The 46,550-nt window shown below is 70.2% G+C and carries 32 protein-coding genes, 5 pseudogenes and 1 riboswitch; of the genes and pseudogenes, 19 read left to right on the plus strand and 18 right to left on the minus strand.

All coding sequences use genetic code 11. The annotated features are described in order from the left end of the window. Positions 1-2,331, minus strand: a 2,331-nt coding sequence (gene gcvP / locus BCY76_RS09445) for an aminomethyl-transferring glycine dehydrogenase (protein WP_139827713.1), incomplete at its 3' end; no start/stop codon positions are given. 198 nt (positions 2,332-2,529) lie between these two features. Further along, positions 2,530-2,642, minus strand: a riboswitch (glycine riboswitch). A 115-nt stretch (positions 2,643-2,757) separates the two neighbouring features. After that, on the minus strand, positions 2,758-3,777 hold the full coding sequence (locus BCY76_RS09450) for a DUF368 domain-containing protein (RefSeq protein WP_085437580.1): 1,020 nt from the start codon (positions 3,775-3,777) through the stop codon (positions 2,758-2,760). Between the two features lie 280 nt (positions 3,778-4,057). On the opposite strand from BCY76_RS09450, the gene BCY76_RS09455 reads away from it, so the two are divergent. From BCY76_RS09455 to BCY76_RS19920, 5 genes are all read left to right on the plus strand, one after another. Further along, a complete protein-coding gene (locus BCY76_RS09455) occupies positions 4,058-5,545 on the plus strand; it encodes a sodium/glutamate symporter (RefSeq protein WP_070162545.1) in 1,488 nt (495 codons plus the stop codon). Between the two features lie 292 nt (positions 5,546-5,837). Further along, positions 5,838-6,692 carry an alpha/beta hydrolase family protein gene (locus BCY76_RS09460; RefSeq protein ID WP_070162558.1) on the plus strand — a complete coding sequence of 285 codons (855 nt, stop codon included), beginning with the start codon at positions 5,838-5,840 and terminating at the stop codon, positions 6,690-6,692. Positions 6,693-6,976: 284 nt separating this feature from the next. Beyond that, positions 6,977-9,220: a carbohydrate binding domain-containing protein gene (locus tag BCY76_RS09465; RefSeq protein ID WP_083277800.1), complete on the plus strand. Its 2,244-nt coding sequence runs from the start codon at positions 6,977-6,979 to the stop codon at positions 9,218-9,220. 441 nt (positions 9,221-9,661) lie between these two features. Beyond that, on the plus strand, positions 9,662-10,174 hold the full coding sequence (locus BCY76_RS19915; RefSeq protein ID WP_083277801.1) for an amidohydrolase family protein: 513 nt from the start codon (positions 9,662-9,664) through the stop codon (positions 10,172-10,174). Positions 10,175-10,176: 2 nt separating this feature from the next. Continuing rightward, the gene (locus BCY76_RS19920; RefSeq protein ID WP_070162554.1) at positions 10,177-11,043 is read left to right on the plus strand and encodes an amidohydrolase; all 867 of its coding nucleotides are present in this window, start codon (positions 10,177-10,179) and stop codon (positions 11,041-11,043) included. Between the two features lie 106 nt (positions 11,044-11,149). Here BCY76_RS19920 and BCY76_RS09485 read toward each other — a convergent pair whose 3' ends face one another. Next, on the minus strand, positions 11,150-12,547 hold the full coding sequence (locus BCY76_RS09485; protein WP_139827714.1) for a solute carrier family 23 protein: 1,398 nt from the start codon (positions 12,545-12,547) through the stop codon (positions 11,150-11,152). Between the two features lie 94 nt (positions 12,548-12,641). Next, positions 12,642-13,745 (minus strand): annotated as a pseudogene (locus BCY76_RS09490) (alcohol dehydrogenase catalytic domain-containing protein); the annotation flags it as partial. A 121-nt stretch (positions 13,746-13,866) separates the two neighbouring features. Between BCY76_RS09490 and BCY76_RS09495 the strand changes: the two are divergent. Next, positions 13,867-15,657 (plus strand): helix-turn-helix domain-containing protein, encoded by a 1,791-nt coding sequence (locus BCY76_RS09495; RefSeq protein ID WP_139827715.1) that lies wholly within the window; start codon positions 13,867-13,869, stop codon positions 15,655-15,657. A gap of 202 nt (positions 15,658-15,859) precedes the next feature. Here BCY76_RS09495 and BCY76_RS09500 read toward each other — a convergent pair whose 3' ends face one another. Then, entirely contained in the window at positions 15,860-16,744 is an 885-nt protein-coding gene (locus BCY76_RS09500; protein ID WP_070161465.1) for an Lrp/AsnC family transcriptional regulator, read from the minus strand. 294 nt (positions 16,745-17,038) lie between these two features. Between BCY76_RS09500 and BCY76_RS09505 the strand changes: the two are divergent. From BCY76_RS09505 to BCY76_RS19295, 6 genes and pseudogenes are all read left to right on the plus strand, one after another. After that, positions 17,039-18,762: pseudogene (locus BCY76_RS09505) on the plus strand (flavin monoamine oxidase family protein). Between the two features lie 71 nt (positions 18,763-18,833). Then, entirely contained in the window at positions 18,834-19,850 is a 1,017-nt protein-coding gene (gene speB, locus BCY76_RS09510; RefSeq protein WP_070161467.1) for an agmatinase, read from the plus strand. A 4-nt stretch (positions 19,851-19,854) separates the two neighbouring features. After that, positions 19,855-21,243, plus strand: coding sequence for a purine-cytosine permease family protein (locus tag BCY76_RS09515; RefSeq protein ID WP_070161468.1), 1,389 nt, complete (start codon positions 19,855-19,857; stop codon positions 21,241-21,243). Positions 21,244-21,254: 11 nt separating this feature from the next. Beyond that, complete coding sequence (locus BCY76_RS19290) at positions 21,255-22,742, plus strand: YjiH family protein (RefSeq protein ID WP_237090080.1); 1,488 nt, start codon at positions 21,255-21,257, stop codon at positions 22,740-22,742. 164 nt (positions 22,743-22,906) lie between these two features. After that, entirely contained in the window at positions 22,907-23,287 is a 381-nt protein-coding gene (locus tag BCY76_RS19925; protein WP_201791108.1) for a pyridoxal-phosphate dependent enzyme, read from the plus strand. Then, positions 23,205-23,866: pseudogene (locus BCY76_RS19295) on the plus strand (threonine ammonia-lyase). Before BCY76_RS19925 ends, BCY76_RS19295 begins: the two are co-directional and overlap by 83 nt. Positions 23,867-24,026: 160 nt before the next feature. Here BCY76_RS19295 and BCY76_RS09530 read toward each other — a convergent pair. The 4 genes from BCY76_RS09530 to BCY76_RS09545 all read right to left on the minus strand — a co-directional run bounded on the left by BCY76_RS09530 (position 24,027) and on the right by BCY76_RS09545 (position 28,917). After that, positions 24,027-25,511, minus strand: coding sequence for a sodium:solute symporter family protein (locus tag BCY76_RS09530; protein ID WP_070161472.1), 1,485 nt, complete (start codon positions 25,509-25,511; stop codon positions 24,027-24,029). A 6-nt stretch (positions 25,512-25,517) separates the two neighbouring features. Continuing rightward, positions 25,518-25,910, minus strand: a complete 393-nt coding sequence (locus BCY76_RS09535) for a RidA family protein (RefSeq protein ID WP_070161474.1) — start codon at positions 25,908-25,910, stop codon at positions 25,518-25,520. A 78-nt stretch (positions 25,911-25,988) separates the two neighbouring features. After that, positions 25,989-27,248 (minus strand): alanine racemase, encoded by a 1,260-nt coding sequence (locus BCY76_RS09540; RefSeq protein ID WP_070161476.1) that lies wholly within the window; start codon positions 27,246-27,248, stop codon positions 25,989-25,991. Positions 27,249-27,270: 22 nt separating this feature from the next. After that, positions 27,271-28,917 carry an N-acyl-D-amino-acid deacylase family protein gene (locus BCY76_RS09545; RefSeq protein ID WP_070161478.1) on the minus strand — a complete coding sequence of 549 codons (1,647 nt, stop codon included), beginning with the start codon at positions 28,915-28,917 and terminating at the stop codon, positions 27,271-27,273. Positions 28,918-29,120: 203 nt separating this feature from the next. Here BCY76_RS09545 and BCY76_RS09550 point away from each other — a divergent pair, with 203 nt between their 5' ends. The 3 genes from BCY76_RS09550 (at position 29,121) to BCY76_RS09560 (ending at position 31,375) form a co-directional block, all read left to right on the plus strand. Then, complete coding sequence (locus BCY76_RS09550; protein WP_170922647.1) at positions 29,121-29,783, plus strand: helix-turn-helix transcriptional regulator; 663 nt, start codon at positions 29,121-29,123, stop codon at positions 29,781-29,783. A 66-nt stretch (positions 29,784-29,849) separates the two neighbouring features. Continuing rightward, positions 29,850-30,749, plus strand: coding sequence for a sugar kinase (locus tag BCY76_RS09555; protein WP_070161480.1), 900 nt, complete (start codon positions 29,850-29,852; stop codon positions 30,747-30,749). Further along, positions 30,746-31,375, plus strand: a complete 630-nt coding sequence (locus BCY76_RS09560; protein WP_070161482.1) for a bifunctional 4-hydroxy-2-oxoglutarate aldolase/2-dehydro-3-deoxy-phosphogluconate aldolase — start codon at positions 30,746-30,748, stop codon at positions 31,373-31,375. Before BCY76_RS09555 ends, BCY76_RS09560 begins: the two co-directional genes overlap by 4 nt. Positions 31,376-31,389: 14 nt before the next feature. Here the strand turns inward: BCY76_RS09560 and BCY76_RS09565 are convergent, their stop codons facing one another. The 4 genes from BCY76_RS09565 to gabT form a co-directional block, all read right to left on the minus strand. After that, on the minus strand, positions 31,390-32,106 hold the full coding sequence (locus tag BCY76_RS09565) for a cyclase family protein (protein ID WP_070161484.1): 717 nt from the start codon (positions 32,104-32,106) through the stop codon (positions 31,390-31,392). Between the two features lie 137 nt (positions 32,107-32,243). Continuing rightward, the gene (locus tag BCY76_RS09570; protein ID WP_070161486.1) at positions 32,244-33,704 is read right to left on the minus strand and encodes an NAD-dependent succinate-semialdehyde dehydrogenase; all 1,461 of its coding nucleotides are present in this window, start codon (positions 33,702-33,704) and stop codon (positions 32,244-32,246) included. Between the two features lie 169 nt (positions 33,705-33,873). Then, positions 33,874-35,271, minus strand: coding sequence for an NAD-dependent succinate-semialdehyde dehydrogenase (locus BCY76_RS09575; RefSeq protein ID WP_085437584.1), 1,398 nt, complete (start codon positions 35,269-35,271; stop codon positions 33,874-33,876). Positions 35,272-35,317: 46 nt separating this feature from the next. After that, on the minus strand, positions 35,318-36,637 hold the full coding sequence (gabT, locus tag BCY76_RS09580) for a 4-aminobutyrate--2-oxoglutarate transaminase (RefSeq protein WP_085437586.1): 1,320 nt from the start codon (positions 36,635-36,637) through the stop codon (positions 35,318-35,320). Between the two features lie 136 nt (positions 36,638-36,773). Between gabT and BCY76_RS09585 the strand changes: the two genes are divergently transcribed. Further along, positions 36,774-37,670 carry a LysR family transcriptional regulator gene (locus BCY76_RS09585; protein WP_085437587.1) on the plus strand — a complete coding sequence of 299 codons (897 nt, stop codon included), beginning with the start codon at positions 36,774-36,776 and terminating at the stop codon, positions 37,668-37,670. A 31-nt stretch (positions 37,671-37,701) separates the two neighbouring features. Here the strand turns inward: BCY76_RS09585 and BCY76_RS09590 are convergent, their stop codons facing one another. Beyond that, a complete protein-coding gene (locus BCY76_RS09590) occupies positions 37,702-38,991 on the minus strand; it encodes an FAD-dependent oxidoreductase (protein ID WP_070158649.1) in 1,290 nt (429 codons plus the stop codon). 244 nt (positions 38,992-39,235) lie between these two features. On the opposite strand from BCY76_RS09590, the gene BCY76_RS09595 reads away from it, so the two are divergent. Together BCY76_RS09595 and BCY76_RS09600 are read left to right on the plus strand one after the other, a co-directional pair. Continuing rightward, a complete protein-coding gene (locus BCY76_RS09595) occupies positions 39,236-40,471 on the plus strand; it encodes an NRAMP family divalent metal transporter (protein WP_070158650.1) in 1,236 nt (411 codons plus the stop codon). A gap of 55 nt (positions 40,472-40,526) precedes the next feature. Continuing rightward, positions 40,527-41,315, plus strand: a complete 789-nt coding sequence (locus BCY76_RS09600; protein WP_070158651.1) for a putative hydro-lyase — start codon at positions 40,527-40,529, stop codon at positions 41,313-41,315. 92 nt (positions 41,316-41,407) lie between these two features. On the opposite strand, the gene BCY76_RS09605 is transcribed toward BCY76_RS09600, so the two are convergent. The 3 genes from BCY76_RS09605 to BCY76_RS09615 all read right to left on the minus strand — a co-directional run bounded on the left by BCY76_RS09605 (position 41,408) and on the right by BCY76_RS09615 (position 43,496). Then, positions 41,408-42,274, minus strand: coding sequence for an urea carboxylase-associated family protein (locus BCY76_RS09605; protein WP_070158652.1), 867 nt, complete (start codon positions 42,272-42,274; stop codon positions 41,408-41,410). Between the two features lie 48 nt (positions 42,275-42,322). Next, positions 42,323-43,012 carry a GntR family transcriptional regulator gene (locus BCY76_RS09610; RefSeq protein ID WP_070158653.1) on the minus strand — a complete coding sequence of 230 codons (690 nt, stop codon included), beginning with the start codon at positions 43,010-43,012 and terminating at the stop codon, positions 42,323-42,325. A 94-nt stretch (positions 43,013-43,106) separates the two neighbouring features. Further along, on the minus strand, positions 43,107-43,496 hold the full coding sequence (locus BCY76_RS09615) for a heavy metal-responsive transcriptional regulator (protein ID WP_070158654.1): 390 nt from the start codon (positions 43,494-43,496) through the stop codon (positions 43,107-43,109). Between the two features lie 161 nt (positions 43,497-43,657). On the opposite strand from BCY76_RS09615, the pseudogene merA reads away from it, so the two are divergent. Beyond that, positions 43,658-45,108: pseudogene (gene merA, locus BCY76_RS09620) on the plus strand (mercury(II) reductase). A gap of 63 nt (positions 45,109-45,171) precedes the next feature. Here the strand turns inward: merA and BCY76_RS09625 are convergent. After that, positions 45,172-46,550: pseudogene (locus BCY76_RS09625) on the minus strand (ATP-binding protein); the annotation flags it as partial.

Raw genomic sequence — 46,550 nt, forward strand, 5'->3', positions numbered from 1 at the left:
CGCGTCGGTGCCGGCCCCGTTGCCGCCGGCCCCGCCCACCGAGGTGCTGGGCAGGAACGGCTTGAGGTGCTCGGCCACGGCCACCGGTCCGACGCCGGGCCCACCGCCGCCGTGCGGGATGCAGAAGGTCTTGTGCAGGTTCAGGTGGCTGACGTCGCCGCCGAACTCCCCCGGCTCGGCGAGGCCGACCAGCGCGTTGAGGTTGGCGCCGTCCACGTAGACCTGGCCGCCGGCCTCGTGCACGGTGCGGCAGACCTCGCGGACATCGGCCTCATAGACCCCGTGGGTGGAGGGGTAGGTGAGCATGATCGCGGCGATCCGGTCCGGATGCTGGGCGATCTTCGCCTGCAGGTCGGACATCTCGATGGTGCCGTCCTCCGCGGTGGCGACGACGGCCACCTGCAGTCCGGCCAGCACGGCCGAGGAGGCGTTGGTCCCGTGTGCGGAGGCGGGGATCAGGCAGATGTCCCGGTCGGCGTCGCCCTGGGCCAGGTGGTACTGCCGGATGGCCAGCAGCCCGGCGTACTCCCCCTGGGAGCCCGCGTTGGGCTGGATGGAGACGGCGGCATAGCCGGTCACCGCGGTCAGCTTCGCCTCCAGGTCCTCGATGAGCGCCCGCCACCCGGCGGTCTGCTCGGCCGGGGCGTAGGGGTGGATGCCGGCGAACTCGGGCCAGGAGATGGCCTCCATCTCCGTGGCGGCGTTGAGCTTCATGGTGCAGGAGCCCAGCGGGATCATAGTGCGGTCCAGGGCCAGGTCCCGGTCGGCGAGCTTCCGCAGGTACCGCATCATCTGCGTCTCCGAGCGGACCTCGTGGAAGATCGGGTGGGTCATGAACTCGCTGGTGCGGCGCAGCGCCTCGGGGAATGCCGTGCCGTGGCCGGCCGCGGCGGAGTCGGAAGAGTCACCAGAGTCGGCAGGCGTGCCCGCTGGGGTCTCGGTCGGAGCGCCGAAGGCCCGCAGCACCGCGTCCACATGCGCGGCAGTGGTGGTCTCGTCCACGCTGATGCCCACGGTGGTCTCGTCCACCCGGCGCAGGTTGATGCCGGCCTCCTCCGCGGCGAAGAGCACGTGCTCGGCCTCGGCGTCGAGGTCCAGGCGGACCTGCACGGTGTCGAAGAAGGACTCACTGACCAGCCGGCGTCGGCCGGCCTGCAGCCCGGCGGCCAGGGTCCGGGCGTGCCGGTGGACGCGCTCGGCGATGCGGCGGAGCCCCTCGGGCCCGTGGTAGACGCCGTACATGGAGGCCGCCACGGCCAGCAGCGCCTGGGCGGTGCAGATGTTGGAGGTCGCCTTCTCGCGGCGGATGTGCTGCTCCCGGGTCTGCAGGGCCAGCCGGTAGGCCGGGCGGCCCTCGGCGTCGTGGGAGACGCCGACCAGGCGGCCGGGCAGCTGACGCTGCAGGCCGGAACGGACGGCCATGTAGGCGGCGTGCGGCCCGCCGAAGAACAGCGGCACCCCGAAGCGCTGCGAGCTGCCGACGGCGATGTCGGCGCCCAGCTCACCAGGCGGAGTGATCAGGGTCAGGGCCAGCAGGTCGGCGGCGACGGTGACCATGGCCCCGCGCTCCTTGGCCTCGCTGATCAGCGCGGTGTGGTCGACGACGGCGCCGGAGTCGCCCGGCTGCTGGACCACCACGCCGCACAGCTCACCGGAGGGCAGGCCCTCGGCGGCCAGGTCGATGATCTGCACGTCGATGCCCAGCGCCTCGGCGCGGCCGGTGACGACCTCACGGGTCTGCGGGAACGTGTCGGCGTCGAGGACGATGGTCCCGGAGGCCTTCTTCTTGTTGGCCCGGCGCATGAGCAGGATCGCCTCGGCGACGGCGGAGGCCTCGTCCAGCAGAGAGGCGTTGGCGATGTCCAGGCCGGTCAGGTCCGCCACCATGGTCTGGAAGTTCAGCAGCGCCTCCAGGCGGCCCTGGGAGATCTCCGGCTGATACGGCGTGTACGCGGTGTACCAGGCCGGGTTCTCCAGGACGTTGCGCAGGATCACCTGCGGAGTGTGGGTGCCGTAGAAGCCCTGACCGATCATCTGGGTCTTCACCGTGTTGCGCCGGGCGTAGCCGCGCAGCGCCTCCAGAGCCTCGGCCTCGGAGAGGGCGGCGGGCAGCTGCAGCGGACGGGCCTGCCGGATCGAGTCCGGGACGGCGGCGTCCACCAGGTCGGCCAGGGACCGGTGGCCCAGGGTGTGAAGCATGGTCTCGGCGGCCTCGGAGGTGGGTCCGATGTGGCGGGAGGCAAAGCCCTCCGGCACGGAGAAGGCGGGGCTGACGCCGCCGTCGGGGACGCCCGAGGGGGTGCTGGCGTCGGGGCTGAGAGTGCTGGTCATCGGGGAGGTTTCCTTCCGGAGCGCAGAGGGGTGGACATGCTCGTGTCCCTCCCCGAACTCTGTAGGGAACCTGAGAGTTTGACCCGGCTGCTGAGGCGAGGAGTCGCCGTCGGACGCGGGCTTGCACCGTGGGTGAGGAGCCGCCGTCGCGGGCCGGATCCTGCGGCCGGGCGTCGGGGTCCTGCTTTCCAGAGTCGCCACCCCTGCACGGTACGGGTGCCTGAGAGATTCCTGGGGAGGATGTTGCTCCTTCGGCGCCGGGGCTCACCCGCCATGACGGCGTGCACTCCGGGCTCTCCCACACAGGGGACGTGGCGTATTCAGTTGACCTGTGGCCCATCTTACCTGCACTGCCGGAGGGGGATCACACCCCGGCGGCGGAGCCGCACTGACGGATCAGACGGCGCCGGATCAGGGGGCAGCGGATCAGACGGAACGGGCCTCGCGCTCCTGCTTGGCCACGAGTCGGGCGTCGAGGATCACCAGCACCGTGACGACGGCGAATCCGGCCGCCGCCAGCCCGAGGATCGGCAGCAGATCCCCGGTCGGGGCCAGCAGGCTGCGCGCCTCGTCCTGCCAGGGCCACAGCGTGCGCAAGGCTCCCAGCATCACCCCGGCCAGCACCACCATGGTGATCCGGTGGTGGTGCTCCAGCAGCCACTGCAGCAGCTTGACCAGCAGGATCACCCCCAGCACCATCCCGACGGCGAACAGCCCCAGGTAGCCGACGTCGCGCTCGTCCACCGCGCGCAGCGTGGGCTCGTAGAGGCCGAAGGTCAGCAGCAGGAAGGAGCCGGAGAGGCCGGGCAGCAGCAGGGCGGAGACGGCGACGGCGGCCGCCGGGATGATGGTCACCGGGGTCGCCTCCACATCCGTGGGCGGCAGGGAGACCAGCCAGAACGTCACCGCGGCCGCGGCCAGTCCGGCCAGCACGTGCCGCAGCCTGAGCACCCGCAGACCCCAGGTGCGGGCGTCCCTGCCCGTCTGCTCCGGGCCGACGTGCATGGCCATGCGCAACGGCACCGCGATGGAGGCCAGCACCATGCCGAAGAACGCCGCCCGCGTGGCTTCCGGATGGGATTCCACGGCGTCGGCCATGGGACCGGCGATGGTGAACACGGCCAGCGCCATGCCGATCAGCACGGGGATGACCAGCTTCCACCGCACCGCGGCGAGGTGCTCGCGCATCCCCGCCGCCCGCTCCGGGCCGGTCACCAGCCGCCGCCCGGCCGAGACCACATGCGAGGCCGAGTCGATGAGCTGGGTGTAGATGCCCACCACCAGGGCCACGGTCCCGCCGGAGACGCCCGGGACGGTCTCCACCGTGCCGATGAGGGCACCACGGACCAGGTCTCCGACCACGCTGGTGCGGCGCTGCTCGGGCGCGCCCGCGGCGTCGTCAGGGGTCTGCTGGGAGAGGTCTCCGGCAGAGGATGATGCTGGCATAGCGCACTCGCCTTTCACGCCTTACACTGAGGTCTCCGGGCCTGTCAGACAGGTCACGAGACACGGATCACACCACCATGAGGCGCTCCGGCCGGACTCTGTCCGACCAGGGCACCCTGGGAAGCGCCGCGACGGCGGGCTGTCTGTCACGCCCGGAGCGGACGGCGGCCTCAGTCTACGTCGTCGTCCTGGCGTCTCCCTGCCACCATGACCACCTGCGCACCACCGGAGAACCGCGGTGCTCAAGCCACCCGTGACACGGGAGGAAGGGGAGACGACGATGAGTCCCCAGGCCATCGGATTCGCGATCGTCCTGCTGGCGGCGATCATGCTGCTCGGCAAGTACCTTCGCGTGAAGGTCCCGTTCATCCAGAAGCTGCTGCTTCCCAGCTGCATCATCGCCGGATTCCTCGGCCTGATCCTCGGCCCGGAGGTGATCGGGCGCCTCGCCGAGCCGCTGAACCTCGGCTGGCTGGCCGAGGGCGGCGTCTTCACCGCCGACATCTACGAGGTCTGGGGCACCCTGCCCGGGCTGCTGATCTCCGTGGTCTTCGCGACCCTGTTCCTCGGCTCCCGCATCCCCTCGCCGAAGCGCGTGGCCAAGCTGGCCGGTCCCCAGCTGTCCATCGGCGTGGCCTACGGCTCCGGCCAGTACGTGGTGGGGCTGCTGCTGGCCCTGCTGGTGCTCGCCCCCCTGTTCGGCGTCAGCCCCATGATGGGTGCGCTGATCGAGATCGCCTTCGAGGGCGGCCACGGCACCGCCGGCGGCATGCGCCCCGCCTTCCAAGACATGGACATCCCCGAGGCCGCCGACCTCGCCCTGGCCATGGCCACCGTCGGGCTCGTCTCGGCCATCGTCATCGGTGTCGCCGTGGTGAACTGGGGCGTGCGCACCGGCCGCACCCGGGTGCTCAAGCAGGTCTCCGAGCAGTCCACCGCCGAGCTGCGCGGACTCTACTCGGACGACGAGACCGTCTACGCCGGCCGGATGACGGCCCGCCCGGGCTCCATCGAGCCGCTCACCCTGCACGTGGCCGTCGTCGGCCTGGCGATCATCCTGGGCTGGATCCTGCTGGAGGGCATCGTCTGGGTGGAGGATCTGCTGTGGGGCCAGCCGGACTCCCTGTGGACTCCCGCCGGCGAGGACGGCACCACGCTGCTGGGCTATGTGCCGCTGTTCCCGCTGGCGATGATCGGCGGGGTCATCATCCAGGTGGTGCTGGACCGCACCGGCAACACGAACCTGCTGGACCACGAGATGATGAAGCGCATCCAGGGGCTCGCCCTGGACATCCTCATCGTCGCCGCTCTGTCCACGATCTCGCTGACCGTGATCGCCGACTTCTGGCAGACGTTCCTGATCCTCTCGGTGGCCGGCGTCGCGTTCTGCACGTTCATGCTGCTGTACTTCACCCCGCGGATCGTCCCGGAGTTCTGGCTGGAGCGCGGCATCGCCGACTTCGGCCAGTCCATGGGCGTCACGGCCACGGGCCTCGCGCTGCTCCGCGTGGCCGACCCTGACGACCAGTCCCCCGCCCTGGAGGCCTTCGGCTACAAGCAGCTGGCCTTCGAGCCCTTCTTCGGCGGTGGACTGATCACGGCGATCTCGATTCCGATCATGTACGCCACCGGCAGCGTCTACATCGTGCTGATCCCGATGGCGGTGCTGTTCGTCGCGGCGATCACCGCCGGCATGATCTACCACCGCGGTGTGCGCGCAGGACGGTGGACGGACCCCGCCTCAGAGATGGCTGCAGGTCAGCGGTGAGCTGACCACCACAGCGGCGGAAACCCCTCCAGTGCCCGGGTGAGGCGACAGGCGCCTCCCCGGGCCCTCGCTGTGCCCGGACGCTGTGCCCACTCCCTGCCGCCGTTCTGCCCCGCTGTCCCGCCGCTGGGCACCCGCCTTGCCATCCGAACACTGTGTGAATTTATGAACTATCGTGACACAAACCCTTGACACCAGCTCCACGACACTGGAGGGTACTGTGCTGACGCGCTTCATCGAGGAGCACCCGTCAGCCGCCTCCCCCGCCGGAGGCCTGACACCAGAGGAATCCATGACACACCTGCGTCGCGTCGGCACACTGCTGCTGACCCTCATCGCACTGCTCGGCCTGATGGCACCGGCCGCCCAGGCCGAGGCGGACACCAGCCGCGGCCCCGATCCCACCGAGTCCTCCATCGAGCAGACTCGGGGCAGCTGCAGCGTCGGAGAGCGCAGCATCTCGCGCTTCGCCGCAGACGGCTTCAACGGCGGCACCATGCACTACCCCACCGGCACCGACGAGACCTTCGGTGTCGTCGCGATCTCCCCGGGATACACGGCCAGCGAGTCCTCCATCTCCTGGCTGGGACCGCGCCTGGCCTCCTTCGGCTTCGTCGTGGTCACCTTCGACACCAACTCGCGCTACGACCAGCCGCGCCAGCGCGCCACACAGCTCCTCAGCGCGCTCGACCACGCCATCGACGACAGCGTGGTCGGCCCACTCATCGACGAGGGCCGTCAGGCCGTGATGGGCCACTCGATGGGCGGCGGCGGGGCGCTGCAGGCCGCCGAGGATCGCGACGAGATCCAGGCCGTGGTGCCGCTGACCCCGTGGAACGCCAAGAAGAACTGGAGCTCCATGGATGCTCCCACCCTGATCATCGGGGCGGAGAACGACCGCACCGCCCCGGTGCGCAGCCACTCCATCCCGTTCTACGAGTCCCTGACCAACGCCGGACAGCGGGCCTACCTGGAACTGCGCGGGGCCAGCCACTTCGCCCCCAACCGGTCGAACACCACGATCGCGAAGTACAGCATCGCCTGGCTGAAGCTCCACCTGGATGACGACGAGCGCTACGAGCAGTTCGTCAACCCCAGCCCGGACACCGGACTGCGCACCGGCATCTCGGACTGGCGCATCAGCTGACACCGCCGGCCCCGACCCGGCCACCTCACCGCCCTGAGGCAGACGACCCCTCCTTCAGCCGCCCGCCCACGCGGCCAGAAGGAGGGGTCGCCTGCGTCCCTGCGAGGCCGCATCTCGACAGAATGCATCTGCAAGCGCTTCCACGAATCCTTGCGATCTGGATCACATTCACGCTATCTTCAGTCAGGAGACGTCGACTCGACGCGGTCGCCGATGCTACGGCGACGACGCCTCTCATCCGATTCCCGGCGGACTGAGATGCCATCACCTTGGAGACAGCACTGATGACGACGACACAGAGTACGGCGGAGCCTGTGCCGCACTCACCTTGGAAGCGCTTGCGGAAACATGCGGTGCGGACGGCAGGGGCCCTCGGACTGGCCGGGGCCATGCTGGCACCCGCCACCATGCCTGCGGCCACCGCCTTCGACGGCGGGCCCCCGGCCTCCGACAACGCGGCCGATCATGCCGGTGCCCGCGGCGCGGAGAATGCCTCGCAGAACTCCGCCCACCACACCGACCGGCTCCCGGAGTTCCGCACCGCGGCGCAGAGCGCGGAAGGCCCGAAGGACACCACCGCCGTGATGTTCCAGTGGACGTGGAACAGCATCGCCCGCGAATGCCGTGAGACGCTCGGCCCGGCCGGCTACGGCTACGTGCAGACCTCCCCCACCCAGGAGCACATCCAGGGCGAACAGTGGTGGACCCACTACCAGCCGGTGAGCTATCAGATCGAATCCCGGCTCGGCACCCGCGAGGAGTTCGCGGACATGGTCGCCGAGTGCAACGACGCCGGTGTGAAGGTCATCGCCGACGTCGTGATCAATCACATGACCGGCCAGCAGGAAGGCGTGGGCTGGGCCGGCAGCGAGTTCACCCACACGGACTACCCCGGCACCTACTCGCCCGATGACTTCCACAACCACGGCTGCGAGGTGGAGGACTACACCGACCGCTGGCAGGTCCAGGAATGCGACCTGCTCGGACTCGCCGATCTGAAGACCAGCTCCGACTACGTCCAGTCGAGGATCGCCGAACACCTCGAGGACCTCATCGACCTCGGCGTCGAGGGCTTCCGCATCGATGCGGTCAAGCACATCTCCGCCGACGACCTCACCGGCATCCTGGACCGCGTGGACCTGACCGACATCTACGTGGTCTCCGAGGTCATCCGCGGCGGCGGCGAACCCATCCAGCCCGAGGAGTACCAGCACCTGGGCGACGTCCACGAGTTCACCTGGGGCCGGAAGCTCAAGGAGGCCTTCGACGGCGGCGACATCCACTGGCTGCTCTCCGGCGAGGGCATCGGCGAGACCTGGGACGGATTCATCGCCGACGAGCACGCCGGCACGTTCGTGGACAACCACGACACCGAACGCAACGGCGAGACCCTGAGCTACAAGGACGGAGACGCCTACCGCCTGGCCCAGGCCTTCACACTGGCCTGGCCGTACGGCATGCCCGCGGTGCACTCCGGCTACTCGTTCAGCGACTACGACGCCGGCCCTGTGCAGCACGAGGACGGTCGGATCCGCGACGCGGTCTGCGGCGAGGAGAACTGGACCTGCATCCACGCCCAGACCGAGGTGGCCAACATGGTCGGGTTCCGCAACGCCGTCGGGGACGCCCCGGTGACCGACACGTGGACCAACGACTCCCACGCCCTGGCCTTCGGCCGTGGCGACCAGGGCTTCCTGGTGGCCAACCGCGGACCGAACAGTGTGCAGCACACCTGGCAGACCTCCCTGCCGGCCGGCGAGTACTGCAACGTCTACACCGGCTCCGCCACCTCCGAGGGCTGCTCCGGGGAGACCGTGACCGTGGCGGCCGACGGCACCTTCAGCGCCCACGTGGGCCCGGACTCCGCCGTGGCTCTGCACGTGGGCGCCACCCCGGCCAGCGGCGACGGAGACGGCGACGGTGACGGATCGACGCCGCCGGAGGAGCGCGAGCTGTCCCTGTTCTACGCCACCGACTGGGAGACCCCGTACGTCCACTATCAGGTGGGCGACGGCGAGTGGACCGATGCTCCGGGCGAGGCACTGACGGAGGTCTGCGAAGGCTGGGCCCACACCGAGATCGACCTCGGCACCGCCCGCACCATCACCGCGGCGTTCAACGACGGCGGCGACGCCTGGGACAACAACGCCGGAGCGGACTACACGATCGGCTCCGGCGTCATCCAGCTCGCCGACGGCCAGCTGGCCGAGGGCGACCCCTGCGAGGCCCAGCCCGCCCCGGGCGAGGACCCGGACCTGACCGTGTACTACGAGACGGGCTGGGAGAACCCGCGCATCCACTACCAGGTGGGCGACGGCGGCTGGACGGACGTTCCGGGCGTGGCGATGGCCGAGGCCTGCGAGGGCTGGTTCCGGGCCGACATCCAGCTCGACGACGCGGACGGCATCACGGCCGCCTTCAACGACGGCGCCGGCACGTGGGACAACAACGACCACCAGGACTACAGCATCGCCGCCGGCGAGCAGCAGGTCTCAGAAGGAGAGGTCACCGCAGGCAACCCCTGCTGAGAGACGGCCCGGTCTGAGATGAGCCTCGGACCGGAGCACCACACCTCACGCGTGCCGAGCCTTTCGGCCGTGTGAGCCGGGAGCGGGCGGCGTCGGGATCACCGGCGCCGCCCTGCCCATGCCTGGGGACCTGACCATCCGGTGGCCGACGGTGTCGACCTCCGGTCCCCCGGCACACTGTCGCTAGAGTGATCGCGTGACGCTATTCGTGAACGCCCGAGTGATCCCCTCAGCCCGCATCGGTGAGGCCCGCGGCGACGCCGTGCTGGTCCGTGGCGAACGCGTGGCCGCCGTCGGACAGGCCACCCGACTGCATCCCGATCTCGCCGCCGGCGAGGAGGTCATCGACCTGCAGGGCGCGGTGGTGCTGCCCGGATTCGTGGACTCCCACGTCCACACCGGACTCTACGCCCGCGGCCTCTTCTCCGCCGACCTGCGGGACTGCACCTCCCTGGAGGCCGCCCTGCAGCGGGTCGCGACCACCTGCGGAACCGGGTGGAGGCCGCCAAGGCCGAGGGCACCTGGCCGCAGCAGCCCCAGTGGATCTTCGGACAGGCCTGGGACCACAACATCTGGGACGTCCCCCAGGTGCCGGACCGCCGAGCGCTCGACGCCGTCACCGGCTCCTTCCCCACCGCTCTGCACTCCACCGATGCTCATACCTGGTGGGTCAACTCCGCCGCCCTGGAGGCCCTGGGGCTGGACGCCTCCACGCCGGACCCGGTGGGCGGAAGCTTCGACCGCGACACCGACGGGCAGCTCACCGGCATCCTGCGGGAGTCTGCCGGGCGGGCGGTGGACCAGATCCTGGCCTCCGGTGCCGCTGGAGACCTCACGGCCCAGCTGGAGCACGCCCAGCGGCAGCTCTGGGCCCAGGGGCTGGTCGGTGTGCACGACTTCGACGGCGAGGACGTTCGCGCCGGATTCTCATCCTGCACGAGACGGGGCGGCTGAGGATGCGCGTCACCAAGGCAGTCCTCGCCCCGGACCTGGATCTGGCCCTGGCCGAGGGGCGGTACACCGGCTCCGGCGACGCCTGGCTGCACACCGGGCCGGTGAAGATCTTCTCCGACGGCGCCCTGGGCTCCCACACATGCCTGATGCATGAACCCCTGGCCGGCTCCACGCACGGGCATGGGGTCGCGGTCACCGAGGAGGCCGAGCTGCGCGACCTGCTGGCCCGTTCCGCAAGCGCCGGGCTGGCCGTGGCCACCCACGCGATCGGGGACCGCGCCAATGAGTTGGTCCTCGACGCGTACCAGTGGCTGGCGGAGCAGGTGAGCTCCGGCGTCCTCCCGGCCTCCCCGCTGGTGCACCGGACCGAGCACGCCCAGCACCTCGCGGTCGAGGACGTGCGGCGCTTCGCGGCACTGGGCGTGGTGCCGTCGATGCAGCCGCTGCATGCCACCGCGGACTTCGAGCTGGCCGAGCGCCTCATGGGTGACCGGCCGATGGCCTCCTACGCCTGGCGATCGCTGATCGACGCCGGAGCCACGCTCGCCTTCGGCTCGGACGCGCCGGTGGAGCCGCCGTCGCCGCTGGGCGGGATCCACGCGGCGGTCACCCGCCAGAGGCCGGACGGCAGGCCCGACGGCGGCTGGCAGCCCCAGGAGCACCTCAGCGTGGGCGAGGCGATCACCGGCTTCACCACCGGAGCCGCACATGCCGCCGGGATGGGGCACCTGACCGGGGAGATCCGCCCCGGGATGTTCGCCGACTTCACCGTGCTGCGCGAGGATCCGTTCGCCGTCGCGCCCTCCGACCTGCCACACATCCCGGTGGCCGGGGTGATCACCGGGGGCCGCGTGCGCCACTGGGTGTGAGCCCTCTCCCCCATTCATGACGTTGTCTCCGCGTTGGGCCCTTTTGAGCCCGACTCCGGCGTCATAAGGCCCAAACCGCCGAGGCAACGGGGAGGGACAGCGCGGCTCAGGCCTGCTCCTCGGCGAACGTGCCGTCGTTCTCCCCGCGGAAGAAGTCACGGCCGTAGATGACCAGGCAGAGCAGGATCCCGACGCCGAGCCCCCAGGCCGCACCGAGCAGGGCCAACGCTCCGGCTGTCACTCCGGCGATCCCCAGATCCCGCTGACTGCGGGCCTCCATGATGCCGATCCGCACGCTCACGTAGGCCTGGACCAGCAGGGTCAGGGCCATCGCGACGCCGAGCACCGGCTCCACAAGGGTGACGATGGGAAGCAGCAGCAGGCCCGTGTTGGTGCCCCAGCGGAAGGACCCGGCTCCTCCGTAGAGGGACTTCATAGCCTTCCGGCCCTCTTTGTACCGTTCGGTGATCACCACCAGCATCGCCGACCAGGAGGGACCACACATCGCGACGTCGGGGCCGATCACTCCCATCAGGGCGTTGCGTCCGCCGAAGATCAGGTGGGAGCGGTCGGGGTTGTACTCCACGTTCTCGTCCGGCCGGGCTCTGTTCGCCTGCTTCAGCACGGCGTTGGCCTGCAGCGTGTCTCCGAAGACCACGATGTAGGTGGCCAGCACGGTGGGGATGGCGGTCACGAACATCATCAGCGGCGGCAGGCCCAGCCCGAAGATCGTGTACTCGCGCCACAGCGTGAGAAAGTCGGGCTGCACGATGCCCCACTCGATCTGCGACCACTCCGCCTCGCGGGTCAGCGGGGCGATGAGGACGGCCACCAGGATCGCCGGCAGCACACCGAGCTTGCCGATCTGCATGGCCAGGCGGTTCTTCTCCCGCCAGCGGGGGAAGTGACGGGAGAACAGGAGGAAGAACACCAGCCCGATCGCGATGGTGATGGTGATCGGGAACTGCTCGAACTGGCCGCCCTCCCCGAAGACGGTCTGCACCGCAGCGATGCCCGCGCCCATGAGCACACCGGCCTTGATGGCCGGCGGGATGGCGCGCACCACCCGCTTGGCCAGCCCGGTGACGCCGAGCAGGATCGAGAACAGTCCCAGCAGGATCTGGAAGGAGATCAGCGCATGGACGCGCTCGGGGCCTTCCGGGAACGTCATGCAGTAGGCCATGACCAACGGGATCGCCGGGGTGATCCACCCCGGGACCACGGGATCGCCCAGCAGGTGGTGCGTCAGGTAGAGGAACCCGTTGAGCAGGATCACGGCGAGCGCCACCTCGAAGGGCATGCCCAGCAGGGTGATCATCATCGGGATGGCAGCGAGGTCCACCGCGCACATCAACAGGCCCTGGGTGTAGTCGGGCCATTCGAGGCGGTAGTGGACGAAGGGAAGCCGGATCTCGAAGGGGCCGGCCTTCCAGTGGGGTGAGGAGGGGGCGCCGTCGCCCTGCTCTCCGGGGCTGTCCCCGTGGTCTTCGATGGTCTGGGCCATGATCATGCTCCTGTCGGTGGGCGGGGTGGTGGGCGAGGTGGTGGTCGAGGGCCCTTGATGCGGGCTGCTCCGCATCGGCGGGTGCGGGGTCGGCGTCGAACTCGATGATCTGCCGCACGGCACGTCCGTCTTCGAGGTCGTCCATCGCCTGGTTGATGTCCTCCAGGCGGATGCGCGAGGTGATGAGCTTCTCCACCGGCAGCCGTCCTTCGCGCCAGAGCTGTTCGTACCGGGGGATGTCCCGGCTGGGCACCGAGGAGCCCAGATAGGAGCCGATCACGGTGCGGGCCTCTGCGGTGATGCGCAAGGGGGAGATCGTGGCAGTGGCGGTGGGGGCGGGCAGCCCGGTGGTGACGGTGCGGCCTCCCGGTGCGGTGGCGTCGAAGGCGGTCTCGAAGGCGCGGGGGCTTCCGGCGCATTCGATCACGTGATCCGCGGTGAGGCCCTCCTCGGCGACCTGCCGGGGGGTCCAGGTCTCATGGGCTCCGAGCTCGCCGGCCATGGTCAGCTTGTCCTCGGCCATGTCGACGCCGATCACCCGTTGGCAGCCTTCGGCCAGGGCGGTGATGAGCGCGGCCATTCCGACGCCGCCCAGGCCCACGATCATCACCGACTCCGCCGGCGCGGGTTGCGCGGCATTGAGCAGGGCCCCTCCTCCGGTGAGCACGGCACAGCCGAGGACGGCGGCCACATGGGGCGGGACGTCGTCGCCGACCGGCACCACGCTGGCCCGGTCCACCACCGCGTGGGTCGCGAATCCGGAGACGCCGAGGTGGTGATGGACCTCGGCACCGTCGCGGCTCAGGCGGCGATGGCCGTGGAGCAGCTCGCCGGCGTTGTTGGCCCGGGAGCCGCGGGTGCAGGGCAGTCGTCCCCCGGCCGCGCAGTTCTCGCACTGTTCGCAGCGCGGCAGGAACGTCATCACCACCCGCTGGCCGGGGCTGACGTCGTCGACGGCGGAGCCGACGGCCTCCACGATGCCGGCCGCCTCATGGCCGAGCAGCATGGGCACGGGGCGTTCCCGGTGGCCGTTGAGCACCGAGAGGTCCGAATGGCAGACCCCGGCGGCCTCCATGCGGACCAGGACCTCTGTGGGTCCGGGAGCCTCGAGGGTCAGCTCGCTGATGCGCAGCGGCTCGGTGGAGGCGTAGGGGCGGGCGCGGCCGATCTCTTCGAGGACGGCACCTCTGATCTTCACGGATGATTCTCCTGGGCGTCTCGGCAGGTGTGAGGCGGGCGTGGTGCTGTGTCTGATGACATCAGCTCCCTGTTCCCTGGGCCACAGCCGCCGTGGCTGAGAATTCTCCTATGATGTGTCCATGGTGGACACCTTGGATGGCTCAGGCACTGACGAGACCGGTCACGGCCGGGAAGCGCTGCTGCGGGCGCTGCTGGACACCGCGGCCGAGCTGTCCAGCCTGCAGGACGTCGAATCGGTGCTCCAGTCGATCGTCCGACGCACCCGGCACCTGCTGCGCTCCGACATGGCCTACATCAGCCTCAACGACCATGCCGCCGGCGAGACCTACATCCGCCAGTCCGACGGCGTCACCACCCAGGAGTACCGGACGCTGCGCATGCCGATCGGCTACGGCATCCTCGGTCGGGTGGCCACCGGCGTGGCTCCGTATCAGACCACCGACTATCTGCGGGACGAGTCGATCCCTCACCTGGACTCCATCGATGAGATCGTCGCCGGCGAGGGCGTGCTGACCATCATGGGAGTGCCCCTGCTGGTGGGTGGGCAGGTCATCGGCGCGCTCATGGTCGCTGAACGCTCCCACCGGGTCTTCAGCCCGGAGGAGATCGACGTCGCGGATTCGTTGGGCACGCACGCCGCCGTGGCCCTGGACAATGCCGAGCGGTACACCCGCGCCCTGCACGACGCCGAGCAGCTCAGCCGCGAGCATGAGCGCAGCCAGGAGGAGCTCGTCTCCCGCACCCAGCTGATGGACTTCGACGCCGAGCTGCTCCACGAGATCAACCGCGCCCCCACCGAAGACAGCGTCCTGACGCTCACCGCACAGACCCTCGGGGCACCCGTGGCGCTGCTCTCCGAGATCGGCGAGCAGATCGCCGTCGCCGCAGCCCGGCCTGGCCACCCGGATGACCCGGCAGGCCGCACACCCACGATCCCGTCCCCTGGGCTCGCCGCCCTGGAGGCGGCCAGCGCCGCCGGCCGGGCCCTGCGGATCGGCGAGGGCCCTGATGCCGTCGTCGTGGCGCCCATCCGCTCCGGCCATGACGCCCTGGGGCACCTGGTGACCTGCGGCGTCGAGGACCCGGCCGAGCTTCAGCTGCTCGATCACGCGGCGGCGCACATGGCGCTGGCGCTGCAGTTCGTCCGGGCGGAGGAGGACGCTCAGCACCGCCAGCAGCTGGACGTGATCGAGGATCTGCTGGCCGAACGGCCGATCTCCGACCACCGGCTCGCCCGCCGCCTGCAACGCTGGCGGCTGGGCCTGCACGACCCGATCCACGTCGCGGTGATCCTGCCCGCACAGGACACCGACGCCGTGCGCCGGCTGCTGCGTGGCCTCCCGGGCACCCGGTTGGCGGCGCCCCTCGGCGACCAGCTGTGTGTGATCTTCGACGACGAGCGCTGGGTGGCGTCCGCACGCCGCCAGGCCTCCGAGCAGGGGCTGGGCATCCAGGGCGCCTGGTCCGGGCCGATGCCGTCGATCCGCCACCTGCCGAAGCACCACCGCATCGCACGCCTGGCCGTCACGGCGATGCGGCTGGGCGGCCGCCAGGGACTGGTGGACGCTGCCGACGTGGGTGTGGTCGGTGCCGTGCTCCACGCGGCAAGCCAGGCCGAGGCCCAGGGGGATCCGATCGACCTGACCGCGCCGATCGCCGCGCTGGTCTCCCACGATGCCGAACGGGGCACCGAGCTGGTGCGGACGGCTGCGACCTTCTTCGAGACCGACCGGCGGATCGACCGCACCGCCGAAGCGCTCTTCCTGCACCGCAGCACCGTCAAGCAGCGGCTGCAGTCCATCCGCCGGATCCTCGGAGAAGGATGGGACCACGCGCCGCGCAGCCTGGACGTGCATCTCGCGCTGCGGGTCTGGAGCCTGACGCACGGCCCGGAGACGGACGCCGACTGAGCGGTACGCTCCCTCCGGTTGAGTCCGGAGGCATTGTCGCTATGAGTGCACTGACGCGGCTTGTAGCGACCACGGCTCCGGGGCCAACACGTTGAGTCCGCGGTGTGGGCCCTTATGACGCGGGATCCGAGCTCATAAGGGCCCAAGCCGCGGAGGCAACGCAGCGGAGGCAACGCAGCGGAGGCAACGCAGAAGGACCGACTCAGATCGCGCGGGAGTAGTCCTCCTTGAGCGTCTTGAGGTGGAACCAGGTCTCCATCCCGGTCACCCCGGGCAGGCCTTTGAGATCGTCGAGCCGGGCGAAGACGTCCCCGGGCACAGAGGAGGCCAGAGTGGCGATCAGGTCGAAGGGCCCGAAGCTCATCGCCGCGAACTCCGTCTCCGGATAGCCCATGAGCCTCCGGGCCACGGACTCGTCCTCCCCACCCAGGTGCAGCCCCACCCCCACTTTGACGCGGCGGGCATGGGAGGAGTGGGTCACCACCGCACTGATCCGCAGGATCCGGTCGTCGAGCATGCGCCGCACCCGGCTGCGCACCGCCGTCGGCGAGAGCCGCACCTGCCGGGCCAGGTCCCGGTAGCTGATGCGTCCGTCGTGGCGCAGCAGCTCCACCAGCTCGCTGTCGATCTCGTCCACCCGGCCGCCGCCGTCGTAGTCCGAGACGAAGGATCCGCGCAGCACCTCGGTGTAGATGGCTGTGCGGATGCGCGCCACCTCGGGGAAGCTGCGCACCTGGGCCAGCACCTCGAACAGGGCCTCGTGGTCCGCCGCCCGGACCTCCACCACGAGGTCCTGGGAGCCGGAGATCGCCGAGACCAGGGGGATGTCATCGCGGCCGCTGAGCTCCTCGACCACCCCGCTGAGCTCACCACGCCCGGTGATGGACACGTGGGCCAGGCAGCTCTCCCCCAGGAACGCCGGCGCCGCGGCCGCCACGATGCGCACTGCACCGGATTCGATGAGCTCCCGCACACGCGCGGACACCACGGAACGCGGGACCCCCAGCTGTTCCGCCAACGCGCTGAAGCTGGCTCTGCCGTCCTCCTGCAGCGCGGCGATGAGCTCGTCGTCGATCGACGTCGCCATCGGCCTCCTCCTTCCATCGGCGGCCCCCAGAGGCCGACCCACCGATTTCCCCACATGCGACACCATCTCGGCAGATCATCACCATGGAGAGCACATGGAACACCTTCTGCGTCACATTCTGGCGGATCGACCGTCAGAAGTGAATCATCAGCACCCTCGTCCTGAACTTTTCCCCATTGCCATGTGACGCGCCTCTCAGTACATTCGGAAGCAGATCCCCGCCGTGCGCACCGGTGCACCCTGCCCGCCGTCGCCACCGGCGACACGCCCACCCCCGTCTCGTGAGGACCGCCCATGACGCTCTCGACCCCGCTTCCCGATGAGTCCCCCGCCGCCGAGCGGCCCGCCGACACCCCGCCCCTGACCATGCTCAGCCCGGACTTCCCCTTCAGCTACGACCACTATCTGGCGAGCCCGACCGGACTGGGTCAGGTCCCCGAACAGGCGCACGGCACCGAGGTCGCCGTCGTCGGCGGCGGACTGGCCGGCATCGTGGCCGCCTATGAGCTGATGAAGATGGGCCTGAAGCCCGTGGTCTACGAGGCGGCCGGAATCGGCGGGCGCCTGAAGTCCCAGGTCTTCGACGGCGCCCCCGACGTCGTCGTCGACCTCGGCGGGATGCGCTTCCCCACCACGGGCCGCGCCTTCTACCACTACGTGGACAAGCTGGGCCTGGAGACCCGTGCGTTCCCCAACCCGCTCTCGCCCGTCACCCCGTCGACCGTGATCGACTCGCCCACGAGCCCGAGCCCACCTACGCGGAGACCGAGGACCAGCTCCCCCCGCTCTACCGGGAGGTCGCCGAGGCATGGAAGCAGGCGCTGCGTGACGAGGCCGAACTCGACGCCGTGCAGGACGCCATCCGTCACCGCGACGCGCAGACCCTCAAGCGGCTCTGGAACGAGCTGGTGGCCCGCTTCGACGACGAGTCCTTCTACGGCTTCGTCGCCGGCTCCGAGGCCTTCAAGGCCCTGAGCTGGAAGCACATCGAGACCTTCGGGCAGGTGGGCTTCGGCTCCGGCGGCTGGGACACCGACTTCCCGAACTCCGTGCTCGAAGTCCTGCGAGTCGTCTTCACCGACGCCGACGACGACCACCGCGGCATCGTCGGCGGCGCCCAGCGTCTGCCCGAGTCGCTGTGGCGCCACGCTCCCGAGGACATCGTCCACTGGCCGGCCGGCACCTCGCTGGAGTCGCTGCACGGCGGCGCACCCCGAGGTGCGGTCACCGGCATCCACCGCGGCCAGGACGGCTCGCTGCCCGACGGCGGCGTCACCATCACCGAGAAGTGGGGCCGCACCACCACGTACCCGGCCGCCGTCGTGACCTGCCAGTCCTGGCTGCTCTCAGCCCGAATCGACACCGACGAAGACCTCTTCACCCCGGAGATGTGGAACGCCATCGAGAAGAGCCACTACATGCTCTCCTCGAAGACCTTCGTCATGGTGGACCGCCCGTTCTGGCGGGACATCGACCCGGAGACCGGCCGCCCGGTGATGTCCATGACGCTGACCGACCGGCTCCCGCGGGCCACCTACCTGCTGGACGAGGGCCCGGACAAGCCGGCGGCGATCCTGCTCTCCTACACCTGGAACGACGACGCCCTGAAGTGGCTGCCGCTGGACGCCGACGAGCGCACCCGGCTCATGCTGCACTCGCTGCACAAGATCTACCCCACCCTTGACATCGGCTCCCACATCATCGGCCAGCCGATCACCGTCTCCTGGGAGGCCGACCCCAACTTCATGGGCGCCTTCAAGAACAACCTGCCGGGCCACTACCGGTACCAGGAGAAGCTGTTCAACCACTTCGTGCAGAAGGACCTGCCGCAGCACCAGCGCGGCATCTTCCTGGCCGGCGACGACATCTCCTTCACCGCCGGCTGGGCCGACGGCGCCGTCACCACCGCGCTCAACGCCGTCTGGGGCGTCATGGACCACCTGGGCGGCTCCACCGCCACGGACAACCCCGGCCCCGGCGACGTCTGGGACGAGCTCAAGCCCATCGCCCTGGACTGAGGCACCCCCGCTTCCTGCCCTTCCCGCCCTTCCCCTCCCTTCCCTGCCCTTCCCCGCCCCGAAAGGACATCATGACCAGCCAGTCCTCCCCCGAGAACACCCCCACGACGCCGGTCGGCCCCCGCGACAGCTCCAAGACCCCGCGCTACGCCGGCCGGGCCACCTACGCCCTGCTCCCGGAGCTGCACGAGGTCGGCCGCGCCGACATCGCCGTGGCCGGGGTCCCCTTCGACACCGGAGTGAGCTACCGCCCCGGGGCGCGCTTCGGTCCCTCCCACGTCCGGGAGGCCTCGCGCCTGCTGCGCCCCTACAACCCGGCCCAGGACATCTCCCCCTTCGCCGTGCAGCAGGTCGCCGACGCCGGTGACCTGGTGGCCAACCCGTTCAACCTGGACGAAGCCATCCAGCAGGTGGCCGACGGCGCCCGCGACCTGCTCACCCAGGCCGAGAAGCTGGTGGTCATCGGCGGCGACCACACCATCGCCTACCCGCTGCTGCGCACCATGGCGGAGAAGCACGGCCCGGTGGCGGTGCTGCACGCCGACGCCCACCTGGACACCTGGGACACCTACTTCGGCGCCCCCATCACTCACGGCACGCCGTTCCGCCGCGCCTCCGAGGACGGGTTCATCGACCTGACCGCCAGCGCTCACCTGGGCATCCGCGGTCCGCTCTACGGCAAGGGCGACCTCGACGACGACGCCCGCCTGGGCTTCCAGATCACCACCAGCGAGTTCATCGAGGAGCACGGCGTCCCGGCGGCGATCGAGCGGCTGCGCGCCCGCCTCGGCGACCGCCCGGTGTACATCTCGGTGGACATCGATGTCCTGGACCCGGCCCACGCGCCGGGCACCGGCACCCCGGAGGCCGGTGGCCTGACCTCACGGGAGCTGCTGCGCATCATCCGCGGACTCTCGGACCTGAACCTGGTGGGTGCCGACGTCGTCGAGGTCGCCCCGGCCTACGACCACGCCCAGCTGACGGCCGTGGCGGCCAGCCACGTGGTCTACGAGCTGATCTCCGCGATGGGCCAGTCCAAGAACGCCCCGGTCGAGAACACCCAGGTCGAGAACACCCAGGAAGCCTGAGCCCATGAACCTCTACCGCCGTCTCGACCAGCACCTCGAGACCCACTCCGAGACGGGGCAGCCGGTCGTCGGTGAGCTCACCGGCCGCCGGATCTTCATGATCTGGCTGGCCGCGAACCTGGTGGTCACCACCATGCTCACCGGGACCCTGTTCGTCCCTGGGATCGGCTACGGGGCTGCGGCCACCGCGATCCTGATCGGGACGCTGGTCGGGGCGGCGGTGCTCACCGCGGTGGGCGCGATCGGCACCCGCACGGGTTTGGCCACCATGGCGCTGACCCGCGGGCCCTTCGGACTGCGCGGCTCCATGCTGCCGGTGGCCGCCAATGTGACGGTCCTGATGGGGTGGAGCTGGGTGCAGGCCATGCTGGCAGGCATCACCGTGGACCACCTGATCGCCGGGTTCACCGGTTGGTCCAACCCCGTGCTGTGGTCGGTGGTCTGCGAGATCATCGTGGTCTCCCTGGCGATCTTCGGCCACTCCGGGATCGCCAAGGTCGAGCCTTGGCTGGCGGTCTTCATCCTGGCGGTGATGGGCTACGTGTTCTACCTGGCTCTCTCCGCGTTCTCCGTCACGGACTTCCAGGCCCTTCCTGAGGCCCCCGAGGCCGGAATGACCTCGATCATCGCCCTGGACATCGTGATCGCCACCGCGATCTCCTGGACGGTGCTCTCCGCGGACTTCAACCGCTTCGCCCGCACCCCGCGGGCCGGCGTCGTCGGCTCCGGGCTGGGCTACACGACCTCCACGGTGCTGGCCATGCTGCTGGGCCTGACCGGAATCTCCTACCTGATCGCCTCCGGCACCAGCCCGGAGGCCTTCGACCCGGTGGCGTTCGTCGAGGGCTTCGACACCCCGGTGGCCGTGGTGATCTTCTTCTCCGTGATGGCCACCAACACCATGGCCGTCTACGGCATGACGACGTCGGCGGTCGGCCTGCTGCCCGGGCGCCGCTTCCGCTTCCTGCCCACCGCGCTGGTGCTGGGCGGCGTCTCCGTGCTCGGCTCCACCTGGCTGGCCCTGCTGGACCAGTTCACCGACTTCCTGGTCATGATCAGCGCCTTCTTCATCCCGGTGTTCGCGATCCTGCTGATCGACTACTACCTGCTGCGCCGCGGCCGCTACACCCGGGACATCCTCAATTCCGCCGGAGGCGCCTACTGGTACCGCCAGGGTGTGAACTGGCGGGCCTTCCTGGTGTGGTTCGCCGGAGCCGCGTCCATCTACTGCTGGACCTACGTCTGGCCCCTGGCCGTCGGCGCCTCCATCCCCGCGTTCCTGCTCAGCGCCGCCGCCTACCTGGCGCTGTCGTGGCACACTCGTTCCCCGGGACGTGCCGCCTCGGCGTCCTCCGACCCTGACTCCCCCGCCCAGCTGTCCACCACAAGGTGAGGTCACCTGCCATGACACAGACAACCACTCGACGAGCCGCCCCCTGGTTCCTCATCCCATCCCTGCTGGGGATCATGATCTTCGTGGTGCCCATCCCGGATGGGGAGGGATCCATCACCATCCCGGTGGCCTGGCTGGCCGGCGCCACCGAGGCCGGGCTGGGCGACGCCCTGGCCTGGCTGACCGTGGGCGTGATGGCGGTCTCGGTGCTCGGCACCTCCCTCTTCCGCGCCCTCCCCGAGCACCTGCGGGAGCGCCCGCTGGTGCGCGCACTGTTCTCCACCACACCCGTGTGGTTCGGGCTGCGCATCCTGGGCCTGATCTTCGGGCTGCTGACCGTGCTGCAGGTCGGGCCGGAGTGGCTGTGGCACGAGGACACCGGCGGCCTGATCTTCGGGCTGGCCGCCTTCATGGTGACCGTGTTCTTCTTCGCCGGCTTCCTGCTGCCGCTGCTGCTGAACTTCGGGCTGCTGGAATTCGCCGGGGTGATGCTGACCAAGGTGATGCGTCCGCTGTTCACCGTGCCCGGGCGCTCCTCCATCGACAGCCTCGCCTCCTGGCTGGGCGACGCCACCATCGGTGTGCTGATGACCAACCAGCAGTACGTGCAGGGCTACTACACCAAGCGTGAGGCCGCCGTGCTGGGCACCACGTTCAACGTCGTCTCCCTGACCTTCACCATCGTCATCATGGGTTACCTGAGCCTGCAGCACATGTTCGCCCCCTTCTACGCGACCATCGTGGTGGCCGGCCTGGCCGCCGCGGTCATCATGCCCCGCATCCCGCCGCTCTCCCGATTCAGCGACAGTTACGCCGACTGGATCCCCCAGGGCGGCACCGAGGCCGCCGTCGCCGCTGAGCACCAGGCCGATCAGCACGGGGACACCGAGCACGGGGACACCGAGCACCAGGCCGCTGGGCATCAGGCCGACGTGGCCGCCTCGGCCGCCGAGGCCCCGGCCGGGTCCGAGGCGTCCTCCGGCTCCCGCTCTTCCACCTCCCAGCCGCCGATGATCCGGCGTGCGTGGGGCGCGGCCCTGGATCGGGCGGCGTCCTCCCGGCTGAGCGACATCTCCCGGCGCGGCGGCTCGAACGTGCTGGAGATGTGGATCGGCATCATCCCGATCATCATGGCTGTGGGCACCGTGGCGGTGCTGATCGCCGAGCACACGCCGCTGTTCTCCTGGCTGGGCGCACCGTTCGTGCCGGTCCTGGAGCTGATGGGCGTCCCGGAGGCCGCGGCGGCCTCTGAGACCCTGTTCATCGGCTTCGCGGACATGCTGCTGCCGGCCCTGATCGGAACCGGCATCGAGGCGGAGATGACCCGGTTCATCATCGGGTGTCTGTCGGTCACCCAGCTGATCTTCATGTCCGAGGTCGGTGGTCTGCTGCTCGCCTCGAAGATCCCGGTCCGCTTCCACCACCTGGCGGCGATCTTCCTGCTGCGCACCCTGATCACCCTGCCGATCATCATCGGGCTGGCGCACCTGTTCTACTGATCGTTCCGGCTGAAAAGCCTGAGCCCCGCCGACGCCCCGGCCGCCTCCCGCGGCTGGGCGTCGGCGGCCGGATCGTCCCCAGATCCGCACCCCCCACCGAGTACCCACCGAGTACCCACCGAGTACCCACCGCTAGAGAACCGTCTCCCTGAGAACGAGGTCCCATGAACCGTGCTCCGCGCCTGCTCGACGTCGTCACCGCCCACCGCCGCCTGCGCGGCCGGGTGCGCACCACTGCCGTGGAGGCCTCCGGTCCGCTCTCCGCAGAGTCCGGCGCCGAGGTGCTCATCAAATGGGAGAACCAGCAGGTCACCGGCTCGTTCAAGGCGCGCGGAGCGCTGAACACCGTGGACTCGCTCTCGGAGGCGGAACGCGCCCGCGGCGTCGTCACCGCCTCCTCGGGCAATCACGCCCAGGGGCTGAGCTGGGCGGCCGCGGCCCAGGGGTGCCGGCCACGATCGTGTGCCGGAGACCACTCCGGAGACCAAGAAGGCGGGGGCGCGGACGCTCGGGGCGGAGCTGATCGTCCACGGCTCCTCCTATGACGACGCCGAGGCGCACGCCTGGACGCTCGCCGAGGAGCGCGGTGCGGTCTACGTGCACTCCTATGACGATCCGCGCATCATCGCCGGACAGGGCACCGTGCACTGGAGGCGCTGCTGGAGCACCCCGACCTGGAGGCGATCGTGGTGCCCGTGGGCGGCGGCGGACTCATCTCCGGGATCGCGGTGGCGGCCAAGGCCATCAGCCCCCAGATCCGGATCATCGGGGTCCAGCCCGAGGTCTCGGCGAAGTTCGGCGCCAGCTTCGCCGCCGGGCACTGCGTAGACGTCCCCTACCGATCCTCCTGGGCGGACGGTCTGCCGGGAGACATCGGAGAGCTGAACCTGCAGGTCGTGCTGGAGCATGTGGACGACTTCGTGGCGGTCTCCGAGGACAGCATCGCTGAGGCCGTCGCCTGGCTCGCCCGGCATCACCGGCAGATGATCGAGGGTTCCGGGGCGGTCGGCGTCGCCGCCTTCCAGCAGGGGCTGCTGGAGGATCTGCGCGGGAAGAAGGTCCTGACGGTCGCCACCGGCGGCAACATCGACGCCGACCGGTTCGCCGCGTTCCTGCAGCGCTGACCCCGGCGCACCTGGGGCCCTGCCCCTGCACCCCTGGGGCCCTGCCCCTGCGCTGAGTTGGTCTGGAGTTGTGCATACTCGAGTCGATCGAGTCGAGTACCCACAACTCCAGACCAACTCAGCGGGTTGTCAGGCCGTCATCTCAGGCCCTGCCACAGGGTCAGGAAGCGTCCGCCCGCACCGTGGTGCCGACGTCGATCTGCGCCCGCTCCGCCGCGAGCTGGTCCAGGGCCTCCTGTTCGGAGACCTGGGACCGGGGAGTGATCAGACTGACGAGCACGCAGGCCGCCGTGGCCACGGCCAGGGAGGGGAACACCGGACCGCCCCAGAACTCGATCCAGGTGTCGTTGGCCTGCACGGTGAGGGACGTGGCGGAGCCCGCCACGATCGCCGCCATCCCGCCCTGCCAGGTGGCACGCGACCAGAAGCGCCCCAGCACGGAGGCCACGAAGAGCCCTGCGAGGATCGTCGAGATCATCGTGGTGATGTACCCGATGACAGTGTCCGCGATCAGCGCCCCGGCCAATGCCAGCGTCAGCACGCAGACCAGGGAGATCCGTGAGTACAGGACCATCTTCTCCTTCTTCGGCATCCGCCCGGTGACCATCTGCACGACATCGCGCAGCAGGATCGTCACGGCCGTCACCGCGTCGGAGTCCCCGGAGGACATGGTCGCCGAGAGCCCCGCCACCAGCAGGAACGCACCCACAGCCAGCGGGAAGACCTCGGTGGCGAGATACGGGAACGCCATGTCCGGTGACGCCAGGTCAGGGTTGAGGCTGTAGGCGGCCATACCGACGAGCGCGGGCATCACCGCGAATGCGGCGAACAGCCCCGCCACCCAGAGGAAGCTGCGTCGCACCACCTGGGTGTTCCGCGCCGAGTAGATGCGTTGCCGGAAGGAGGGTGTGGCCAGCACTCCGACGGCGATGACGGCGGCGAAGGACACAGCCGGCAGCGGCCCCATGGCCTCCAGGCCGAGGAAGCCCATGGCCTCTTCGCCAGAGGCAGCATCCAGGCCGGAGAACCCGCCCAGCGTCACGACGGCCAGCACTGCCAGGCCGGTGAAGCCCAGGAAGAGCAGCGTCCCCTGGATGGCGTCGGTGATCACCACAGCGAGGTAGCCGCCGACGACGGTGTAGATGCCGAAGCCGAGGGCGACGATGACCTTGGACAGGGTGATGTCGATTCCCGTCAGGTAGGTCAGGTAGATGGATCCGCCCATGATGTGGGCGCCCAGCCACCCCACGCTGGCCAGCAGGAGGACCACGGCGACGAGGCCCTTCACCTTGCGGTCCGCTCCGTAGTAGAAGCTGACCTCCTCGGAGTAGGTCATGAAGCCATGCTTCCGGACACCGGCGAAGAGCAGCATCAGGAGCAGCACGCCGGTGGCCCCGCCGATGCCGTAGAGCGCCCCGGCCCACCCGTTCTCATAGCCGAAGCCGACGGCGCCCAGGCTGGAGCCGGTGCCCACCAGGGTGGCCAACGTGGTGGCCAGCAGCAGCGGCGTGGTCAGATTCCGTCCGGCCAGCAGGAAGTCCTCACCGGTCTTCGTCCTCCGGGCGATCAGGATCCCGACGACCAGCATGAGGACGACGAACCCGATGAAGACACCCAGGTAGACAGGGTGCGGCGTGATGTCCACTGGCGATCACCCCTCGGAACCTGAGAGGGGCGAGTACAGCACGGCATCCACCTCGATCTCGAACCCGGGGAGATCCGCCTGCAGCGTGGTGCGAGCCACCTGCCCCTCCCCGAAGTACTGCGGGAAGAGCTCGTTCATGCCGGCGAAGTTGCCCAGATCCAACAGGTAGACACCCACGCGGACGGCCTGATCGAGGCTCGCGTCTGCGGAGGCGGCGATGGCGGCCAGATGGTCGAAGGTGACCTTGGCCTGGGTGGCGAAGTCGCCCTCCACCAGGCTGCCGTCCGGCCGGTGCGGTGTGGCTCCGGAGAGGAACACGAAATCGCCGGCACGCACGGCGTGCGCGTACGGCCCTCCGGGACGGCAGGCCTCGGGGGTCATGATCGGCTTCTTAGTCATAGCATTGTCCTTTCAGTGCTCGGGTTGGGGACTGTCTCGGGAGACATGTGAGGGACGTCAGGCGGGGAAGGCCCGGCGTCAGAATCTGGTGCGGACGGAGGCGTCCCAGCGCAGGTGGCCCGGCTCGACGGCCGTGACCAGCAGCAGGTCCCGCCATTTGTCGGCGATCGTGCAGGGATGGGACTGCCCGAATTCGATGACGTCGCCGATCTCGATCTCCTGGTCGGCGTGCTCCAGGTAACCGTGCTGGTCATTGGTGTCCACCAGCTCCGCCTGGGTGAACGGTTCGATGCGCCCGTCAGCCCGGTGGATCCGCAGCGGTCGGGGCAGGGAGATGTCATAGGCCAGGTCCCGTTTGCCGGCGTCGAGGATCGCGAGTCCCTGTTCTGGCGTGGAGAGCACCCGCGCCCAGAGCGTGGCTGCCGCACGCAGCTGCGGACCAGAGTCACGCAGCTGGTAGGGGGTCAGCCGCCCGTAATGACCATGGTCATGAAGCAAGTAGGAGCCCGGGCGGAGGACCACGCGCCCGCCGACGGCGGTCTCTGCCGGTGGCCTGAGAATCTCGGCCGCCAGGTCGAAGTAGAGCCCGCCGCCGGCGGTGAGTACGGGATGATCCACTTCCATCCGGTCCGCATAGCGCTCGAAGAGCCGGGCCATGCGCCGAAGGAACGCCCGGACCTCCTCGATCCGCTCCGGGGGCAGCACGCCTTCGAAACCTGAGAACCCGGCGAAGGCCACGGCATCGGATGCCGTGATCGCCTCCACGATCTCGCCGACCTCATCGTCCTGCCGGACTCCGGCCCGTTTCCCCGGGATGCCCAGTTCGATGCACACCTGCACCGGACGTGGAGTCCGGCCCAATGCTGCCTGCATCTGCTCGACGGCACGCACGGAGTCCACCCAGCACATGATCTCTGGCCCGTCGTCCTCCAGGACGCCACGCAGCCAGGTCAGCCCGGGCGGCGTGAGGAACTCGTTGGCGATCACCACCAGCGGAACTCCCTCCTGCACCGCCACACGGGCCTGTGGGAAGTTCGCCACCGTGATGCCCACGGCACCGGCGGTCAGCTGGGCGCGCCACAGAGCCGGGGTCATCGTCGTCTTGCCGTGAGGGGCCAGCTGGACTCCCTGCTCGGCCATCCAGGACGCCATGCGTTCGATGTTGGAGACCACCGCCTCGGTCTCCACGGTCAGCATCGGCGTCGGGAGTTCGTCCCTGATGCGGAGAGTCTGCCCGGGCTCGAGTCTCCCCAGGGAAGACTTGGAGCGCGGGCCGGGGGCCTCGTGCTCCGCCAGGACGGCGGTTCGGATCGTGTCGGTGTCGTGCTGCGTCATCATCTGTCTCCTCACGTGTGTCGGCCTACTCGTCTCCGGTGCGCCCTGACGGCAGCGACCTGCCCACGGGACCGGTGCGGTGCAGCTGTCCCGAGCCGGAACCGGCATCGCCTGGCGCCTCGGGACGCCGTGGCCAGACCGGTCGGCCTCCGAGCAGCACGGCGTCGAGCCCCTGTGTCTCCCGCCGCGGGTTCTGATAGTCGGCCCGGTCCATGTAGGTGGCAGGGTCGATGATCTGCAGGTCAGCTGGTGCCCCCGGGACGATGGAGCCGCCGGCGACTCCGAAGCGCGCACGCGGAGCCGAGGTCATCCTCCGGACGACCTCCTCGGCGGGCACCACTCCCTCAGCCCACGCATACGTGCTCAGAGCCCGGGGGAACGTGCCGAACAGCCGCGGGTGGACATACCCTTCCTCCCGGGGAAGGCCGTCGGAGCCGAGGAAGGCGTGGGGCCAGCTGAGCACCTCCCGCATCCCCTGCGGGTCCGAGTGGTGGACGATGATGGTGAGGACTCCGTCCTCCGCGAGCAGGAGATCAGCCAGCGCCTCGGCGGGATCCTCGCCTCGTTCGGCGGCGATGTCCGCCAGCGCCCGACCGTCGAAGGCCTGGGCCTGCGGATCGCTGAATCCGGCGAGCAGGATCGCTTCCGGCCCCACCGAGGTGAATTGGTTCTCCAGGGGCCCGTCCCACGGAGTGCGCATCTCTTCGAGAGCCCGGGACCGGGCATCCGGATCGGTGAGGACCTCCAGCAGCGAGTCTGTTCCGCGGTCGGTGGTCCAACTGGGGAACAGCGTGGAGGCGGTGGTGCTGCCGGCGGTGTAGGGGTAGACGTCGGCGGTGACGTCGATCCCTTCTGCGCGGGCGGCCTCCAGGCGGTCGATGATCCGAGGCATCGTGCCGAAGTTGGCGGCACCGGTGACCTTGAGATGACTGATGTGCAGCGCGCATCCGGCGTCGCGACCCAGGGCCAGAAACTCCTCCAGGGAGCCTTCCAACCTGCCGCCTTCGTTCCTGATGTGCGCCACCAGCACCTTGCCCCGGCGAGCCACCACCCGGGCGAGCGCCAGCAGCTCGTCGCGCCCGGCCGCGCTCCCCGGGGAGTACATGAGTCCCAGGGAGAGACCCGCCGCTCCGGCGCTGAGCGCCTCGTCCAGGTGCGCGGCCATCTCACGGATCTGGACGGCATCGGCCGGCTTCTGCTCCATACCCATCACGCTGGCTCTCAGGGGCGCGTGCGGGACCAGGGCGATGACGTCGAGTGCGGTGGCGGAACGTTCCACCACGTCGAGGTAGTCGGTGAATCGGGGAAACACCTGCTCCGGGAACGGGCCGAGCACGGGCCTCGCGTAGTCCTCCAGGCCTCCACCGGCGACGGAGGGCGCACACCCGTGGCCGCAGTTGCCCACGATGGTGGCCGTCACCCCCTGGGAAAGCTTCGGATCGAGGGCACGGGGGCGGAGGAGGGCGGCGTCGTCGTGGGAGTGGACGTCGATGAACCCGGGAAGCAGGAGGCGTCCCGTGGTGTCCCGCAGCGTCTCGCCCTCGGTGAGGGACAGGTCGGTGCCCACCTCGACCACCCGTCCGCCGGCGATCCGGACATCGGCACGACGGCGGGGACGTCCGGTGCCGTCGAGCAGGTCCCCGCCTCGGATGAGCTGTCGGTCGTGCATCATCGCCTCCCGTGCTGTCGTCGTCCATCGATGTGTCGTGGGCAACACTGTGCCGGGATCGAGACTAACGCATGGTTTACCGAGAATCTATACACTTGATGTAACTTTTACATGAGAGTGCGGGAACGGAGTCCCTGTCCACGGGGTACCGTATGGACCACACAACCCTGAATCAGCGCACAGCCGAGAGGAATCCAGTGAGCGATGTGACGGCAGATCCGCCGCGGTTCGAGAGCATCGAGGAGCTCCATGCGGTGCTGGCTCCGGTGATGAAGGCCGTCGCCGTCACCATCGGGGAGCACTGCGAGGTGGTTCTCCATGACCTGAGCCGACGCGACATGGACCAGACGATCCACGCGATCGAGAACGGCCACGTCAGCGGCAGGTCCGTCGGCGGGCCCTCGACGGACCGTGGCCTGACCCTGCTGAAGGACGAGTCAGTCGACCATGACGCCTTCGGCTACCGCGGTCGCACCGCCGACGGCCGGGAGCTGCACTGTTCCTCGGTGTACTACCGGAACCGCGCAGGTTCTGTCATCGGGGCGCTGTGCATCAATGTGGACCTCACGGCGCTGGAGAACGTCCGCTCGATCATCTCCTCCCTCCTGCCGACTCAGCAGCAGGATGAGCCGGAGGAGATCGTCGGCCCCAGCATCGACGCCGTCCTCGACGGGATGCTGGAATCCGCCATCGCCGAGATCGGCAAGCCGCCGCCGGTCATGGTGAAAGACGATCGCATCGCGGTGCTGCGCAGGCTCGAAGCGCGCGGGGCGTTCCATATCAAACGCGCCGTGGACCGCGTCTCCCAACGCCTGGGCATCTCCAAGGTCACGGCCTACAGCTACCTGGACACCATCCGCAACTCCTGAACCACCCGGCGGACTCCGTGGGGCACACCGTGCCCGCGGAAGCCCCAGACCGGAAGAAGGCACCCCATGACGATCACACCCTCACCCGTGCTGTGCGTGGGCGAGACGATGGCTCTTGTCACCCCCAGCAGCACGGACCGGCTGCGCACGGCCGGTGCGTTCGCCCTCGACGTCGGCGGGGCCGAGTCCAATGTGGCCGCTCACCTCGCCCAGCTCGGACGCCGCAGCATCTGGTTCAGCCGACTCGGCGACGACGAGCTCGGCCGGCGAGTCTCGGATGTGCTCGCCGCTCGCGGCGTGGACCTCGCCCCGGTGATCTTCGACCCGGAGGCTCCGACCGGCGTCTACTTCAAAGACCCCGGCCACGGCGTCCTCTACTACCGCAGGGGATCTGCCGCCTCCCGGCTTTCGGCGGCCGACGCCGATGCGCTGGATCTGGGCGACATCGGATTGGTGCACCTCTCGGGAATCACCCCTGCGCTGTCCACCTCGGCAGCGGCATTCATCGACCAGCTGGTGGTGCGTACCGCAGAATCCGGCATCCCCATCAGCTTCGATGTGAACTACCGCTCCCCGCTCTGGCCGCGCGAGGACGCCGCTGCGGCCCTCCTGCGCCTGTCCCGGCAGGCCGACGTCGTCTTCGTCGGCCGTGACGAGGCGGAGCTGCTCTGGGGAACGATCACGGCCGAGGCCGTGCGCGACCTCCTGGACGACGTCCCCACCCTGGTCATCAAGGACGGCGACGTCGGCGCCACGGAGTTCACCGGAGAACAGCGCGTGTTCGAACCTGCCATTCCGACCGACGTCGTCGAAGTCGTAGGAGCAGGTGACGCCTTCGCCGCCGGATACCTCGCGGCGATGCTCGACGGCGAAGCCTCTGCGGCGCGTCTCACGGCAGGTCACCGCCGTGCCGCACTGGCGCTGCAGACCACCACTGACTTCCTGGACGAAGGAGCATCCGCATGACCTCGACATCCTCACCGGTGGAGAACACCTGGTTCGATCACGCCTTCGGCTCCGCCCCGGTCATGGCCATCCTCCGCGGCATGGGAGTGGAACGCTCGGTGGAGCTCGCCACCACGGCCTGGGACCTCGGCATCGACTCCGTGGAGCTGCCCCTCCAGACCGACGAGGACCATGCGGCCCTGCGTGAGGTCTCCCGCCTGGCCTCCGAGCGGGGCACGTCCGTCGGCGCGGGCACCATCGTCCGACAGGAGCAGATCTCCGCCGCCCAGGAAGCCGGTGCGGAGTACCTGGTCTCCCCCGGCTACGACGAATCGCTCATCCGCGCCGCCGCGCAACAGTCCATGCCCTTCCTGCCGGGTGTCACCACTCCCACCGAGCTGCAGGCCGCCACCACGCTCGGACTGACCTGGGTGAAGGCCTTCCCCGCGGCCTGGCTGGGGACCTCGTGGTTCTCGCTGATGCGCGGCCCGTTCCCCCAGGTCAGCTTCGTGGCCACCGGCGGGCTGAACGCCCACAACGCTCAGGAGTTCCTCGACGCCGGCGTCCGCGTGGTGGCCGTGGGCTCAGCGCTCGAAGATCCGGAGCAGCTCACACTGCTGGCCGCGCAGGTGGGTCAGCAGGCCTGAGCCTCGGGAGCACGTCACCTCCAGGCGACCACGCGGGCCGGGGCGCCGTCGCACTCCTCCAGCGGCATCGGGAAGATCCCGATGTGGTGCTCACCGGCCGGCAGCTCGCGCAGCCCGGTGAGATTCTCGACGACCAGCCCGTCCTGCCCCAGCACCACCGCATGGACCGGGAAGCCGGCCGCGGCGTCGTCGCCTTCGGTGCCGCCGCCTGGAACGTCATCACCGGCGTCGCCGACTCCCTGCGTCAGGTCCGGGCTCAGCGCATCCGTGCCCAGCACCCGCATCCCCCGCGCCCACAGCAGCGCAGCGGCCTCAGCACTCAGCCCCGGATGCTCCAGCGCGCGGTCCGTGCCGAAGAAGGTGTCCCAGCCGAAGCTCAGAAAGACCCGGGGCGGCACTCGCCCCGGAAGCAGCGGCTCCAGCTGCTGCCCGGTGACCAGCTGGCCGGCGTCGGCTTCGACGTGGACCACCAGGGTGGGACCCACCAGCTCCTCGAGCGAGATCTCTGAGGTCGTCCGCCCGCCGGCCACCGTGTGGGACGGCGCGTCCAGATGCGTGCCGGTGTGGGTGCCGCAGGACAACCGGGCGACGGCGACGCCGTCGTCGGCCAGTGTGAGCCCCGGCTCCACGACGACGGCCGGGTCCCCGGGGTAGACCATCATCGCGTCATGGATGGGCCGGCTCAGGTCCAGCAGCCCAGCACCCGCCGGCGACGTCGGCGTCGAACTCATCAGCCTGTCCTCCTCGGAGTTGAGGCCCTCCCCCGCGAGGTGAGGTGGTCCGGAGTTGCGGATACTCGACTCGATCGACTCGAGTATCCACTACGTCGGACCAACTCGCGCCGGTGACATCATCTTGCGGAGGGGACTCAGCCCTCGCCGCCCGCGATCTCCGGGTCCACGATGGTCAGCAGCCGCTTGTTGACGAACTCGTCCATGCCCAGCGGCCCCAGCTCCCGGCCGAAGCCGGAGCGCTTGACCCCGCCGAACGGCATGTCCGCGGCCTCGGAGCCGGCCACATTGACGTTCGACATGCCCACCTCGAGCTGCTGGGCCACGCGCAGCGCCTGCGCGTGGTCCTGGGAGAACACCGCGCCGCCGAGACCGTAGGGTGAATCGTTGGCCAGGCGCACCGCCTCCTGCTCGTCGCGCACCCGGTAGACCGTGAGCACCGGACCGAAGAGCTCCTCATGGAAGGCGTCCATCTGCTCGGTCACGTCGGTGAGCACGGTGGGCTGCAGCCAGGCTCCGGGCTGGTCCGGCCGCTCGCCGCCGGCGCGGATCACCGCGCCCTGCTCGGCGGCGCGGCGCAGCTGGCCGTGCAGCCCGACGGCGGCCTCCTCCGAGGACAGCGGATAGTAGCGTCCCGGCTGCGGCTCCACCGGGTCCCCCGGCTCCAGCCCGGCGACGGTCTCCACCAGGGTGTCCACGAACTCGTCGTAGATGTCGTCGGCGACGATCAGCCGCTTATTGGAGGTGCAGGCCTGCCCCATGGTGTCCAGGCGCGTCTCCACCGCCTCACGGGCCGCGGCGGCGACGTCGTCGGCGGAGAGGTAGATGTGCGGATCCGAGCCGCCCAGCTCCAGCACGACCTTCTTCAGGTGCCGTCCGGCGATGGCGGCCACCGCGGAGCCGGCACGCTCCGAGCCGGTCAGGGACACCCCCTGGACCCGAGGATCGCCGATGATGCGCTCCACCTGCTCGTGGGTGACGAACAGGTTCTGATACACCCCGGCGGGCAGGCCGGCGTCGTCGACGAGCCGCTGCAGCGCCAGGGCGGCCCTCGGGCAGGACTCGGCGTGCTTGAGCAGGATCGTGTTGCCCAGCAGCAGGTTCGGGGCGGCGAAGCGGGCGATCTGGTAGTAGGGGAAGTTCCAGGGCATGATGCCCAGCAGCAGACCCAGCGGCCGCTTCTGGATCACCGAGCGGCGCCCGGCCTCCTCCTTGATGACCTCGTCCGCGCCCAGGTGCGGGCCGTTGACGGCGTAGTACCGGAAGATGTCGATGCACTCCTGGATCTCACCGTCGGCCTGGTCCAGCGCCTTGCCCATCTCGGTGGAGGCGATGACCGCCAGCTCGGTGCGCCGCTCCTCGAAGAGGTCTGCGATCCGATGGGCGAACACGGCACGGTCCTCGATGTCGAGACCGCTCCACGGTCCGTAGGCGAGGTGCCCGGCCGCCAGCGCCTCTTCGAGGTGGTCGTCGTCGACGACGTCGAAGGTCTCCAGCACCGCATTGGTGCGCGGGTCGCGGGTCCGGTAGGCGGGGCCACGCCCGGTCCCGCTCGCAGCCTTCGTATCGGTGCTCGTCTCGGCGTGTGTCTCAGTCATCGTCTCGGCTCCTCGGTGACGGCCGTTCGGTGACGGCTCTTCGGTGACGGCTCATCCAGCTGGACAGTGATCGTCCCGCCGTCCGTGCCGCCGTGGTCGACGGCAGAACAGACGGCGGGACGGACGGCGGCGGCCAGACCCATGACCGGACCGCGGGTCGGGCCGTGGATCAGACGGCGGACCAGTCGACGCTGAGGTACTGCACCTCGGTGAACTCCTCGATCCCGAAGCTGCCGCCCTCACGGCCGATGCCGGCCTGCTTGACTCCGCCGAAGGGTGCGCTCGGGTCGGAGACGATGCCGCGGTTGACGCCGACCATCCCGGCCTCCAGCTTCTCACCGATCTGCATCGCGTGCTGAAGGTTCCCGGCGTAGACGTAGGAGGACAGGCCCACCTCGGCGTCGTTGGCGCGGCGGAGCATGTCCTCCTCATCGGTGTAGACCACCACGGGCGCCACCGGACCGAAGATCTCCTGGCCCAGGATGTCGGCGTCGGCCGGCACGTCGGCCAGCAGGGTCGGAGCCACGAACGCCTCGTGGTCCAGGCCCTCGCCCTCGGGCAGCGCGGCCTGGTGCGCGATCCGCGCACCCTGCGCCACCGCACCGTCGATCAGCTCGCGGATCTCCGCGGCCGCCCGGGCGTGGATGACCGGGCCGATGGCCGCCCCGGCGGCGGGGTCGCCCAGCTGGAGCTGCTCGATGCGCCGACCGAAGGCCGCTACGAACTCCTCGGCGACGTCAGCGTGCACGTAGAACCGGTTGGCCGCAGTGCAGGCCTGGCCGGAGTTGCGGAACTTCGCCACCATCGCGCCCTCGACGGCGGCCTCGACGTCGGCGTCGGCGGTCACGATGAACGGCGCGTTGCCGCCCAGCTCCATGGAGGTGTTGACCACCCGCTCGGCGCACTGGGCCAGCAGCCGGCGTCCCACACCGGTGGAGCCGGTGAAGGACAGCTTGCGGACCCGGTCGTCCGCCAGCCAGGCGGAGACCACCTTCGAGGCGCTGGAGGAGGCGGCCACCTGGACTGTGCCCTCGGGAACACCGGCCTGCTGCAGGATCTCGGCGATCGCCAGGGCGGTCAGCGGGGTCTCGCTGGCGGGCTTGAGCAGCACGGTGCAGCCGGCGGCCAGCGCCGGGGCGATCTTCCGGGTGGCCATGGCGGCCGGGAAGTTCCACGGGGTGATGAGCACCGCCACGCCCACCGGGCGGCGGGTCACCACGTTGCGCACGCCGCCGGCGGGGGCGACGCCGTACTCGCCGGGGGCCCGGACGGCCTCTTCGGCGTACCAGCGGAAGAACTCGGCGGCGTAGGCCACCTCCGCGGCCGCGTCGGCCTGAGACTTGCCGTTCTCGGCCACGATGATGTCGCGCAGCCGCTCGGCGTCGTCGAGCATGCCGCGATGGGCGGCCATCAGGATCTCCGCACGCTTGCGCGGGGCGACGGTGCGCCACTGCTCGAAGGCGGCCTGAGCGGCGTCGACCTGGGCGGCGGCCTCCTCGGCGGTGTGGTCATGGACGGTGTCGATCACCGCGGCGGTGGCGGGATTGCGGACCTCGAACTCGGTCATGGTGTCCTCCAGAGGGTGATGTGAAGCGGGTGGGCGGGCAGCTGGCTCAGGCGGCGGCCAGCGCGTCGAGGATGATGTCCAGGCCCTCGGTGAGCAGGTCCTCGCCGATGGTCAGCGGGGGCAGCAGGCGGATGACGTTGCCGTAGGTGCCACAGGTCAGGGTGATGACGCCGGCGGCCGTGGCGGCGGCGGCCACGGTGCCGGTCAGGGCGGCGTCGGGGGCCCCGGTCTCCGGGTCGACCAGCTCGACGGCGAGCATCGCCCCGCGGCCGCGGACCTCGCCGATGCGCGGGTCCTTCTGCTGGGCCTCACGCAGCCGACCGGCGGCGATCTCCTCGATGCGCCGGGCCTTGGCCGTCAGGTCCTCGGCCTCGATCGTCTCGATGGCGCCCAGGGCTGCCGCGCAGGCCACCGGGTTGCCGCCGTAGGTGCCGCCGAGGCCGCCGGGGTGGGCGGCGTCCATGATCTCGGCGCGGCCGGTGACCGCGGACAGCGGCAGGCCGCCGGCGATGCCCTTGGCGGTGGTGATGATGTCCGGGGTGATGCCCTCGTCCTCGCAGGCGAACCACTGGCCGGTGCGGGCGAAGCCGGTCTGGATCTCATCGGCGATGAACACGATGCCGTTCGCGCGGCACCAGTCCACGATCGCGGGCAGGAAGCCCGGGGCCGGGGCGATGAATCCGCCTTCGCCCTGGATCGGCTCGATGATGACGGCGGCGAGGTTCTCCGCCCCCACCTGCTTCTCCAACTGGTCGATGGCCCGCTCGGCCGCGGCCGCGCCGTCGAGTCCGTCACGCAGCGGGTAGGAGCCGGCGGCCCGGTAGACCTCCGGGGCGAAGGGCCCGAAGCTGTGCTTGTACGGCATGTTCTTGGCGGTGAGCGCCATGGTCAGGGTGGTCCGGCCGTGGTACGCGTGGTCGAAGGCGGCCACAGCCTGGCGGCCGGTGTAGGCGCGGGCGACCTTGACCGCGTTCTCCACGGCCTCGGCGCCGGAGTTGAACAGGGCCGTGCGGACCTCGCCGTCGACGGGGGTCAGCTCGGCGAGCTTCTCGGCCACGCGCACGTACCCCTCATAGGGAGTCACCATGAAGCAGGTGTGGGTGAACTGGGCGACCTGCTCCTGGACGCCGGCGACCACGCGCTCGGCGGAGGCGCCGACGTTGGTGACCGCGATGCCGGAGCCGAGGTCGATCAGCCGGTTGCCGTCCACGTCTTCGATGATGCCGCCGTCGGCCCGCACGGCGAAGGTGGGCATCACGGAGGCCACACCCGCCGGCACGGCGGCGCGCTGACGCTCCAGCAGCTCGCTGGCTCGGGGGCCGGGGATCTCCGTGGCCAGGTGGCGGGACTGGGACAGTGCGGTCATGGGTCCTCCTTGAGGGACGGGCCGGGCGACTTCCGTGTCGGCGCGGCCGGGGGCGATAGTTCTCCTGAAGTGATCGTCCCCCATCCATCTCATGCCGTCTAATGCCTGTCATTGATGCAGGGTATGCTTTCTAGGCATGGAAGCCCGTCTGCTCCGTTATTTCGTCGCCGTCGCCGAGGAGGGCGGCGTCTCCGCGGCCGCCGACGCCCTCCACATCACCCAGCCCGCGCTCTCCCGGCAGATCCGCGGCCTGGAGGCTGACCTGGGCCTCACCCTCTTCGACCGCGGCGAAGGACGTCTGCGGCTGACTCCAGCAGGCCGCGAGTTCCTGGAGACCGCCCGCACCGTGCTGCAGGCCCACGCCCATGCCCGAGACTTCGCGGACCGGCTCGCCTCCGGGGAGCTGCGCAAGGTCTCTCTGGCCTCGCCGCGGACCACGCTCATCGACGTCGTCGCCCCCTTCGTGGCCACCTTCACCCACCAGGACCCCGTGCCCTCGGTGGTGGAGATCGGCGGCGACGAACGCCCCCACCGCCTGGTGGCCGACCATGACCTGGTCATCGCACCCCAGTCCCCCGGCGATGACGTCCCCTCCCGGCTCATCGCCCAGCTGCCGGTGTGGGCCTATGTGCCGAGCGACCACCGCTGGGCGGACCGTGGGGAGATCCCGCTGGAGGAACTGGTCGACGAGCAGCTGGTGGTCACCGCCGCCGACTTCAAGGCCCGCCGGCTGCTCGACGCCGCCCTGGATCTGGCGGACCTCACCCCGCGCAGCCTGCTGGAAGTCCGGCACGGCCGGGTCGCCCAGGCGCTCGGCCGCCGCGGCCGCGTCGCCGCCGTCATCACCGACGATCCCCACTTCTCCCTGGTGCCGCTGCGCATCCTCACCGACGGCGGGGATGGCCGCCGGCCGCTGCACATCCGGCTGCACGCCTCCTGGCGGCGGGGGCATCATGCCGCCGACGCGCTGGAAGGGCTGGTGACCCGGCTCCGCGACTTCAGCGCACGACGCTACGGGCCGACGGTGGACTGACGCCCCGGCCGCGGACACGGAGCGGACGCCCTCAGCGCCGCGCCCATGTCGGGGCGTGCTCGGGGCGCACCCCCACGCCGATCGCCCAGGGCATCAGTCCGCTGAGCTGGGGTACCCTGCGCATCAGTCGGGCCACAGACGCAGGCACCTCCGGCGGGGCGTCCGCGGCGAACATGGCCTCCAGCTGCCTGTGGATCTGGGACTGCAGCGCCTGGGTGAGACGCGTCGGCGGCATACGGCGGCGCTGCACGGCGGCGACGTCCGCGTCGGTGATGACGCCGCGGAGCAGCGGCTCCGCCAGCAGCGTCGCGGCCGCGACCCCGTCCTGCACCGCGAGGTTGACCCCCACTCCCCCGGCCGGGGACATCGCATGGGCGGCGTCCCCGAGGCACAGCATGCCGCGCCGCCACCATCGGGTGAGCCGGTCCATGCGCACGTCGAGGAGCTTCACGTCATCCAGCTCGAGCCGCCTGGCGGCCTCCGCACAGTCAGGCACGGCGGACGCGACCTCCTCACGCAGGGCCTCCACCCCGCGGGCGCGCAGCCGTGCATCTGCGCCCTTCGGGATGAGCATGGCCGCCTGGACGTAGCCCCCGCGTGGAATGGGCAGGATCGGATGGGCGCCGGTGAAGCTCGGCAGGATCGTCTCCGCCATCCCGAGACGGCTGCTCGACTCGAGCCGGAACCACCAGACGTCCAGCGGCGCCGAGAAGGAGACCGCCGGGAGTCCGGCCTGCTCACGCACCCGTGAGGTCCTGCCGTCTGCGGCCAGCGTCAGCAGGGACGGGATCTGGTCCTCCCCGTCGGGGCCGCGCACCGTCACGCCGGTGACCTGGGCGGCGCCGTCGTCCGGCTGAGAGCGGCCAGCCGCAGTGCTCTCGGCCGCTGCACCCTCAGCCGCTGGGCCGTCCCAGAGCAGCCCCGTGACCTCGGTGCCCAGGCGCAGCTCGAAGCTCGGCTCCTCGGCGGCAGCCTCGGCCAGCAGGTCCAGGAAGTCCCACTGCGGGGCCATGGCGATATAGGGATAGGGATGGCGCAGGCGGGAGAAGTCCACCATGGTGACGCGGCCTCCGTCGGCAACGGGAAGACGGGCCGCTTGGACGCGCTGGTGCGGCACGCTCGCCTGGAAGCGGGGCATGAGCCCCAGCTCGTCCAGGAGCAGCAGAGTGCTGGGGTGGATGGTGTCACCGCGGAAATCACGGAGGAAGTCCTCGTGCTTCTCCAGCACGACGACGTCGACTCCGGCACGGGCGAGCAGCAGCCCGGCGATCATGCCGGCCGGTCCGCCTCCGGCGATGACACAGCTGCGCGGCTCTGACATGCGGCCATCCTCAACGGAACCGCATGCGACGGCAAGGGTTGCCGGGCCGGGAAGGGACTGCCGACGGTAGGAGGAGCAATCCGGTCCGGTCAATATTGTTGGACAATCTCTTGCCGGATTGTTGAACAACCACTACTCTGGGAGACGCGCGTCACAGACCCACGTCACATCGGAGCCCGACCCCGCAGCAGCTCACGCTCGGGCCGTGCCGACTACCCCCTGCCCCCACCCGGAGAGCGAGCCCATGGCTGAGACCACCGCCGAGACCTCGGCAGCCGCCGCCAAGCGTCGGCGCACCCGACGCACAGCCCTGCTGGGCGCCATGTTCCTCATGGCCACCAGTGCCGTCGGCCCCGGATTCATCACCCAGACGGCGACCTTCACCCACCAGCTGGGCGCCGCCTTCGCCTTCGCCATCCTGGTCTCGGTGCTGATCGACATCGCCGTGCAGCTCAACGTGTGGCGCGTCATCGGCGTCTCCGGGCTCTACGCCCAGCACCTGGGCAACAGGATCCTCCCCGGAGTGGGTTGGGCGCTTGCCGTGCTGATCTTCTTCGGCGGCGTGGTGTTCAACATCGGCAACATCGCCGGGGCCGGCATGGGGCTCAACGCGCTGGCCGGGCTGGACGCCCGCATCGGCGGCGCCCTCTCGGTGGCCATAGCCCTGCTGATCTTCCTCTCCAAGCGCGCCGGCATCGCCCTGGACCGCGTCGTCGTCGCCTGCGGGGCGCTGCTGATCCTGCTGATGATCTACATGTCCATCACCACCGCTCCCCCGGTGGGCGAGGCGCTGAAGCAGACCGTCCTGCCTGAACAGGTGGACTTCTTCGTCATCACCACCCTGGTGGGCGGGACCGTCGGCGGGTACATCACCTATGCGGGGGCCCATCGGCTCATCGCCTCGGGAAACACCGGCCCGGAGAACGTCCGCGCGATCACCCGCACCTCCGTGATGGGCATCGTGGTGGCCAGCATCATCCGCTTCCTGCTGTTCCTGGCCATCCTCGGCGTCGTCACCACCGGAGTGAGCCTGGCCGAGGACAATGTGGCCGCCGAGGCCTTCGGCGCCGCGCTGGGAGAGATCGGACTGCGGGTCTTCGGCCTGGTGTTCTGGGTCGCCGCGATCACCTCGATCCTCGGCGCCACCTTCACCACGGTCTCCTTCCTGACGACGCCGAAGACTTCGGAGCGGACCAAGAACCTGTACTTCTCCGGCTTCCTGGTGCTGACCTGCTCGGTGTTCCTCACCCTCGGCCAGGCCCCGCAGACCCTGCTGATCATGGCCGGCGCGTTCAACGGCGTCGTGCTCCCGCTGGGCTTCACCGTGGTGCTCTACGCGGCGTGGCGCCGTCGGGACCTGCTGCAGGGCTACCGCTACCCCCGGTGGCTGCTGATCATCGGCGTGCTGGCCTGGCTGCTGACCCTCTACATGGGGGCGAACTCCCTGACCGGCCTGGCAGAGCTGTGGATGACCGGCTGAACCTGACGGTGACCGAACGCCCCTGCACGACCTCTGCCCTGAACGAAGGATCCCCATGACCGCCGCACCCGAGACCCTGACCCCCGCCCAGGCCCGTCAGGCCTTCCGCGGCGGGCTGCGCGTGCCCACCAGCGGATTCTCGCCCGGCTTCGCACAGGCCAATGTGCTCGCGCTGCCGCGTGAGCTGGCCTTCGACATGCTGCTCTTCGCCCAGCGGAACCCGAAGTCCTGCCCCGTGCTGGGCGTGCTGGAGCCCGGGCAGGTGTCCTCTGCCCTGCTGGCAGGAGGGGACATCCGCACCGATGTGCCGGCCTACCGGGTCTACCGCGAGGGCGAGCTGGTGGCGGATCCTGACGACGCCGTCGAGCACTGGCGCGAGGACCTGGTGACCTTCCTGCTGGGCTGCAGCTTCACCTTCGAGGCCCCGCTGCGCGCCGCGGGGATCCCGGTCCGCCACATGGACCTCGGGGTGAACGTGCCCATGTTCCGCACCTCTCGGCGCTGCGAGCCCGCCGGGGCGCTGTCCGGGCCACTGGTGGTCTCCATGCGCCCCGTGCCGGCCGAGCGGGTGGCCGACGCGGTGCGCATCACCTCCCGCTATCCGGGAGTCCACGGCGCCCCGGTGCACGTGGGTGATCCCTCCGCCCTGGGGATCGCGAACCTGGCGGAGCCGGACTTCGGCGACGCCGTCGACGTCCCGGACGGGTGGATCCCGGTGTTCTGGGCCTGCGGAGTGACCCCGCAGGCCGCCGTCATGGAGTCGAAGCCCGAGCTGGCCATCAGCCACGCTCCGGGATACATGCTCATCACCGACCTGCCCGACGCCGAGCTCCAGGTGCCCTGAGCGGACACCCCTGCGTTGGCCCCGGGGCTGTGGTCGGAAAGCACGCGCTGAAGCGAGGTTCAGCGACCACCGCTCCGGAGTCAACCGTGACGTCAGCGCAGCCCGTGGAGCCCGTGGAGCCCGTCCGCACCGCGGTAGGAGGCACGGGCCGGGGGCTCCCAACCGGCGAGCGCGTCGTCGTCGACGGCGAAGACCTGCACACCCAGCGGATGGCAGTGCTCCAGCTGCTCCTGCGTGGACGCCGCCTCCGGGCCCCACATGTGCACGGAGAGGTCTCCGCCCGGGCAGGTGGACAGTGCGCAGAGCAGATCCACCTCGGCGAAGAACTCGAAGACGTCTCCCGGTCGGGCCGGGCAGGCGTCCATGAAGTAGCGGTGCTCGTGGTTCAGCCCGGCCAGCTGGAAGACGTTGAGCACATCGTGGACGTCGTGCTCCGTGAGCCCGTAGGGCAGCACTGCCCGGGTGAGGTTGGAGTGGCAGTGGCGGTCGAAGTCCTCCCCGGTGAGCATCCGGTTCACATACGGGTCGCAGCGGGTGCCCAGCAGGTCATGGATCACCGCGGCATCCGGGTGGTCGGCCAGCGTGTCGGTGACGACGGTCGCCAACGGCCGAAGATGCGGCAGCGTCGACCAGAACCGGTCATAGGTGGTCATCGAGGATCGTTGCAGCTGCCGCGTGCGAGCGGCCCAGAACCGTTCCCTCGGGTCATGCCGGTTCCATAGGTTCAGGTCCCCCACCTGCGGCCCGTCCACCTGATGGAGCCGCACCACATGCCCCGCCGGGACCTCCCAGGCGACTCCGGAGCGCACGGGGATCTCGAACTCCTGGACCAGGCGCCGCTCGGCCACGGCGATCCGGTCGTAGAGAGCCCGGTCGACGTCGAGCACGCCACCGGGCGGGGACCTGTAGGCGGCGTCACGGGTGTAGACGCGTGGTGACGGCTCCTCTGGGGCGGGCATGAGGCCTCCTGTGGCGATCGTATGCTCCTGGGCTGCTCCACTCCGGAGTCAGCCCATGGTCTCCAACAGCTGCTGCTCGGCGGCGTCGAAGTAGTCGGCCAGGTAGGCTTCGGCAGCGGCCCGGTCTCCGTGGCGCAGCAGCTCCGTGAGCCGGGCGTTGCGCTCCACGTAGAACGTGTGGAAGGTCGGCTCGTCGCGCATCGTGTGGAAGACCAGGCGCATGCGGGCCAGGATCTGCTCCATGAAGGTGCTCAGCTGGTCGCTGCCCACTTGCGCGATGATCAGCCGGTGGAACTGCTGGTTGGCCTGCGCGACGGCGGGCAGGTCGTCGGCGGCGACGGCGGTCCGGGCCGCGGCGATGATCGACTCCAGCGCTTCCACCGCGTGCGGATCGAAGACCCCCTGCCGCACCGCGCCGATCTCGACCACGCGTCGGACTCGATAGGTCTCCCGGATGTCCTCCACCGTGGGCGAGTGGACGAAGACTCCGCGATTGGGCCGCCGCTCCACCAACCCTTCGGCGGCAAGCGTCTGGAAGGCGGTGCGCAGGGTGTGCCGGGAGACGCCGAGCAGCTCGGTGGTGCGGACCTCAGGCACCTTCGTGCCGGGAAGAATCCCGCCGGAGGCGATCAGCCGACGCAGGATGTCCGCCACCCGGTCCGGCACATGGGCGTGATCGCCCAAGCCCCGGCGCACCGCCTCGTCGGCGAGCAGCTCCTCCAAGGCCGCGTCACTCATGGGCCGCCTCCTGACTATGCTGACATCCCGGACGTCCTGCTGTGCGCCGTGCATGACACCAACCTATCGGTCAGCGCCTGCTTCCGGAGTGCGCTCACAGGTACTGACAGACCTGGTCAGCCCGGCACGCGGCGGGGTCGACATCGGCCGCCCGCTCCTCCAGCGCCGCCACGGCCTGCCTCAGGTCCTGCAGCTCGGCGATCCGGCGGTCCAGCTCTGCACGCTCCGCGGAGAGCAGGCCCCGCACGTGCCCACAGGGGGCCTCACCGCGGTCGCGGACCTCCAGGATGGTCCTGATCTGTGCCAGGGTCAGCCCGGCGGCCTTGCCCCGGTGTATGAAGCCGATCCGCTCCGCCGTCCGGCGGGGATAGTCCCGATACCCGGCGGCAGTCCGTGCCGCCGCTGGCAGCAGTCCCTGCTCCTCATAGAACCGCAGGGTCTTGGGGGTGGTGCCGGTGATCTCCGCCAGCTCTCCGATGCGCATGGCACCCTCCTCACAGCCCAGCTGTGCCGGGCATCCTTTCCACGGCCCGGCTCCGCCGGGACTTGACCTTCCCCTGCACTGGAACCTTCATTCTGGGTCTATGCGCCTCACCGCTCAAGGGGCAGACCGCCGTTCACGCGCACATCGGCAGGGAGAACACCATGGACCACCACCTATCGCCGGGGACGACCGCGGACCTGGCGATCATCGGTTCCGGCGGCGCCGCATTCGCCGCCGCCATCAGGGCGCGGGAGGACGGACTCCGGGTGGTGATGGTCGAGCGGGGAGTCCTGGGCGGCACCTGTGTGAACACCGGCTGTGTCCCGTCGAAGGCTCTGCTGGCCGCAGCGGAGGCTCGCCACACCGCCGGTGACGGCGTCGGGCGCTTCGCGGGGATCTCTGCGACGGTCAGCCCGGTGGACATGCCCGCCCTGGTGGAGGGCACCCAGCGTCTCGTCGCCCAGCTCCGGGCCGAGAAGTACCAGGACATCGCCGCTGCTCACGGGTGGGAGATCCTCCCCGGGCATGCCCGCTTCGCCGGGGCTCCGGAGGATCCTGTGCTCACAGTGACCGCCCAGGACGGCACCGTCACCGCCGTCGAGGCGCAGCATCACCTGATCGCCACCGGCTCCCGCCCCACGTTGCCCCCGGTCCCCGGCCTCGAGGACGTCACACCGCTGACCTCGACCTCGGCGATGCAGCAGGAGACTCTCCCTGGCTCTCTGCTGGTCCTCGGCGGCGGCCCGGTCGCCCTGGAGCAGGCGCAGCTCTTCGCCCGACTCGGTTCTCAGGTGACGCTGCTGGTCCGCTCGCGGCTGGTCTCCCGGGAGGAGCCCGAGGCCTCACACGCCCTCACCGAGGCGCTCCGGGAGGACGGCATCCACGTGGTCCTTCAGGCCGCCGTCGACCGGCTCCGCGCGGACCCGGTCACCTCGTCGGTGACAGCGGAGGTCCGGACTCCCGACGGCGGTCAGGTCGTCTCGGCAGAGAGGCTGCTGGTGGCGGTGGGCCGCACCCCGAACACCGAGGACCTGGGGCTGGAGCAGGTGGGCGTCCGGACGGGACAGCGTGGTGAGGTGCTGGTCACCGAGCAGCTGGTCTCCAGCAATCCTCGGATATGGGCCGCCGGCGACGTCACCGGCGGGCGGGAGTTCGTCTATGTGGCCGCCGCCCAGGGGGCGCTCATGGTCGCCAATGCCTTCCACTCCGCGGGCCGTGCCCTGGACGATGTTCACCTGCCCTCGGTCACCTTCACGAGCCCGGCCATCGCCCGGGCCGGGATGACCCGGGCCATGGCTGAGGCGGCGACATCGACCATGAGTCCCGGACGGTGCCGATGTCCCAGGTCCCCCGCGCGCGCGTGCAGCGCGACACCCGGGGGCTGATCACCGTGGTGGCGCAGCGGCAGTCCGGCCGCATCCTGGGCGTGTCCGCCGTCGCTCGGGATGCGGGCGAACTGGCCGCCTCCGCGGTGCACCTCCTCGACGCGGAGCGCACCGTGGAGCAGGTGGCCGGCGCCTGGGCGCCGTACTTGACCATGGCGGAGGGCCTGAAGCTCACCTGTCAGGCGTTCAGCACGGACGTCACCACGCTGTCCTGCTGCGCGGTGTAAGCGCTGCCGGGCATGAGCCCCGTCCAGGTGAACACAGCTCAGGTGGACCCAGTGCCCCGGCCGTCAGCCCAGCCGCGCCAGCACCTGCCCCGCCGTCAGGGAGGCTCCGGCGTCCAGCTCCTCACGGCGCAGCGTGCCGGCCCGGGGGGCGCGCACCGTGGACTCCATCTTCATGGCCTCCACGACGGCGACGGCGGCACCCTCCTCCACGTCCGCCCCGTCCTCGGCCGCCCAGCTGACCAGGGTGCCGGCCACCGGGAGGTGATCGCGCCGTCGTCGGCATTCCCACCCGAGGAGCTGTGCGAATCCGCGGCTCCCGACGCGGTGCCGCCGGCGGAGCCGAACAGGCCCAGCAGGGCGGCGGGAAGCCCCAGGTTGACCGCACGGCCGTCGATCTCCACGGTGGCCCGGCGCATGCCCTGCTCCCGGTGCCGCACGGCGGCTGCCAGGTGCTCGGATTCGGCCAGCTCGGCCTCGAACTCGGTCTCGATCCACCGGGTGTGCACCCGGAAGCTCTCGGCGCCGTCGGCGGCGAGGAAGTCATCCGCCTCCAGCACTGCCCGGTGGAACGGCAGCACGGTGGGCAGGCCTTCGATCCGCATCTCGGCCAGCGCGGTGCGGGCCCGACGCAGCGCGGTCGCACGGTCCGACCCGGTCACGATGAGCTTGGCGATCAGGGAGTCGAAGGCCCCGGAGACCTCGTCACCGCTGCGGACCCCGGTGTCCAGGCGGATGCCCGGCCCGGTGGGCGGCTGCAGCAGATCCACGGGCCCGGGGGTGGGCAGGAAGCCGTGGGCAGGCTCTTCGGCGTTGAGGCGGAACTCGATCGCGTGGCCCCGGAGGGCACCCCGGTCTCGTGCAGCGCCGTGGCGGCGTCGCGGGCCGCCGCGCTCAGCGGCTCCCCGGCGGCGATGCGGAGCTGCTCGGCCACCAGGTCCACTCCGGAGGTCTCCTCGGTGACCGGGTGCTCCACCTGCAGGCGGGTGTTGACCTCCAGGAAGCTGAGCACCCCGTCCGGACTGAGCAGGTACTCCACGGTGCCGGCGCCCATATAGCCGGCGGCCGCGCAGATCGCTCCGGCAGAGTCGATCACCGCGAGCCGATGCTCGGCGGACAGGAACGGCGCCGGAGCCTCCTCCACCAGCTTCTGGTTCCGGCGCTGCAGGGAGCAGTCGCGGATCCCGACGACGGCGACCTCACCCTGCGCATCGGCCACCACCTGGGCCTCCACATGGCGGGGGCGGTCCAGGAACCGCTCCACGAAGCACTCCCCGCGGCCGAAGGCCCCTTCAGCCTCGCGGACCGCGGAGGCGTAGGCGTCGTCGATCTCGTCGGTCTCCCGCACCACGCGCATGCCGCGCCCGCCGCCGCCGTGGGCGCTGCTGACACCGGGCAGGCCGTGCTCGGCGGCGAAGGCGCGCACCTCGCAGCACCTCGACGGG

Source organism: Nesterenkonia sp. PF2B19, assembly GCF_001758425.2.
GTDB classification, from domain to species: domain Bacteria; phylum Actinomycetota; class Actinomycetes; order Actinomycetales; family Micrococcaceae; genus Nesterenkonia; species Nesterenkonia aethiopica.

Bases quoted from the DNA above. Each gene is read 5' to 3' on its own strand.
- BCY76_RS09590 (WP_070158649.1), bottom strand. From the start codon at position 38,991: ATGTCAGAGCCGCGCAGCTGTGTCATCGCCGGAGGCGGACCGGCCGGC.
- BCY76_RS09610 (WP_070158653.1), bottom strand. From the start codon at position 43,012: ATGAGTGACGCGGCCTTGGAGGAGCTGCTCGCCGACGAGGCGGTGCGC.
- BCY76_RS09455 (WP_070162545.1), top strand. From the start codon at position 4,058: ATGAGTCCCCAGGCCATCGGATTCGCGATCGTCCTGCTGGCGGCGATC.
- BCY76_RS09560 (WP_070161482.1), top strand. From the start codon at position 30,746: ATGACCTCGACATCCTCACCGGTGGAGAACACCTGGTTCGATCACGCC.
- BCY76_RS09545 (WP_070161478.1), bottom strand. From the start codon at position 28,917: ATGATGCACGACCGACAGCTCATCCGAGGCGGGGACCTGCTCGACGGC.
- BCY76_RS09535 (WP_070161474.1), bottom strand. From the start codon at position 25,910: ATGACTAAGAAGCCGATCATGACCCCCGAGGCCTGCCGTCCCGGAGGG.
- BCY76_RS09465 (WP_083277800.1), top strand. From the start codon at position 6,977: ATGACGACGACACAGAGTACGGCGGAGCCTGTGCCGCACTCACCTTGG.
- BCY76_RS19920 (WP_070162554.1), top strand. From the start codon at position 10,177: ATGCGCGTCACCAAGGCAGTCCTCGCCCCGGACCTGGATCTGGCCCTG.
- BCY76_RS19290 (WP_237090080.1), top strand. From the start codon at position 21,255: ATGACACAGACAACCACTCGACGAGCCGCCCCCTGGTTCCTCATCCCA.
- BCY76_RS09460 (WP_070162558.1), top strand. From the start codon at position 5,838: ATGACACACCTGCGTCGCGTCGGCACACTGCTGCTGACCCTCATCGCA.
- BCY76_RS19925 (WP_201791108.1), top strand. From the start codon at position 22,907: ATGAACCGTGCTCCGCGCCTGCTCGACGTCGTCACCGCCCACCGCCGC.
- BCY76_RS09515 (WP_070161468.1), top strand. From the start codon at position 19,855: ATGAACCTCTACCGCCGTCTCGACCAGCACCTCGAGACCCACTCCGAG.
- BCY76_RS09450 (WP_085437580.1), bottom strand. From the start codon at position 3,777: ATGCCAGCATCATCCTCTGCCGGAGACCTCTCCCAGCAGACCCCTGAC.
- BCY76_RS09485 (WP_139827714.1), bottom strand. From the start codon at position 12,547: ATGGCCCAGACCATCGAAGACCACGGGGACAGCCCCGGAGAGCAGGGC.
- BCY76_RS09565 (WP_070161484.1), bottom strand. From the start codon at position 32,106: ATGAGTTCGACGCCGACGTCGCCGGCGGGTGCTGGGCTGCTGGACCTG.
- speB (WP_070161467.1), top strand. From the start codon at position 18,834: ATGACCAGCCAGTCCTCCCCCGAGAACACCCCCACGACGCCGGTCGGC.
- BCY76_RS09540 (WP_070161476.1), bottom strand. From the start codon at position 27,248: ATGATGACGCAGCACGACACCGACACGATCCGAACCGCCGTCCTGGCG.
- BCY76_RS09595 (WP_070158650.1), top strand. From the start codon at position 39,236: ATGGCTGAGACCACCGCCGAGACCTCGGCAGCCGCCGCCAAGCGTCGG.
- BCY76_RS09495 (WP_139827715.1), top strand. From the start codon at position 13,867: ATGGTGGACACCTTGGATGGCTCAGGCACTGACGAGACCGGTCACGGC.
- BCY76_RS09600 (WP_070158651.1), top strand. From the start codon at position 40,527: ATGACCGCCGCACCCGAGACCCTGACCCCCGCCCAGGCCCGTCAGGCC.
- gabT (WP_085437586.1), bottom strand. From the start codon at position 36,637: ATGACCGCACTGTCCCAGTCCCGCCACCTGGCCACGGAGATCCCCGGC.
- BCY76_RS09615 (WP_070158654.1), bottom strand. From the start codon at position 43,496: ATGCGCATCGGAGAGCTGGCGGAGATCACCGGCACCACCCCCAAGACC.
- BCY76_RS09500 (WP_070161465.1), bottom strand. From the start codon at position 16,744: ATGGCGACGTCGATCGACGACGAGCTCATCGCCGCGCTGCAGGAGGAC.
- BCY76_RS09585 (WP_085437587.1), top strand. From the start codon at position 36,774: ATGGAAGCCCGTCTGCTCCGTTATTTCGTCGCCGTCGCCGAGGAGGGC.
- BCY76_RS09555 (WP_070161480.1), top strand. From the start codon at position 29,850: ATGACGATCACACCCTCACCCGTGCTGTGCGTGGGCGAGACGATGGCT.
- BCY76_RS09570 (WP_070161486.1), bottom strand. From the start codon at position 33,704: ATGACTGAGACACACGCCGAGACGAGCACCGATACGAAGGCTGCGAGC.
- BCY76_RS09605 (WP_070158652.1), bottom strand. From the start codon at position 42,274: ATGCCCGCCCCAGAGGAGCCGTCACCACGCGTCTACACCCGTGACGCC.
- BCY76_RS09575 (WP_085437584.1), bottom strand. From the start codon at position 35,271: ATGACCGAGTTCGAGGTCCGCAATCCCGCCACCGCCGCGGTGATCGAC.